This is a genomic window from Deinococcus malanensis (genome assembly GCF_014647655.1).
In the GTDB taxonomy this organism is placed as follows: Bacteria; Deinococcota; Deinococci; order Deinococcales; family Deinococcaceae; genus Deinococcus; species Deinococcus malanensis.
Genome location: NZ_BMPP01000018.1, coordinates 1 through 57,384, shown reverse-complemented (window position 1 = coordinate 57,384; position 57,384 = coordinate 1). Strand labels below are relative to the sequence as shown.

Here is a 57,384-nt window from a genome sequence, read left to right as displayed (position 1 = left end):
CCGGGGTGCCGGCGCTGACCGGCTTGGCTGGAGCAGGCGCGGCCTCGGCTTCGGGGGCCGGGGTGGCCGCGGCGGGAAGGGCCGGCGCACTGTCAGCGGCCGGGGCGGCTGGCGTGGGGGCAGCTGGAGCTGCAGGGGCATGGCCCGCGCCGGACATAAAGACAGGTGCAGGCACGCTGGGTGCCGGGGACGGGTACGACACGGCCTGGGGTCCGCGCTTGAGATCCATGGCAAAGCTGCCGGTCGACAGGCTGAATTCGCGCACATCTGCCACGCTCAGGGCATCGAGAATCTTCTTGAGGTCTTCGGGATTCATGGGTCCTCCTTGTGACGGTGCCGGGTGGGCTGTGCACTGGCTGCTTCATCATGCAGGGCCGCCAGGGCTGCCTGTCACCTAACGCTCGTTTGGCTGAACGCAGTCTAACCAAAAAGCCGGAAGGCGCCGCTCCGGTTTCCCAGTGGCGACGCCCCCCAACTCACATACTCAGGCGCGGCTCAGGTACTGGCCAGTGCGGGTGTCCACCTTGACGTTGGTGTCCTGCTCCACGAACAGGGGCACCTGCACCACGGCGCCGGTTTCCAGCTTGGCCGGCTTGGTGCCGCCCGAAACTGTGTCTCCGCGCACGCCGGGGTCGGTCTCCACGATCTTCAGGATGACCTGGTTGGGCAGCGTGATGGTCAGTGCCTTCTCGCCGTACATCGCCACTTCGACCTCGGTGTTCTCTTTCATGAACTTGGCGGCGTCACCCACCAGCGAAGGTGGCAGGGTGACCTGCTCGAAGGTGTCCATGTCCATGAACATGTAGTCGGCGCCGTCCTTGTACAGGTACTGCATCTTCTTGCCCTCGACGTAGATGTCCTGCAGTTTTTCGCCGCTGTTGAAGGTGCGGTCCACGATGCTGCCGGTTTCCATATTGCGGAATTTGGTCACGACCTTGGCGCCGCCGCGGCCCATCTTGAGGTGCGAGTAGTCCAGGCACTCCCACAGGCCGCCGTCCATTTCCACTTTGGTACCGTTGCGCAGTTCCGTCACACTGATCATGTCTTTCTCCTTGTTTCTGTCCGGGGCTGCCTCTGGTTTTCCAGCAAGGCTTTGACAGGAAAACAGGGAGCCGCGCGGCAACAGTGCGGAGTTTAGCAGAGCGGCGCATGGGCCTTCCACCCAGCAGGCGGGGTTTGCTACACTGTCACGGTTGCACGTCCGCCCCCGCCCCCGGTTTTGCTGGTCCACAGAGATCCCAGATCCGGCGCGCGGCGAGAGTGAGGCGGCGAAGAAACGCCAAGGAGAGAGAGCACATGGAACTGAATGCCAAACCCCGCAAGAGCCAGGAGAAGCTGGCCGAAGGCCTGATCCCCGCCGTCGCCTACAACAAGGAAAAGAACGTTTCTTTTACCCTGGACCGCAAGGCCTTTGACCGCGCCTTCCGTCAGCAGAGCACCACCGGCCTGTTCGATATCGCCGTCGAAGGCGGCGAGACCTTCCCCGCACTGGTCAAGACCGTGCAGATGGACAAGCGCCGCCGCAGGCCCATCCACGTGGATTTCTACATGGTCACCTACGGTGAGCCCATCGAAGTGTCTGTGCCTGTGCATACCACCGGCAAGAGCCAGGGCGAGATCATGGGCGGCCTGGTGGACATCGTGCTGCACAACCTCAGCATCGTGGCTCCCGGCCCGCGCCGCATTCCCCAGGAACTGACCGTGGACGTCAGCCGCCTGAACATCGGTGACCACGTGACCGCCGGTGACGTCAAGCTGCCCGAAGGCTGCAAGCTGGCCGTGGCTGAGGACAGCGTCGTCATCAGCGTGCTGCCGCCGCGCATGACCGCCGAGGAAGCCGAAGCCGAGACCCAGGCTGCCCAGGTGGCCGGTCTGGTTGCCGCCGGCGAACTGTCCGAGGAAGCCGCCGCCGCTGTGCTCGAAGGCGACGCGACCATCGAGGAGATCAAGGCCGAGGCCCACGCCGACGAAGGCACCCAGGCCACCGAGGACAGCACCGAAGAAGGCCAGCAGTAAGTTTTACGCTGCACCTCCAGGGCCGGCTCTTTATGAGCCGGCCCTGTTTTTATGCTGGTTGTGTTCTCTGATTGACAGCCGGATTCAGGAACTTCACGCTAAGAAACCGCAGTCCCCGGAAGGCGCTAAGAGACAGTCAAGAGAAAAGCAGCACACCTTCACGGAGCTCAAGAGGCTTCCCGGGGGTGGTTGCCGCAGCCTGAAGCGCAGAGGCGAGAACCCCTCGCACTTCAAACTCCGGAGGTTTCTGATGTCCAAACGCTTGTCCCTTCTGCTGGCCCTGACTCTGTTTACGCCCACCACGCTCGCTGGAGGCGCCGGCGCCCCACCCATGACGGCTGGTATGTCCACGGCGCAGATGACCAACAACTCCGACGTGCTGTTTATGGAGTCGGCCACCATCAGCAACCTGTCGGAAATCGCCACCTCCAGGCTGGCCCTGCAGCGCAGCACCAACGCAGCGGTGCGGGCCTACGCGCAGCGCATGATCACCGAGCACACCATGGCTCAGGCTGAACTGAACCGGGTTGCCGCCGCCCGGGGCGTTCGGCTGACCAACAAGCCTGGCCCAGAGCAGCGTCTGCTGGCTAATAAGCTGGCCACCCTGACCGGCCCGGCTTTTGACACCATGTACAAGCGCGTGCAGGTTATGGGCCACCAGATGACGCTGGACCTGATCATGGCCTACCGCACCATCGGCCGTGACCAGATGGCCCTGTCCTACGCCGCGAGGATGCAGCCTGCGGTCGAGATGCACCTCAGGGATGCCATGGCCCTGCCCGGGCAGTAAGACCCAGCAGATTCAATAACCAGATGGCCACCCACACGGACGTGGGTGGCCATTACGGTCAGAATGACGCTGCTTAGGCGGCTCCGACCTTCTCGGCGATGATGCCCTCGATGTACTTCACGACGCTCTGGAGCGGCACACGCGCCAGCACGTCTTCCAGGAAGGCCGTGACCAGCATCTTCTCGGCCAGTTCCTTGCGGATGCCACGTGAACGCAGGAAGAACAGCTGTTCTTCGTCGACGGGACCGGTGGTGCTGCCGTGGCTGCAGCGCACGTCGTTGGCGTTAATTTCCAGCTGAGGCACGCTGAAGTTGCGCGCCTCACTGGACAGCATCAGGGTGCGGTGCTTCTGGTAGGCGTCGGTCTTCTGGGCACCCAGATCCACCTTGATCATGCCGGAAAACACGCCGACGCTCTGACCGTCACCCACACCCTTGTACAGCAGGTCGCTGTGGGCGTTGGGGGCGGCGTGATGCTGCAGGGTGTAGTGGTCGAAGTGCTGGTCTTCATTGGCGAAGTACAGGGCCAGCATCTCGCTGTCGGAACCCTGGCCGCGCAGGTAGGACTGCATCTCGGTGCGCGAGAGCGTGCCGCCCATGGTCACCACCAGGCTGTTCAGCGTCGCGTCGCGCGCCACGTCGCCACGCTGGCGCTGGATGTGGGTCACACCCTTACCCCAGTTCTGGATGGACACGTAGCGCAGGCGTGCGCCCTGCTTGACCACCAGCTCAACCGCGCCGATGGCGTAGGTGTTAGGAAGTTCTTCACTGTCCTGCTCGTCAATAAAGGTGACCTGTGCGTTTTCCTCGGCCACCACCAGCGTGCGGGTGGCGGTGTAGGTGCCAGCTTCGCTCATAACGCGGAAGGAGCCCAGGGGCAACTCGACTTCCACGCCGCGCGGCACGTACACGAACGCGCCGTTGGTCCACAGGGCGGCAGCCAGGGCGCTGAACTTGCCCTCGCTGGGATCCGGGCTCTTGCTGGGTGTGGTGCCGGGCGCAGCGATGGTCGTGTCGTCCGGAACTTCAGCCGGAACCACCGAGTACAGGTGAGCCTGCACCAGGTCCGCGTGCTGCTCCACGGCTGTCTTCAGGTCAGTGAAAATGACGCCCTTTTCGCGCAGGTCGGCCGGCAGTTCGGTGCGGTAGACCACGTCAGGGCCGTCGAGCACCAGGAAGGCGCCCACGTCGGTGCCCTGCAGGCGCTTCTGCACGCTCTGGGGCAGGGCGGCGAGATCCAGCGCCACTCCGCGCTTGGGGTGAGGCTGCAGGGCGTCGAAGTCCACCTCGACCTGGGTGTACTTCCAGGCCTCGACCTGCTCGGTGGGCACAGAGAGGGTGTTGAACAGTTCCAGGCTTTCCTGGCGCTTGGTGGTCAGCCACTGGGGGCCGCCGGTCTGGGACAGTTGTTCGGTAAATTTGGTCATTGTTCCTCCAGCAAGGCGCGGACGCCACCAGGTGACATCCGCGTCCCGCCACGCCGCTTAGCCGACGCTGCCTTCCATTTCCAGTTCGATCAGACGGTTGAGCTCCACGGCGTATTCAAGCGGCAGTTCCTTGGCAATCGGCTCGATAAAGCCGCGCACGATCAGGCCGGCCGCCTGGTCCTCGCTCAGGCCGCGCGACTGCAGATACAGGATCTGCTCGTCGTTGATCTTGGAGACGGTGGCCTCGTGACCCACCCGCGCGTCTTTTTCCTCGATCTCGATGTACGGGTAGGTGTCGGTGCGGGCTTCCTCGTCCAGCAGCAGGGCGTCGCACTCCACGTTGGTCTTGGAGCCTTTGGCGCCTTCGTAGATCTTGACCAGACCGCGGTAGCTGCTGCGCCCCGAGTCCTTGGAGATGCTCTTGGAGACGATAGAACCGGAGGTGTGGGGCGCGAAGTGCACGATCTTGGCGCCGGCGTCCTGGTGCTGGCCGCGACCGGCCATGGCAATGCTCAGGACCTCGCCGCGCGCTCCTTCTTCCAGCAGGTAGCAGGCCGGGTACTTCATGGTGACCTTGCTGCCCAGGTTGCCGTCCACCCACTCCATCACGCCGTTGGCGTACACGGCGGCGCGCTGGGTGACCAGGTTGTAGACGTTATGGCTCCAGTTCTGGATGGTGCTGTAGCGGAAGCGCGCACCTTCCTTGACGATGATCTCGATCACGCCGGAGTGGAACGAGTCGGCGTTGTAGGCGGGCGCGGTGCAGCCCTCGATGTAGTGAGCCTGCGCGCCTTCATCGATGATGATCAGGGTGCGCTCGAACTGCCCGCTGCTCTCGGCGTTGATGCGGAAGTAGGTCTGGAGGGGAATGTCCACCTTGACGCCCTTGGGCACGTAAACGAAGCTGCCGCCCGACCACACGGCCGAGTTGACGGCCGCAAACTTGTTGTCCTCGGGCGGTACGACAGTCGCGAAGTACTCGCGGAACATCTCCGGGTACTGGCGCATGCCGTCCTCGATGCTCAGGAACACCACGCCCAGCTTCTCCCACTCCTCCTTGAGGTTGTGGTAGACCATCTCCGACTCGTACTGCGCGCCCACACCGGCCAGCGCGGCACGCTCGGCCTCGGGGATGCCCAGGCGCTCGAAGGTGTTCTTCACGTCTTCGGGCACATCGTCCCAGGAACGGGCGTTGAAGCCTTCGGGCTTGATGTAGTAGTAGATCTCGTCGAGGTTGAGGCCCGACAGGTCGGCGCCCCACTCGGGCATCGGCTTGGAGTTGAAGATGTCCAGGGCCTTGAGACGGAAGTCCAGCATCCACTGGGGCTCTTCCTTGGCCTTGGAGATCATTTCGACGACGTCACGCGAGAGGCCCTTGGGCGCCTTGATGGCGTAGCGCTCGGGGTTGCTCCACCCGTATTCGTACTCGTTGTTGATGGTGCTGGCTTCAGGATTAACGGTCATGTGAAGTCCTCCATTAGAGGTCGTACGTAAAGGTGAAGGGTTGCCCGCGCTCGCTGAGGTGACTGAGGATGGTCTCTGCTTCCCGCAGTTCGCTGCTCACATCGTCCGGCAGGAGGGCAGTGAGCTGCAGCAGGGTGCGGACGGTCTGGAGTCCTGTGGCGGCGGAGTGCCACTGCGTGTCCTGCGGTTCGTAGTCCGGGAGCTCCAGCTCCTCGGCCAGCCCGTTCTCGTCAACCAGGTCAGTGCCCACCAGTTCGGACAGAGGCGTGACCGCGTGTTGCCGGGCCAGGTCGTCGAGAAGATCAAGGTGCCCGAACAGTGCCCGGCCGTCCAGTTCGGCTGGTGCCTCGTCCCGGGTAGCGATAAAGAGCGCGGGCATAAGTTCAGGCGGTCGCCAGCTCCTTGACCCAGTCGTAACCCTGGGTGTCGAGCTTCTTGGCCAGTTCGGGGCCGCCGCTCTGGACGACCCGGCCCTGCACGATGATGTGAACCTTGTCCGGGACGATGTAATCGAGCAGGCGCTGGTAGTGGGTGATGATCAGGCCGCCGAGATTTTCGCCGCGCATGGAGTTCACGCCCCTGGCGACGATCTTCAGTGCGTCGACGTCAAGTCCGCTGTCGGTCTCGTCCATGATGATGTAGTTGGGGTCGAGCATCAGCATCTGCAGGATCTCGTTGCGCTTCTTCTCGCCGCCCGAGAAGCCCTCGTTGAGGTAACGCTCCACGATGCTCTCGTCCCACTCCAGCACCTTCAGGGCGCTTTGCAGCTTGCCGTAGAACTCGGTGAACGACACTTCCTGGCCTTCTTCCTTGCGGGCCTGCATCGCCAGACGCAGGAAGTTGGCGATGGTCACCCCGGGAATTTCGACCGGGTACTGGAAGGCCAGGAACAGACCCAGGCGGGCGCGCTCGTCGGGTTCCATCTCCAGGATATTCACGCCGTCTACCAGCACCTCGCCCTCGGTGACGGTGTACTCGGGGTCGCCCACGATGACCTTGGCCAGGGTGCTCTTGCCGTTGCCGTTGGGTCCCATGACGGCGTGCAGTTCGCCGCGGGGAACAGTCAGATTGATGCCGCGCAGGATGGGCTGATCACCCACGGACGCGTGCAGGTTACGGATTTCGAGCTGGTGAGGCTGATTGGTCATACGGTCTCCTTGGCCGGGAATCTTGTTAGGAATGATTCCTGATTTCCTGGCCATTTTACGCGTCTTCGGGTCTAAAGTCGAGTGTTTTAGTGTGGATTACAGACTGTGCTTTTGTCTGATTTATGAGGCGCCCCATGACCTTTTCACGCTTGCCACAGCGCTGCGTGTTAACCCCTTACAGGTGAGTCCCCTTGATCTGCTGCGCGCCGCCGGCCCTCTCCTGTGGGTGCTGCTGGCCTTATCTCTTTACGTGGTGTATCTCACGGTCATGCGGATCCTGGCCCTGCGGCGGCTGGGCCAGGATGCCGGCGCCCTGATCGAGCGGGCCCGCGCTATCACGGCCGAAAGTGGTCCGGCGGCGGCACTGGCAGAAGTCGACCGCGCCGCCCATCCGGCCCCTGCCGCGCAGGTGCTGCGGGCGGGGCTGCACCGCGCTGACCGGGGCCCGGACGCGGCGGTCTCGGCCATGCAGTCGGCCCTGCTGGCCGAGGACAGCCGACTGTACGCCGGCTTAAGTGCCCTGAGCACCGCCGCTCAGGTCGCACCGCTGCTGGGTCTGCTGGGCACCGTGATCGGGATGGTGCGCTCGTTTCTGGTCTTCAGCCAGACCAGTGCGCCTACCCCGGCCCAGCTGGCCACCGGCATCAGCGAGGCGCTGGTCAACACGGCGGCCGGGCTGGTCGTGGCCATCGTTGCCTATGTGGCCCGCAACGCCCTGCGTGCCCGTGCAGACCGGATTGCCACCCAGGCCGAACGGGTCCGTGAAGACCTGCCCGGCTGGCTGACTCCACGCCTGGGTGCCGCGCAGTTGGCCAGTCCAGTGGTCACCCTGCCTCCCCGTCCTGAAGTGTCCCTGAGCTTCGACGGGGCGCGCCGGTGAGACGCCGCTTCCGTGAGGGCGCAGACGAGGTGACCTTCGACTTTGCCCCGATGGTGGATATCGTGCTGCTGCTACTGATCTTCTTTTTCCTGACCAGCAGCCTGGGCGCGCGCAACAACGCGCTGCCGCTGGACCTGCCGCGCGCCAGCACCACCGTGCAGGAGACACCAGCGCTTCCGATTGTCAGCGTGGACCGTGCCGGCAAGGTTTTTCTGGACGGCAAGCCCACGACCCTGACCCGCCTGGGGGGGCAGCTCAAACCGCTGCTGGCCGCCTCTGACGGCATGGTGGGCCTGCGCGCCGATGAACGGGGCAACTATGGTGCCGTTGTCCGGGTGATGGACGAGATCAAGAAGGCCGGTGGAGAGCGCCTGGCGCTGGGCACCCGCAAGGCAGCAGGCAGCCCATGACCACCCTGCCGCGCCCGCCCGGGCCGTCATCCCCTGAGCAGCAGGACCGCTGGCGCGCCGCCGGGGTCACGACCGCGCTTCACGCGGCCCTGCTTCTGGGGCTGCTGCTGGCCCGCCCCACTGATCCCGAGCCCCGGCGCCTGACGCCGGCAGATGCCCGGCGGGCTCCGATGGAAGTGGTGACCCTGGTCCCTTCGCCTGAGCCCGCAGCCGTCCCGCCACGCCAGGAACAGCCTGCGCAGGCAGCTGCTCCCTTGCGGCCTCCGGCACGGCCGGCTCCGGTGAAACCGCCGCCTGTCAAACCGGCACCCACGAAACCGGCGACTGTCAGGGCTGCACCGGCCAAACCGCCGTCCGTCAAGCCTGTGACGGCCTCGCCTGCCCTTCCCCAGCCCACAGCCCTCAGGCCCGAGCCGGCTGCCCGTCTGGCGTCACCAGCGAGGTCCGTTCCCGCGCCTGCTGCAGAGGCTGGAGGCACGCCCCGGGCAGCGTCCGGCCCAGCTGAGGCGTCTGTGGCTCCTTCAGCTGGGGCTACTGGGTCCCCGTCCCAGTCATCCGCATCGGCACCTGCGGCTGCCGCAGGTACGGCTTCCCGCCCTGCGCCCGCTGCTGCCCCCACGCCGGATCCCACCGCCCCTGCCAACGAGCCCGCCGAGCTGGCCCCGGACACCACTGTGGCTCCGGGCACTGGAGACCTGGACCCTGTGGCGGAGGAAGCTGTGACCGAGGAAGCAGCCAGTCAGGCCGCACCGGCTGACAGTGAAGTGGCTCCGGCCGAGCCGGAGCCGGTTGCTGCCCTGCCGCGCCGGGAGCAGGTGGAAGCCGCTGTGCAAGCGCCTGCCGAGGCCGCGCCCGAGCCGGCGCGGGAAGCTGCTGCGGCCATTCCGGCGGCGCCTGCACGGTCACCCACTCCGGACGCTCCAGACAGTCCGGTTGCGGCCATTCCTGCGCGGCCAGTTACACCTGCACCAGCCAATGCTCCCGATGTGCCGACCACGCCGCGCGGCACCGTGGCCCCAGCACCAGATCCTGTCCCGGCCCAGCCTTCCCCTCCCGTTCCGGCCCGGCCACCGGTCACTGCGCCTGCCCCTCAACCCCGCCCAGAAACCCCCGTGGCGTCCACTCCTGCTCCGGCACCCCGTCCGGTGGTGCCGACCCGCCCAGCTGCCGGCGATGGAGCCTCCTCCGCTTCGGGCACCTCCGCGCCGGCCGCCCCCAGACCAGGATCATCTACGCAGGCAGCAGCCACGCCGGCACCAGTCACACCAGTGCCGGTCACACCAGCTCCAGTCGCCGCTTCGCCAGCCCCAGCCTCGCCCGCCGCCTCCAGACCTGTAGAGACAGCGCGCCGGACCCCAGACAGCGGTTCCGGGACTTCAGGCCCTCCAGAGACGGGCCGGGCAGCGGGGTCCGGCGCGGGCGGCGGCACCCCAGCAGCGGAGGCCCCGGCAGCCCGGGCGGGTGGCAGTGTTGGGTCTGCCGGAGCGGCGCCTTTCGGGTCTGGACCATCAGGATCCGCGCCATCCGGGTCTGGGCCTGCTGGAACAGGTCCTTCCGGAGCTGCGCCATCGGCGGGACCCGCGCCGTCCGGGTCTTCAGGGCCTGGGACCGGCTCCGGCGGGTCTGCACCTGCTGGTGGCGGCCCTGGCGCAGCCGGGGCTGGTCCGGGCAGCGGCAACGGCGCTGGCGGTCCCGGCGGCGGAGGAACCGGCAATGGGGGAGGAGGCAACGGTGAGGGTGCGCGCCCCGGAGCAGGGGGAGCAGGTGCCGCCGCCGGCCGTGAGGACCGGCCTCTGAGCTGCACGGTGGTGATCGACGTGCGCGGCTTAGGGAACTTCCAGCGGGCCCAGAGCAGCTTTGTGATGTCTGCCGGCGCACAGGTGTGGCCCGACCCGGAGCTGATCAAGGGTGTGAGTTCTGACCTGGTCATGGAAGGCAACCTGCACACCTACGTCACCTCCGAAGCCGGGCTGGCTCCGTTCAAGAACGTGACCCGGGTGAAAGCCAGCCGCGTGATTCCCTCCAAATTTGCGCCCAACTCGGACTATCTGGCTGATGTCGAACTTTCGGCTGCCGCTGCCCAGCAGTTCCGTGCGGCGGGTGAAGCCTGCCGCGTCGTCTACTTCAAGGATTGATTCCACTGCTTTTCTGGAGGTTCTTAGTGTACAAATCCATTCTGCTATCCCTGCCCCTGCTGCTCTCCGCGCCTGCCCTGGCGTGGGTGCCTCAGCTCGAACAGACCACGGCCCGCAACGTCATCAATGGGGCCTACGCCCGCCGTGATCCGGTCAACACCTTCCTGACCGTTGACCTGGGGGTCAAGGAAGGCCAGTTCGCTTCGGGCAAGGATGCGGTCAGGGTGTTTGATGGCGAAGCAGCGTGCGTGGCCGACTGGCTGGCCGCACCGCTAGACTTCAGCAAGGGCAGCCGTCCGGTGGCCGTGACGGTGAGCGGACAGGCCGATCAGCTGGCCTATCAGGCCACCGAGGCCCGCGACCGTTTCCGCAACCTCAGCGTGGCGGACGCACTGGGCGCCGAACTGTCGCGTGCACGTCTGCCGGATGGGCAGCTGCGTGTCGATGTCAGCGTGCGCGGCCTGCCCACGGAAAAAGCCCGCGCCGCCTATCTGGCACGCCTGAAGGGACCGGAGGGCAAGCTGATCGCGCCGGTCCGCAGCAGCTACGTCAACGATTTCAAGGAGGATGCCGGCAGGTGGAGCGGCACGCTGGTGTACTACTTCGAGCCGCTCAAGGCCGGAATGGGCGCCAGTGACAAGGTCGACCTGCTGCTGCGCACTGAGGCGGATACCAACTGCGCCTACAGCGTGATCCTGGACCTGGGCAGCTTCCAGTAATACGGACTCCGATTGAATCGTTCTTGCAAACGATTCAATCGGAGCGGAGCGAGTGGGAGAAAAACAGGTTCCGGGCGTGGAATTGACAAACCGGCGCTCTCCCGGTTTTTCAATGAAACAGCCGGAATCCGTATAAGGGCTCTGTGGCGGGCGGGCAGCGCACGGCACGTACAATGCCGGGCGTGCCCGCCTTTCCTCTTCTGGCCGTGGACATCGGCAACACCAGCACTGTGCTGGGGCTCGCGGACGAGTCCCTGACCCTGACCCACACCTGGCGCGTGCGCACCAACCGCGACATGCTGCCGGACGACCTGGCCCTGCAACTGCATGGACTGTTCGCCCTGTCCGGCGCACAGGCACCACACGCGGCGGTCCTGAGCAGCGTGGCGCCGCCGGTCGGAGAGAACTACGCTCTGGCCCTGCGGCGGCACTTCATGGTCGAAGCCTTTGAGGTCAGCGCGGACAACCTTCCGGACGTGCAGGTGGAACTCGACCAGCCGGGTGTGGTGGGCGCCGACCGTCTGTGCAACCTGTTCGGTGCCGAGAAGTACATGGACCACCACGAGTATGCCGTGGTGGTGGACTTCGGCACCAGCACCAACTTCGATGTGATCGGCAAGGGCCGCCGCTTTCTGGGCGGGGTGCTGGCCACCGGTGCGCAGGTCAGCGCCGACGCTCTGTTCTCCCGCGCGGCCAAGCTGCCGCGGATTACCCTGGCAGCGCCGCAGACCGCCATCGGCCGCAACACCGTTCATGCCCTGCAGTCGGGGCTGGTGTTCGGGTACGCCGACATGGTGGACGGTCTGCTGCGCCGCATCCGCGCCGAACTGCCCGGGGAGGCCGTAGCCATTGCCACCGGAGGCTTCGCCCGGACCATCGAGGGCATCTGCCAGGAAATCGACCAGTACGACGAGACCCTGACCCTGCGCGGTCTGGTTGAACTCTGGGCCAGTCGGTAGAAGCCAACGAAAACGCCCCGGCCAACTGCTGGCCGGGGCATTTTCGTTGGTCGCTGGGCTGCGGTATTTACGCGAAGAGCAGGATCAGTCTATGCAGGGCCCAGCCCAGGGCAATACACACCGGGATCGTGAAGATCCACGCCTGAACGATGCGGCCGGCAACCTGCCATTTGACTTTGCGGAACCCCTTGGTGGTGCCCACGCCCATGATGCTGCTGCTGATGGTGTGGGTGGTGCTGACCGGAATGCCCAGCTGCGTTGCAGCGGTAATGACGGCAGCGGCGCTGGCCTCGGCCACGAAGCCGTCGACCGGCTTGAGGTCCACGACCTTGAAGCCCATGGTCTTGATGATGCGCCAGCCCCCCATGGCAGTGCCCAGGCCCATGGCAATCGCAGCAGACAGAATCACCCACAGCGGCACCACTTCAACCTGGGTGCCTAGATAGGCACTGAGGGCGAAGGTCATGATTCCCATGGCCTTCTGGGCGTCGTTGCCGCCGTGCGAGAAGGCCATGAAGGCCGCCGAGCCGATCTGCAGCCAGCGGAAGCTGCGGGTCACGGTGCGCGGCTTCATCCAGCGCAGCACCAGCCAGGACAGCAGGGCCATCAGTACAATCGGCACGATAAAGCCCAGGGCTGGGCTGGTCACCAGACCAATCAGGGTCTTGCGCACGCCCTTGGGCACAATGATGCCCCAGCCGCCAGCCGCCACACCTGCACCCACCAGACTGAAGATCAGCGCGTGGCTGCTGCTGCTGGGCAGCCCCTTCCACCAGGTGAACAGGTTCCAGATGATCGCGCTGAGCAGTGCCGCGCCGGTGAGCTCCAGCGTGGCGAAGTCCTGCGGCACGATGTCGGTGGCGATGGTCTTGGCGACGGCGGTGCCCGACAAGGCCCCCACCACGTTCAGGATGGAGGCCATCGCGATGGCCTGGGCAGGGGTCAGTACCCTGGTGGCAACCGAGGTGGCGATGGCGTTGGCGGTGTCGTGAAAGCCGTTGATGAAGTCAAAAGCCAGGGCCAGGGCCAGAATGATGATCAGGCCGATCAGGGCAGGTTCCATGTGAGTCAGCCTGCCTTCACGCGTTCTTGAGCAGGATGCTCTCGACGGTCTTTGCCACGCGCTGGGCCTGGTCCGACGCGTCTTCGATCAGATCCACGATCTCGCCGCCGCGCATGGCGCGGATCATGCCATGGACGTCGTTGACACCCTGGTACAGGGTACGCTGCACTTCGTCGCTGATGGTGTCGCCCTCGTCTTCGAGCTTGCGGATCTCGACGGCAATTCTGGCCAGATCCGGCCCCCTGCGGGTGTCCTCGATCATGGGCATGCCCTCGGCCAGCAGCGCGCACTGGCGCTCGACCACACGGGCAAGCTGCGCCATCTGTGGCAGGGGGGCCTGCACGCCGTACAGGCTGAGCTTACGGGCGGCGTCCTCCATGTCGTCGACCAGATCGTCCAGTTCGTCGTTCAGGGCAATGATGTCCTCGCGGTCGAACGGCACGATGAACGACTCGGCCAGCAGGTTAGTGATCTCGCGGCTCAGGCGGTCCCCTTCGTGTTCCAGGTCACGGACGCGCTGCACCTTGCGCTCCACATCGGTGTAGTTCTCCAGCAGGTCCACGAGCGCCTGGGCAGTCAGGTGAGCGTTGCGGGCAGACTCCGCAAACTTGGCGCTGAACTTCGGGTTGTGGGGCATGAATTTTGACAGAACCATGATAATCCTCCTGATTGTCTGCCCTAATGTCATGAAAATGTCAGGACACTGAGACAAAGGAAAGGGGAGGCCCCAGATGAACCTCCCGCAACTCTGTGTCAGTGTAAGGTTTCCCGGCCCTGTCGTGCCCTCAGCTGGCTCTGGCGTCCGGCGCTGCAGGCGCACTGATCTGCACACGGTTGAACGCTCCAGATGTGACGTCGTTCAGCGCCTGTTCGGCGTGCCCCAGCGTGGTTTCGGGGGTGTCCTGCACGTCGGTGAGTCCCACGCTGATGCTGGGATTCACGCCCTCGATGGGCCGTGAGGCCACCCGTAGCCGCAGCCGCTCACAGGCAGCCCGCCCCGCCCGCGCATCCGGCACGCGCAGCAGCAGGATAAACTGCCGGCCCGAGAGACGGCCGACCAGATCATCGTCGCGCAGGCATTCCACCAGGGTCCGCGCCACGTGGGCCGTGAGCCGCTCCATAAAAGCCTCGCCCCGCTCGGCCTCCAGGCGCTGGGCATGGTCGATGCGCACCACGGCCACCGACACGCCGCCTGGGCGTGCTGCGAGCTGACGCAGGCAGCGTTCCACGGTGCTGCGGTCCGGCAGTCCGGTCAGGGGATCACGCGGCCCGCTCTCCAGGTCTGTCCAGGCTCCGCGTCTCGTCTGACGCCGGATGACTTCTTGCACCGAGCGCTGGGCGGTCAGCAGCAGCCCACAGGCCAGAAGGACCTGAAGCAGCAGGGCGGCTCCGGCGTCTGCTCCACGCGCCAGGGCACCCCCGGACAGTCCCAGGAGCACCAGCAGCGCCATGTTTGTCAGCCACCGGGCTTCCGTGGGTGACAGCCGCCAGGTGTGCGAGACCAGGAGCGCCGGAACCCACAGCAGGACCGGAGCCAGTGCCTCGACCTGAGACCCGGCCGGCAGGCCGGCCACCACAAAAGCCGCCTTGAACAGCACGTAGCTCCAGGCTCCCAGCATGGCCATGCGGCCCGCGAGAATCACGGGGAGTGGAAGGTAGCCCGCAGCTGCCAGGTTCATGGTGGCCAGCAGGCCCAGCAGCGCCGGTAACGCCACCCGGTCAAAGGCCGCCAGCTGCGGATGGGCCGGCCACAGCAGCAGAGCCAGACCGGCCAGCACAACCAGGGGCAGCTCCAGACGGCTGGTGGCCGGGATCGGGGGGCGCAGCCGGCCCTGCCTGGGGTGCAGGCTTTCCAGAGACAGGGCAGTGGCGTTGTGCATACCGCTTCAGCGAACTACACCTGGCGTCACGCGATCCTGACAGCTTCCCCGGCTAAATGGACACTCAATGGTTCAGTCCGGAGCCGCGACCCCTACCCCGGCGGCCTCCAGCGCTGCTCGCAGGGCCTGGGCCAGCGTGGCGGCTTCTGCACCATCTCCGTGCAGACACAGCGTCTGCGCGGGCACACTGATCACTTCGCCGCTGACCGCCACCGTCTGGCCCTGTAGCGCCAGAGCGACCCCCTGCGCTACCGCAGCCTCCTGCTCGAGCAGTGCTCCTGCCTGTCCGCGAGGCCACAGGCTGCCGTCCGGCGCATACCCCCGGTCGGCAAAGCCTTCTCCGATGGGCCTGAGTCCGGCCAGACGGGCTTCGAGAAGCATCACGCTGTGCTGTCCGGCCAGACCGTAATACAGGGGCACACCGCTGTCAGCGGCCGCACGGGCGATGGCAGCGGCCAGGACCGCGTCCTTGACGGCCATGTTGTAGAGCATGCCGTGCGGTTTGACATGGGCAAGCCGCACGCCCTGCCGCGCAGCTACGGCTTTGAGGGCCTCGATCTGCTCGCGCACGAAGGCCGTGACTTCGGCCGGCGGGAAATGCAGTTCTCGGCGCCCGAAGCCCTCGCGGTCAGGAAAGCCCGGATGCGCACCGGCGGCCACCCCGTGGTGTGCCGCAAGACGCAGGCTTTCACGCATGTTCTCCCGGTCTCCGGCGTGCCCGCCGCACGCAATATTCGCGCTGGTCACAAAGGGCATGATGGCCGCCTCGTGCTCGCTTCCCTCTCCCAGATCGGCATTCAGATCTATGCGACGTTCCGTCATGGCCTGTTGTACCACCAGCGCAGGGCGTCCTCGGCCAGACGCAGCGCCTGCTCCTGGTCACGGAGCGCGGTCCTGGCCTGCACGGTGTCCACCAGTCTGAAGTGCAGCCGGTCGCCGGGCCGCAGCTGGCCCAGGCGTGGCAGATCTGCCCTGGCCACGACCAGCGGCGTCGGGTAGCCGCCGTGGGTGCCGGCGTCGGGCAACAGCACGATCGGCCGTCCATCCGGCGGCAGCTGCACCGCACCTGGCACATTCGGCAGGCTCACCCGGCCGGGATCATGTGGGGCGCTGAACGTCTGGGTCAGGCGCGCACCCATCCGGTCCACCTGCGAACTGACCGTCAGCTCTGTCTCCACCAGGGATCTCAGCAGCTCAGGGCTGGCTTCTGCCGTCGCCAGAACCCGCAGGGTCTGCTGCGGCCCCACCGGCGTGTACAGGTCCGGCGACACCCAGGCCCGCGGCGGAACTGCTGGTGGCACGGCCCCAGCCAGGGTCAGCCGGTCACCGCGCTGCAGGGCCCGTCCTCCGAGCCCGCCGAAACCACTGCGCAGGTCGGTGGACCGGCTGCCAAAGGCTTCGTCGCCCGCCAGCCCGCCCCGCACCGCCAGAACGGCCCGCAGTCCACGTGAAGTGCCTCCCACGCTCAGCGTCTGTCCGGCGCCCACCCAGACTGCTTGCCATAATGGCAGCGGGGCACCGTCCAGGCTGGCTTCAAAAGGCGCTCCACACAGGGCTACCAGGGCGTCGGTGTGAAAGCGGAGGGTGGGACCCTGCAGGGTCACTTCCAGCGCCGCCACGTCCGGCGGGTTGCCCACCAGAGCCTGGGCCAGCCGCAGGGCCACCGGGTCAGCGGCCCCACCGGCAGGGACTCCCAGGGCACGCGCCTGCCGACCCGTGTCCTGAAGGGTGCTCTGCAGCCCTGGCTGAAGCACCTCGATCACGGAACCACCGGCTGAAAGCGCACGCGGTCTCCGGGCTGCCACAGCAGAGGCTCAGGACGGCTGAGATCAAACAGGGGTGCGTCTGTGTGGCCAATCAGCCGCCAGCCGCCCGGCGTCTCCCGTGGGTACACTCCCGCCCAGGGCCCGCCCAGTGCCACGCTTCCAGCCGGAACCCGCTCACGCGGTGTAGTCAGGCGCGGCATCTGAAACGTGGGCGGCAGACCCGTCAGGAAGGCAAACCCCGGAGTAAATCCCAGAAACGCGACCTCCAGAGGAAGGTTACACAGGGCTTCGATGAAGGCCGGCGTGCTCAGCTCCACATGTGCCGCGCACCACCCCAGATCCTGCCCATTGAAAACCACCGGGATGATGACTTCGCGGCCGGTTGTGCCATCTTCCTCATCCAGGAGGCTCAGCTGGGTGCGCAGGCCCGCCTCGAGCTCAACGGGATCCACCTGCAGGGAATCGAACAGCACGGTCAGCACGTTCAGGGCTGGCACGGTCTCACGTACGCCCGACAGGGGAGAGGCGAGCAGGCTGGCCCTCAGCGCCTGGGCGCGGCGGGAATGCACCACCAGGGCCGCGTCGCCCAGTACCTCGAAGCGCGGCGTGTCCGCATTCAGGCCGTGTGTCACGCGTGCATCATTTCATGTTGTGGCGCAGGGCAGGTACGCTGGGCTCATGGCGTCCGGTGAGAGACATTTCCGTGTGGTGGCTGTCCAGCCCAAGTGGCATGCCCAGGACTTCACCAGCGCCGCGGCATTTCGCCGCTGGATGCGAACTCAGCTGGAGCAGGCCCGCCCCCACCTGAGCGCAGACCGGCCGACCCTGGTGGTCCTGACCGAACTCAATGGTCTTCCCCTGGTGTTGCGTGGGGCTCCCTGGGCGCCGCGACTCAGTACCTTCGAGCGGGCCGCCGCCGCGCTGTTTCTGGCCCGTCTGGCGTCGGCCCTGCCGCTGATGCTGCGCGAACGGATCAGTCCGGTGCGTGCCCTGCAGCTTGCAGGCAGCGAGCCCAATACCCGCCTGTACCTGCACACCTGCCGGGACCTGGCCCGTGAATACGGAGTCTATCTCTGCTGCGGCAGCACGCCCATGCCCCGATATGTGCGCCATGGCCGGCATCTGAAGCGTGAGCCCGGCGTGCTGACCAACCAGACGGTGTTGCTCGGGCCTCAGGGCAACCTGATTGGGGCGACTGACAAGGTGCATCTCACGCCCGCCGAGGAACGGGCGGGAGGGGACCTGACCCCTGGCCGCCTGGATGAACTGCGGGTGTTTCCGACGCCGGTCGGGGACCTGGGTGTGGCGATCAGCCTGGATGCTTTCCGTGGGGACGTGATCGGGCGCCTGGAAGCCCAGGGCTGCACGGTACTGCTGCAGCCCGATGCCAACGGTGCTCCATGGACGTCTCTGGAGGGGTTGCCGCCTGATCCCCAGCAGGTCCGTGACCAGCCCGTAGCCTGGCTGGAAAGCAGCTGGACAGCCACCACTGGCGGCCGGAGCATCCGCTACGCCGTCAATCCGATGGTCGTCGGCAACCTGCTGGACCTGACCTTTGATGGCCAGAGTGCCATCACTGGCCGCCCCGAGGATGCTCCCGAACCCCTCAGCTACGTGATGACTCCGCCCCGTCAGGGCTTTCTCGCGCTGGCCCCCTGGGTGGAGGAGGGCCCTGCTGAGCAGTTGCGGCAGAGCGGTCTTGACCTTGCGGCTCACAGTGGCCATCCGCGCGAGAACACTTACCGCACAGACGTGCTCTTCGCGGACCTGAGCCTGCCGGCCAGCACGTGTCCTGCGCCAGCCCGTACCCCTCACGAAGAGGCATTAGAGGCAGTGCTGCACGGACATATCAAAGCGTCCCGGCGGTATGAAAGCTGGGCGGCACTGGGCGCCGGGGTGCTGGCCCTGCTTGCGTTGATCCGCCGGATGCGTTGACAACTTCCAACCTCCCCCCTATACTTCCCCTCGCGCTCAGGACAGCACCTGAGACGCACCCACCGCAAGGGGGGTTGGCCGAGTGGTTGAAGGCAGCAGTCTTGAAAACTGCAGTAGGGCAACCTACCGGGGGTTCGAATCCCTCACCCCTCGCCATAAATACCCAGGTTGGAGAGGTGGGTGAGTGGTTGAAACCGCACCCCTGCTAAGGGTGTATACCGCAAGGTATCGAGGGTTCGAATCCCTCCCTCTTCGCCAAAACTTATCAGGATGTGCCCGTAGCTCAGCTGGATAGAGCGTCTGACTACGGATCAGAAGGCCAGGGGTTCGAATCCCTTCGGGCACACCACAGAAAACTCCCTCCTAGAGGGAGTTTTTTCTTTACGACTCCGGGGCCAGGGGAAAGGCGTGACTTGTTTGTGCCTTACGAAGCCAGAGCCTAGGTTTGCCAGCTCTAATCCCTTCTCTGAGTGCATCACTTCGTTTTCCAAGGGGCCTGACCTCTCTGAGGCATTGACTGGTGTTTGTATCTGCTGAAGCCTACTAGGTGCAACTGCTGACTTGAACCCGCGTCTGCTGGGGTCAGTTCTGGACAGTTCCAAGGCAAAACCTCTGCTGAAGTGTCGGGATGTTCACGCCGTCAAAGTACCCGTCCATCTTCGCAAAACCAGCAATGGCCTGCTCTATCCACTCCCGTCTCACTGCTCCATCGCTCAGCAGGTACTCTTCCGTGATCAACGCTGGAGCGACCCCTAAGGCGAAAAGGATGGCCGCGATGGCCACACCCGTCCGGTCCTTGCCTGAGGTGCAGTGGAGCAAGAGCGGGAGCTCGGTCTCCGGAGCAGCGGCCGTATGAACCACTTTGCCCAGCCACCGGCGCACCTTTGGATGCTGCGTGTCGTAGTTCTCAACGCCGTCATCAGCCGGAAGATGAATCTGCTGAGCTCCAAACAGCCACGTGGGACGATCTGGTCCCCGCCTGAGATTCATCACAGTCGCCGGCTCCCTGATGGATGTCGCATCCGTGACGTGATCGAGCTTGCCGCCACGGAGAAGACGCCCGTGATGGAGGAGCGGCTGTCCTGTGATCAGATTCAGCCACTCGCCAACATCTCGGAAGTTCACGCACCCAGCGGTGTAGTCCAGACTCATGCACCCGCACGGTACCGGGTTGGCGATCTGGACGCATGGGCCATTTCGCTTGCGCGCGCCTCGACCCTCAGATTTCTAAGAGCCAGGGTCAGGTAGGACGGTGGTGTTGGGCGGGCCTACCCTGGTCATCTTTCCAGACAGCCCATCCGTTCTGGGCTTTGCCTGAAATATCGACTGCGGCCGTGCTAGGGCTGGCATATTCCTTGTCTTCGAGGTATTCCAGGTATTCTTCGCTCTTCTCGGTAAGGTGCCCTGCGGCAATCATCGCCAGCCGCCGCTTCCCGGCTCCTAGCCCACTACTATCACCTGAGACTCGGTTCAGGGCAGTACTACCTGCTTTCACCGTCCACGTCCTAGCGGTGGGGTTATAGATTGCATGGGCTACTGCACCAAGGATCTTGTAGGTAAACAGGATGCCTTCGGAAGGCTGGATAATTGATCTCTTTCCCAACAGTACATCTCGTTCAGTCTCGGTGATTCGGTTCATCTCGGCTGCGGCGGTCGCGGCCAGCTCGAAGGTTTGAATACCGAACTGTTCCATGACTGCTTGCACAATTGCAGTCTTTTCCCTACGAATGCGCGCCTCATCCAGTCTTTGTTGCTGACGACGCTTGATGTCTTGCACAGCATTTGCAAATGCATCAGCCTTCCAAGTATCAACATTCAGCAATGCGGCAAGATCGTCCGTAAAGGTCTGACCCTCCTGACCCAGTTCAAGCTTGAGGGTCGCGCGCTCCTCCCACTTCCCAGGTAAGTGTTCGTCAATGACGATCCATACGCGACCATTGGTGACTATTGCCCAGCGAGTTCCCTCGTTTACTGCGTAGGTGGCTGCTTGCTGGAATTGCGTGGCTCCTAGCGTGACATTCATTCCCTTGAGTTCGAGGGCGAACTTGCCTTTCTCAGTACGAACCAAAAAGTCCGAACGGTTGCCCGTAGCGTTGGTTTCCTCAGGGACGACCTCGGCGGGGTTCCATATGTCAAACCCGGCAGCGTGCAGGAGCCGCAGGACAATAGCCTGTCTGACCACCGCCTCGCCAGGATTTGGTGTATGGGCTAACCATGTCTGGATGGCACTTACAGCTTCCCTAATACGTTCCTGCGCGTTGGGCATGTGCTGTCGAGTGTACCAATTGGACTTCTACCAGGACTTCGACACGGGCGAAGTAAGACTTTGATTGTTTCTATTGTTTAGGTGGGGATGTCACCTAGAGGCTGCCAAGAACGGGTGTAAAGTTCTGGGACGTCACTCTGGGTGGAGTGAGGATGGCCCGATTCTAATCGTTCCTACGGGCTCTACTCTCACGCCTTGTGTCAACCTAGAGGTATGGGATTAGCTACCTCAGGCGCACACCTCGTAAACAAACGCCTGGCATTGCCCCTTGGAACAAGTTATTTGGTACTAAGTGAAAACGATACGCGTGGGGTCCTCTTCCTTCTCTCAAACGACGGGTGGGCAAAAGCATGGGAGCTTGGTCGGGAGTGCAATTTATGGGTTCACTTCACTCTAGGACTAGGACAAGGCATCGAGTACGTAATTACCCTTGAGGAGAAGGGTGCGAACTTCCAAGGAGGACAGAGTGGCAGCGGTGCCGTCATCTCTTCCGGGAACTTCCTTGCTCAAGTACTTCTTGAGCTGGACCGCTACTAACCTTGGGGAATGAGGCCATCTTTGAGTTCATCGAGGTTTTCCACCACCGTCAGCGTTGCGCACTTGGTTACTTGACTCCCTTGACGTTCGAACGCCAACTACAGCTGCTTAACTTCAGCTACGCAATACCGGGTCAAGGCCAAGGTGGCAGCTGGCCCTCAGGGAGAGAAGCCTGGAGGGCGCGTTTGACCGCCTGCATGCTGTAGCCCAGCGACAAGCCCGCGAAAGGAAACATCAGGGTCGTGCCGAGCCCTTGAAAGGCGCCTTCGATAGCGCGGCGGTACTCCACACCCCCCAAGCCCACCACTGTGTTGACCTGGTGGAGGTGCAGGAGGCGGACTTGGCTCTGCAACTCCGCGACCGAGATAGGCCGCGTGGCGGCTTTCTTGAACGTTACTTCGTACTGTTCGGGGAGCAGCTGCTTAGGCTGGAGAAACCCGTATTTGGCGCTCAAAATCACCCACTGATCTCCGAAGCGCTCCGCATACTGCCGGTGCAGCACAAACGGCGGTCCCGTATAGGCGTCCTGGGCTTGAACCGCGCCAGCGTCCGGCTGCTTGGCCCAGATCTTGCTCGCTCCACACGGCACAATCACCAGGATTCCCGACATGCCCCATCATGCCAAACCGCCAGTCAGCCCACCTCCAACCTCGTCTGAGAGAATGGGTCCATGAGCGAAGCTGGGGATGCCCTCCGCAAACGGGTGCTCTTCGAAGCCTGGATGGCGGAGCATCAGCCCTTCAGCGTCCAGTTCGCGCAGAAAGGCGAGGCCATTGACCGCCGCACCGTGCTGGCCCGCCTGACCACCCTGGCCGGCCGGCAGAGGGCTCCTGAATACGTCTATGTCTTAAGTGAACGTCGGCCCGAAGAAATCACTCCCGCCTACGTGGGGAAGGCGCGTTCCCCGGTCACCCGGTGGACCCAGCACCTAGCTGGCCTCACTAAGGGCGAAGGCAGCTACGCCCGCTGGCGCCAGCGGTTCTTGCGCGAAGGCCATGAGACGGTTCGGTTTGACCTCGACCTTCTGTTGGTGGGGGAGACTCAAGTGCAGTTCCCTCCGCTCCCAGGATTCCCGACGACGATCGGGGCCGTAGAGTATCAACTCGTCGGTCTGGCGGCGGGCGCGTATCCGCTGCGGCTGCTGAACCATGAGGGCCAAGCCCGATGACGGTCCTGCAAGCTTGGTTGGACGCTTTTCCTGGTGCCCGATTCGCTCCACTGTTCGAAACGAATGACGATCTCCAGGTGCAAACGCATCAACGCGGAAAAGCAGGGGACCGCCGGATCCTGACCCGCTCCGTCCTGTTCGAGACCGCCATGATCGAACTCATCGAGGAAGGTCTCGCCCAGGAGCAGTGGACGGGCCTGGTTTACTTGATGGGCTTCGGGCCACAGCATGACTTCAGCCCGCTCTACGTGGGGAAGGCAGAGCGGCGAGGAAAAATACATGCCGTGAGCAAGAACATCGCGAACATCCGTCGCAACCCGGACAAGTTCGCCCGCTGGGGCTACGGGCTGGACTACCACTTGGGTGACCTCAGTCACGCGATGTTTGGCTTCTCTGCCTATCGCGGCCCAACGGGCAAGTACCGCCGCTGGGCACAGACGCTCTTCGCCGTCACGGATCCGCCGACCCTGCACCGTCCGGTCAGCATGCTGCTGTTGCCCTGGTTTGAGGGCAGCCGTGGGCCGAGCGGTTTCCAAGGGTCGGTGGCGTCCGCAGAGAAAGAGGTGATCGCCCTGGCCTCCGCTCTTCACAGCGAATGGCTGCTGAATGTCGATGGACGGTGATCAGCTGCTTCGGTCCTCTGAGGGGCGGCGCTGTTAGGCCTCGTTGGTTCAAGGTGGGCTGACAAGAGCCGACACACCTAACTGTTAGTCCCATAGACGGGTTTCTTGCCCCTGTTCCATAGGTGCATGACAACGGGGACAAGGGCCCCCGACAGTCCAAATTTCCCAGCGGTGCTTTTTGGAGCGAGGGCAATTGGGTTCTCGGTCGACACGACCGAACTGACCGATGACCACGTCCCGCAGCTTTTTGCAGTCCATACACGAGATCGTGGTGGTCGTGGCCGCCATCCCGTAGTCCTGGCCCCCAGAAACTTCAGCCTTGTACTGACAGGAGGGACACGTAAAGAGGTAGAGGGAGCCCACGTTAAGCCTGTAACTCGCTGGGCCACTCCCAGTGATGGGGAATGATCTGGATGTTACTCAGTTCTGCCAGACTGCTGATCGTCACGGGCTTGATGGCTACGAATGGGTTGTAGCCGTTCCACATACCCGAGTAAGGGAAGACGAACTCATGAGGGGCGACGTACTGGCCATCTCGGGAGATCAGGAAGCATAACGGCCAGTCCGGTCGATACTCGAGTTGCCATTGATGCTCCGGGTTCAGCTCCGGCGTCAGGCCGAGGGCTTCGGCGGGCGTGCATTCCACCCAGAAGGCGTCCGGCCGAGTCTGGGGATTGATCTGCTCACATGAAGGCCAAGACGCACGAATGAACATGATGCCTAGCATCGTGGCGTACCCTCCAAATGTTCTCAACGTTCCCCCGCTGGGGGCATTCCAATTCGGGACCATTCCCCTTCCTCAATACCGCGGCACGTTTCTGGCCTCGGCCATATGGTTGGCCAGGCCAATCACTTGTTCGGCCAAGGCTGCGGGAGCGAGCGGGAACCCGAAGCGAGCCAGAACATCCCGGCGTAACACTGGACCCGTCAACGGTTGCTGGTCATACACCCCATAGGTTTGCTCGAGGGCCGTGAGCGCCCCGTGTAAGCGAGTTGAGTCCGGTAGACGCGCCCGCTTGATGTGTTGGTTGTGGACCGGATCGCTAGGGACCAGGTTCCACAGGTCGTTGATGGGATGGGCGGCCAGGGGAATGAGGTGGTCGAGGTCAAAGTTGCTGGGGGTCAGCAGCTTGTGGGTCCAGGGGCAGTGGAAGACGGCACCTTCCAGCATCAACAGCTGTACTTGATGGCGCTCCCAGGTCAGCGGAATCCGGGCAGCGGGCGTGGCGGTCAGCAGCGTAAACACCTGCCCCCGGGACACGGGCACATGCTGGGTGACCCGTTCCACGTACAAGCTCCACTCGTGCAGACACAGGGCTTCTACCCACAGCGACAAATCATTAAAGGTCTGCCACAGGGCCGCAGAGACCACAAAGGCGGGCTCGGCAGGGCGCGTGCCTGCAAGAAGATGGCCGCTCAGAGCTTGGGCTGGGGCAGGCATCCCGAACAACTTGTGGCTGCCGCCCCCGCCGGCATATTTGACGGGTTGCCGGACCGCCTGAGCGATAGCCGCGACAGTAGCCTCGGTGAGCCGTTGCAAAGGCTCGGGAAGGGTGCCACGACCCACTTGAAACGCGGCGAGCAGCAGCGCTCCGTCCGCGGGCTCACTGCGGGTGCCAGTCCACGCTTCCCAGGCCCCCCGCAGAGACGTGAGCGCGTCTCGGAAACTGAGATCCTGCCCAATCCCGGTCGCGCGTTGGGCCCGTGGGCCCTGGTAGACCGGCGTGTCGCCCACAAAGGCCCAGTACGAGACCAGCCACCGCTCGGCGATGAGGCGAAGGGGAACAATGACGTCCTGCTCAGTCGGCACAGGATGCAGGAGTGCCAGATCATTGATGGCCCTCACCAGCGCGAATTTGTACGAGTTGGATTTGGCTTCATGGCGCAGCAGCGTGGCGAGGAGAGTGCGACCGTCAGCCATGGGTCCACCGCCAAGAGGAAGCGGCGGCGTCCACGATCAAGCTGCTGGCGACCGCTTTGCCGCCGCAGGAGCTCCATGCGTTGAACAAGACAGGCTTCCTCAGGCCCGGCCTGAAGGTTGATTCCGGTGATACAGAGTGCTGGAATCACACGCTGAGCACTCCGCAAAGAACTCGGATCCCGCTTTGCGAAGTTTGGCTTTCGCCTGACACGTGGGGCAGGTCAGTTGGATTCGCGTGTTGCCGTCGCAGTCGAGGCACTTGATGTAGTACCCGTATTTTCCGTAGGCCACCTCCACGTTAGAACTCTGACAATGCCGGCACGTGACAGCCGATGGACCTGATGCCGTGGCCATTGGCGCAGGAGGTACAGACACCGGCGCAGAAGGAGGCGGAGGTTCAACGCTCACCGACAGAGCTGGAGAGGCTCCCGGTGGAGGAGTCGCATATCTCCCATAGGTGGCTGTTGGAGCAGAAAGGGTGCTCCCCGCGGGCGCTGAAGCGGTTGGATCCCCCTCCTGGACACGGGGCGTATGCCTGGCCCGAAGAAACGCACTGACCCGAGCAAGCTCCTCTGGCGTGATCGTGACTCCCCAAGTATTCGAACGAGGATCTTTGCTCAACGGGTGGGCTAGCTGGATGTGATCTGCGATGAGCTGCCGCACCCGGTCAGGCACCTGATCAGCCTTGCGCACATCCGGTAGCTTCCCTTTGTGCTGCACGACGCCCTGATCACTAATAGCCACGACCACATCAATGACAAACGCCCGGAACGTCTTTTGCTTCAGTCCGAAGAGGGCTTTGCCCAGCAGATCCTCCTTGTGAGCATCTAGAAAGGAGCGCAGGAAATCTGCTTGCCGCTTGGCCTGCAGAACAGGGGAGGGCATGCCAGCCCAGCGCCCATTCCACTGACGGGCCCACTCTTCTCGCTCATTAATGCGTACGGCGCTGGTCACGCTCTTGCTCTCAACGATGATCGCGCCGCTGCGGTGCAGAACGAGATGGTCGATCTGTGCTGCTTCCTGTCCTCTCTCAAAGCGCAGATTGTGGAAGACGTGGACGTCGGGATCACTGCCATAAGCCCGCCGCAGGTAAAAGGCCATCTGCTTCTCCGCTTCATCTCCGGCGCGTTGAAACCGGTCACTGGTCGGGGGTGCCTGATGGTCTTTGACAATCATGGATAGGCTCAGCATAGCGTTCTGGATGTAACTTCAAAGGCTAACTCGGCCCGCCTGTGAAACCGGAGCTGCTTGAAGAGTAGGGGCCTGCACAAGGGCCATTTACGCGGCCCAGGCCACCATAAGGATGTGGTGCCCCAGCCTCCAGAAGCACAAGCAAATGTGGCGCTCACTCGATATATGGCGAAGGTGTTTTCTAGACGCTCTAGCTCAGTGTTGCTTCTGCCTGTTTCAGGGTCTGGACAAGCGCACTGATCGAAGCCTCTTTCGTTTTCCCTCTCGGCCTGGGGCTGGCACAGGTCATCAAGTGTCGCTCTCCTATAAGAGGCCTGATTTGCTCCGCCACAGAGGACGCGGATGTCCCTGTGGCGATGACGACTTGAACGTTCGGGAGCAGCTTCATCAGCTCCCCCAGTTCCTTCAGGCCAGCAGCCACCTCATTTCCCGTTGGCTTTTCAGAGGGTGTGCGCCAGGGAACGAGGTTCCAGAGAACGAAGGACATGCGGCCAATCAACAATGAATGCACGGCCTTGTTCACCGCTTGAGCGGTGGAGTCGTGGTTCTCCATGGAAACGAAGCCACTTCCCGAGTGTGGCAGGGCATGGGGGCTGGGGCTGGTTAAGAGCAAGAGGATTTTTGCCGAGACTCCCCCGTCCTCGGGATCAAAGTCGGGCACGTTGTCATGTCCATGCTCCTGCCTGAGCCGCTGTACGTAGTGGGTCAACGGCAGGGCATATGCTTTCTCCAGCCGTCCCCGCTTTCGCGGCCACTGCCCTTCCGTTTCGTAGGACACGCTCCGATCTTATCGGAATATCGTTGTTGAGCTGATGTTCTCGATGACTTGACGGGTCCTCCAACCCTGCGAAGCTCGTGCGGATGGTCTCGCTGCCCTGGAATCGGAGCTGGCTGGTGGTGATTCCACAGGCCACTCTGGAGCAGGAACGTCTGGGCCCGCAGTTGCAGCTGGTCCTATTTGGCGTGGCCAGGGCCACGTCAGGAGGCTCACCTGCCGTTTCTGACGGCTCGGGAGACCTAGGCACCCGTCATGTGGTTCAACAGTGCAACCTCTGTTGAAGGCCAGTCAGGCCCGCAGTGTCGGGGGGCCTCCAATGAACCAAGGCGTTTCCTCTGCGCCTAACCTCTACCATCATGGCAATGGAGTTCACGCCTGAACAGCAGAGGATCGTCGACCACGGAGACGGCCATGCCCTGGTCTTTGCGGTAGCAGGCAGTGGCAAAACCACCACCTTGGTGGGCCGCATCCGGCAGCTCGTACGGAAGCAGGAAGTGCGGCCGGTACGGATTCTCGCCACCACCTTTACCCGTGAGGCGCGGCGCAGTTTGGAAGAAAAGCTCGCCCAGTATCCAGAATGCACGGGCGTGGCGGTTCTGACCCTTCACGCCTTAGCCACCCGCATTGTCGACCGCGCGCGGGACATGGGATTCACCGAACTGGTCATTGGCGAGGAGCACTTCAGTCACCGCCTGTTCAACGAGGCCCGCAAGCTGCTGCTCGCGGAGCTCGACGAGGCCGACCGTGATTTTGCGGCCCAACTCCGGCAACTGGCCTTCAAGGACTTTGAGACGTATCTCGGCATTCAGAAGGGCAATCTCCGCTTGCCTTACATGCCGGCAGCCCTTCCGGAGGCCGCTGCGGCCCTGATCACGCCGCCAGACGCCGGCCCAGACGTCTATGCCCGTCTCTACGCCAAGCATGATGAACTGCGTCGCCGGGAAGGCAAACTGGACTACGACGACCTGATCGTGGCCGCCTGGATGCTGATGTCGCGCTTCCCGGCCCTGCACGACGACATCACGTCCCGCTGGGATTACGTGAACATCGACGAGTTCCAGGACGTCAACCTCGCCCAGAGCGAAATGATGCACCTGGTGGCCCTCCGCGCCCGGTCCTTCATGGCCATCGGGGACGATGATCAGACGATCTATCAGTGGCGCGGCGCGCACCCGCGGTTCATTCTTGGCTTTGCAGGGCGCTACGGCGCCCAGGAATACACCTTACCCAGTAACTTCCGCTGCCCCTTGGGCGTCATCGCCCTGGCAGACAAGGTCATCGCAGAGAACAAGGTACGTGCGCCCAAGCGCCTGCGGGCCACGCGGGGCGGCAGTGGCGTCCACCTCCACTCCCCTCGGGCCGGAGAAGCGGCGCGGGTCGCCATCAAAGCCATCTCCGAGGGCCACAGCCCGGAAGAAGTCGTCGTACTGCTCCGCACCTATGCCCAGTCGGCCGAGATCGAGCAGGTCTTTTTGCAGGAGAAGGTGCCCTACCGTCTGGTCGGCGCCGTCCCGTTTTACCGGCGGGCAGAGGTCACCACTCTCACGGCCTACCTGGAGCTCGCCCTGGCGGATCTAGACCTGATGAACGGTGAGGAGCTCAGCACCTCTCGGCGAGAAAAGGTACAAAAACTCTGGCGGACGGTGGCGAACCGGCCTTCCCGGTATCTGAAAACCGCAGATGTTGAGGCTATTGCCCGTCAAGCGTGGCGGGGGGAGCGAACCCTGGCCTCAGTGCTCGAGAGTTACAGCGCCGACCAGCCCGAGCATGTCCGCAAGCCCTTGACGCTGCTGGCCACCTGGCTGGACTTTTTGTCCGAGGATATGGGCACCACCCCAGGCAAAGACGTGTTGCTGGATTTTGTCAGCGCCATCGGGTACCGCGAGTACCTGATTGCCTCGGCCCCGACGCAGGAGTTCGGAGAGGAGCGTGCCGGGAGCATTGATGCCTTGGCCGAGATGGCCCAGACGCGCTCACTCGGGGCCCTCATCACCCATCTGGCCGAGCTGCATGAGCAGGTGCGCTACGAGGAACAGCTGCAGCGCCGCGGGAACCAGGACGTCCCCCGCGTGACCCTCATGACAGCGTTCCGCGCCAAGGGGCTGGAATGGCCGGTGGTCATCATTCCAGACTGTATCGCTGGCATCTTCGGCAACAAGCCGAGTGCGGACGCAGCAGCCAGCGAGGAAGAACGGCGCGTCTTTTATGTGGCCATGACCCGCGCCCAGAAAGAATTGCACCTGATCACCGGCGATGACGATGACACCACCGACTTCCTCAAACAGGTCGCTTACGAATCGGTCGTCGGCCAGCATCACCGGCTCGCGGGCCTGCTCCAGCGTGACCCTGGAACCTGGACGGCAGTGGATACCCTCGAAGCAGCGCAACTCCTGGGGAGATACGAACACGAGGCTTTTGTGCAGCGCTGGGTGGACCGGACCTACCGGGCGCGACTGTTAGGCCGGTTCACCGCCCTTCAGGGACAGCTGGCCAGGCAGGGCCGTGACGACGTCCGTCAGGCAGCTGGGCGGGCGCTAGACCTCACTCGCTATGCGCAACATGGTCCCGTAGACCATCTCGCACCCGAGATGGAGAAGGCGTTCCCAGACCTGGCGGCGGTGTGTGAAATCCTGACCCAACCCACCGCTCCGGCGTCCGCCCGTTCCTCGGCGGTCAAAAAAGAACCTGGCGTCGACGCTTTGGGCCGAACGGCCGCGAAAAGCGTCGATCTGAAGGTAGGCGACCGGGTTAGGCATCGCAAACTGGGGGAGGGGGAGGTGCTGCAAGTGAGCCAAGTCGCCGGACAACCAGAAGCTCTGATCCGCTTCACCGCGGAGACCAAGCGGGTGTCTCTCAACTTCACTCGTCTCGACCTCATCTAAAGGGCACGAGACCCATCTTGAGAAATGAGCAACACATTTTCACCGGCGCCAACCTCACTTAAAGGGTGGGGATTGCACCCAGTATGAGAGGGATGAGCAGCACATTTGACCTAAGATAGTTCCACTTTGAACGATAGGTCAGTGAGGATGTCACGGGGGCACCATGTCCTCTGTTGAAGAGCGGATTATTGCGGCCCTCAAAGCACGGGGGCCCAGCACTTTGGAAGAACTTGTGCAGTTGGGCGTCATGCGAACGCCCGGAGCCTTAAAGAAAGCAGCGGAAGCCAGTGGCGGTCGAATCCTCAATGAGGACGGCCGCCTGCTGCTACCTGGTCAGGCCGAAGAACCAACGACCTCCGACGATGCCTCGCTCAACCTGACCGAGTACGTGATTTTTGACCTGGAAGCCACTTCGGCTGACCCGGATGAGGCGCAGATCCTCGAACTGGCCGCCATTCGGGTGGTAGACGGGCAGGAAACCGAGCACTTCCAATGCCTCATCCGCGATGTTCCTCTCCCCAAGGCGGTGGCACAACTCACCGGGCTGACAGCCGAAGAGTTGCAGGCCCACGGGGTACCGCTGGGGCAGGCGCTGACCGACTTTAAGCGCTGGCTGGGCGACGCCGCCTTGCTGGCCCACAACGGCCAGCACTACGACCTGCCCGTCCTGCGCCGAGCGCTGGAGTCAGTCAAGCTCGACCTGGGCGCACGGCCTGTGCTGGACTCCCTGTTGCTCGCCCCCTTAGCGTTTGCACGCGATCCGGAGCCGCCTGAGGTGTACAAGCTCGAAGCCCTACACGCGCGGGTCGCCGGTCACGTGCACCAGTCCGCCCACCGGGCCTTGGAGGACTGCCGGGCCACCCTGCAGGTCGTGAACGCCTGCCTCTCCCGCCTGCAGGCCTTCCCAGAGGCCCACCAGGCCCTGCTGCAGGTGCTGCCCGTACCAGAATTCCGATTGGTCTGGTTGCGGCCGAGCGTGGACGTCAGTGAGGTAAAGGCCAGGGCGACCCGGGTCCTCCGAGAGGATGCCTCGCGGGCGCAGGTGCTGCACCAGAACGGAACCACGCCAAAAACCTGGCGCGACCTGTTGAGCACCCCGCGCCCAGGACAGGAGCGCATGGTCGACGAGGTCCGCCGCACCTTAACTTCCGGAGGGGTCAGCATCATCGAAGCGCCCACCGGAACGGGAAAGACGCGGGGCTACCTGCTGCCGGCTCTCCTGGAGGGGCAAGCCAAGCACCCCATCATCGTCAGCACCCACACCCGTCAATTGCAAAACCAGGTCCTGGAAGAAGCTGAAGCCGTGCGCGCCGCCGGCTTCAACGTCAATGTACTGGCCCTCAAAGGTCAGGCGAACTACCTGTGCCCAGACCGCCTGGCCCGCTGGCTCGCCACCAAACACGATGGAGAAACCGGACAGTTGTTCATGCCGCCCGGAGAAGCGCGGGCAGCCGCCTTGTTTGTGCTGCATGCCGAAAAAGGCGAGTTCGATCATTTCCCGGCGACCCCCTTGCGGTTCTCGGCCGACTACCGGCGGCTGCGGCAGACCGTCGCGACCGTCCGCGCGCGCTGCTCGGAAGCCTGCGACTTCCACCGGACCTGTGCGTACCACCCACTGTTCCAAGCGCGGCAAGACGCGCAGGTCATCGTCATCAACCACGCCCTGCTGTTCCAGACCCTGATTCAGGGCAAAGAGGAACTCGAAGGCATTCCGCTCTCGCGGCTGGTTATCGATGAAGCGCATGACTTGAGCGAAGCGGCCCAGAGCGCCTTGCGCAGGGAATTTAGTGTGCAGGGACTGCGGGCCCTGCTCAATGAATTGCTTGAGCAGCGGCCGCGCCGGTTAGGAGCAGACGCGGCCAAGCTCGGCCGGGACCTGCTCGTCCTGCTTGGCGACTACCCGGCCCGGCACAACAGTGGCCGGGCTTTGCTCGCCGAATTGCGCAGCCTCATCAGTGACGCTCCTCAAGCGCCAGATAAGCTGCTCGATCCCACCCAAGATTGGCTCGCGCGGCAAAGCGACCTCCCCGACGAGGTGATGCGGGCTTTTACCCTCTGGAAACGCCGGGTGGTCAACGAGCAGGGCTTTCTCAGCGGGGCAGAGCGCCAAGCCATTGAGCACAAGGCGTACGAGGTGGTGGAGCTCATCCGCCGATTGGTGCCGCGGCTTGCTGACCTGCGTGAGGACCTGGGCGGCTGGCACCGCGCGCTGCGGACGTTCGCGATGCAGCACGGCCAGGGCAGCAGCAGCTTTGGCTACACAGCCGCCATCACGCCCGCCCAAGCAGACTCACCAGAGTTCCGGGCGGTGCGGGAGAGCGGCCAGCGCATCCTCAAGCGTCTGCCGCTCCTCTCGCAGTACCTGCGTGACCTCGCCCGCTTGCCTGCCCTCAAAGAAGAGGTCGAGATTCTGTCTGGCCGGGTGGACGCGGCCCATGAGACGCTCAAAGGGCTGTTGGGCCGAGACCCAGGCCAGGACGTGTACGCCGTCAGTGCCGGCGATGAGGAAGGCAGCCTCTGGAGCGTGCCGCTCTGGTTGCATGAGCGACTCGCACCACTGTGGGGGGCCTTAAAGTCTGCCGTGTTCACGAGTGCCACGCTGCGCATTCCTGGTAGTGAATCGGCCCACGGAGAGGGAGAAGTCGAGGACTTCGGCCTCTTCCAAACCGAACTGGGGCTGCCCGAGGCCCGCTTCCTGACGCTGCCGCCCACCCTGCCGTACGACCTCGGGCAAGTGCTGCTTGCTGGGCATCTGCCGCTGACCCGGCAGCCTACGTTCGCCGCGATGGCTGGCCAGGAACTCTCGTACCTGGCGCCGCAACTGCCGCACCGGTCGCTGCACATCCTGACCGCCAACGAACGCCAGCGCGGCGTGTCCAAAGTGTTGCAGGACGCGGAAGTGCCTCATCTCTCGAGCGTGAACGACGGGCCAGACCGGGTCGTACGGGACCTGAACGCCCGGCCAGTCGGCACCGCCTTGGGCTCGGCCGGGTTTATGCAAGGGGTGGATATCCGCAACCTCAGCATGGTGAGCCTCGACCGGGTCCCGTTTCCTATCCCAGACGTGGTGCTCAGTCAGCAGCGGGTGGCCCTGGGTGACTTTGAAAAGTTCTGGAACACCATCTACCTGCCGCGCGCAGTGCTGAAGTTTGTTCAGGCTTTCGGCCGCCTGGTCCGCGATGACCGGCAGGACTGCGGCCCCGGGGCGTTCGTGCTCTGGGACAAGCGCCTGCCGGTCAGCCACTACCAGGGCCGCTTTTTGGGGGCGCTGCCTATTCCTCCACAGAACATTCACCGGCTGAGCAGCCGTGAGGCGCTGTACGACGCGCTAGGCGGCCTCTATGGTCAGGTCTTCACCATGCCGCCGTTGGTCTCTGCCAAAGGCTGGCTGCTCGCCGAGTTGCGCGACCTGCTGGCGTCCGAGCCACGAGAGGCCTGGCCCGCTGTGCTGGAACGCGGTCTGCGTGAGGTTTTCGAGATTTCGGGGGCGCAGTTGCGAACCGGCCAGCTGAGCGGCATGCTCGCGGCCCTGGACGGGCAAGACTTACTGACGGTGTTGGCGACCGGCTCGGGGAAAAGCGTCATTTTTCAGCTACCAGCGCTGCTGTCCGATGGATATACGCTCGTCATTTCACCGCTGGTAGCCCTGATGCAAGACCAGGTACTGCGCCTTCAGCAGCTCGGCCTGCCGGCCGCAGGGTTGTGGGGCGGACTGTCGCGGGGAGAGCAGCTGGCGCAAATTCGGGATGCGGAGCGGGGCGACGTCAAACTCCTGTATGTCGCGCCAGAACGCGTGACGCGCAGCAAGGACTTGCAAGAGCTGCTGAGGCAGCATCCACCAACGCGGGTGGTGTACGACGAAGCCCACTGCTTGACCGAGTGGGGCCATGACTTCCGCCCGGACTACCTGAAAGTGCACGACACCCTGAGCCACTGGGGCCTGCGGCCACCGGTCTCGGCTTTCACGGCGACCGCCACGCCCGCCGTGCAAAAACAATTGGTTCAGTTGCTGGACATGCAGACGCCAGTGCATGAAACCCAGCCAGTGGAACGCCCGAACCTGCACTACCGCGTGATTGGCACCACCAAAGGGCAACGCGATCAGGTGCTGGTGGACCTGATTCAGGGGCTGCGCCGCACAGAAGCGGGCCGCGAAGGGCGAATCATTGTGTATGCCGGCAGCCGCGACGGCACCGAGCGGGTGGCCGCCTTGCTGGGGGAGATGGGCATCCGCGCCGAGGCCTATCACGCAGGTCTCTCGCCAGCCATCCGGGCCGAACTGGTGGAACTCTTCCAAGACCGGGACATTCAGGTGATGGTGGCCACCAACGCCTTTGGGATGGGCGTGGACGCTCCGGACATCCGCTTGGTGGTGCACTACGACGCGCCATTGTCTTTGGAAGCGTACGTGCAGGAAGCGGGCCGAGCCGGTCGGGATGGCCAGCCCGCGTACGCGGTGCTGTTGAAATCCGGCAACCTTCGCCGGCGGGCCACCAATCTGATTGGGAAGACGTACCCGAGCGGTCAGGACGTCGAGGCGCTGCTCTCCCGCATCAGTGCGGCCACCTACCCGACCGAACGCGAATTGGCCGATGAGGATGTGGACATCTCGCGCCTGTCTACGGTGCTCCACCTTCTGCAAGAAGCCGGGGTGGTGGAGGCGGACTTCGTGCCGGGCCCTTACCGGGTTTTCCCGCTCTATGGGGTAGACCCGCCGAAAGACCCGCAAGTGCAGGCCCTGCTGGAGGCGAACGGGGCTGTTCACCTCACCCGTGAGTTCGGCCGTGAGGCGGCGGATGCCCTGCAGGAGAAGCTCCACGCTTACGCCCGCGAAGGGCGCTTGGGTGTCAACCCGCTGGCGCCAGCGCTGGACGTGCGGATCCGCCGCTGGGACCTCAAAGCCTACGAAGCGAAGTGCAAGAAGCTGCGCGAGCAGAAACTCGGGCGCTTCGGAGAGTTCGAGCGGTTCCTGACCGCCCAAGGCTGCCGGGAGTATCAGCTGCACGCGTACTTCGATCAGCACCGGCAGCCCTACCACCGTTGCGGGCGGTGTGATGTTTGTGCGCCGGACCTCAGTGTGCCGTGGAGCGGGCAGCCCAGCCAGAACCTGAGTGACATCTGGAACCCGGAACGCGAGCTGCTGCGCATGATGCATTACTTCCAGCATGAAGCGAGTGGGCCGGGAAAAGCCCGCGGGCGCGGCACGTTGATTCAGCTCCTGCGGGGGGAAGAGGGCCAAAAGCGCGGGGACACTTTCAAAATGTTTTCGGTCTTTGAGCGCTCTGCTCCTGGCTACCGGCTGCTGCGTTTCGTGGATGACAAGAAGATCGAGGACGCTATCGACCGTCTGGTCCGGCAAGGGGCGGTGGCTCCCCGGACGGAAGGCGGCTTCGCGGTCCTCGCGCTTACTGACACAGGACTTAAGGAGGCACAGAAATGGACGCGAGCCTAGTCGCCCGGGAATTAGAGATGGCCCTGCTGGCCAAACTGCTGGAAAGCAAGTTTGTGAATGCAAGCAGCAACTTGACCTTGCCGGCATCTGTGTTGCTGCACTTGCTGCGGGCCTATCTGGGGCCTCAAGTGACCTTGGCAGACCTGCGCCGCGCCGTCACTGAGAGTTCGCTGCTGACCTGGAGCCCGTACAGCCGAGAGATCATCGTGGACGGCATCTGCAGTGCCGATGGTGTGCAGCTTAGGGTGCACCGCTGGAATCCTTCCGCCGCCAGTCGCGGGCCCTTCGAAGCGAAGCTCCGAGAGCATGCGGCCCGCCCTCGGCCCCCCATCGCGGCCACCGCTTACTGTGGGGGTGCGCTGGGTCTCCGGGGCGTAACCTTTGACGTCCGCAACGAGGGATACGGGACACAGGCCGATGTGCAGGTTCAAGGGGTCGAGGCCCCCGACTGGGTTGAGGTAACGCAGGAAGGCCAAAAGGTGACTCTTCAGGCCCGGCCTCAGCAGGCGGGCGTGTACCGGGGTCAGGTCACTGTCCTGACCAACGTCAACGACCTGACGTTTCCAGTGTCCGCACAAAGTGCCGAGTATGTGCTGCCTGCCCGCGATGAACTGATTCTGGATGAGCTTCTTCCGGACCATCCGGATCTTGACCGACCGGCAAGTGAAGCCATGCTGGAAGCGCACTTGACCCGGTTGCACTTTGAACGGTTGCCGGGGGGCCTCTTTATTCGAAGGGGCCTGCACAGCGTCCAGAGCCGCACCACGGAATGGTGGTTGGGGGAGGCCGCGCTGAGTAGTGGCAGCGTGCCCGCCAGCGGGTATCCCGCGCAGTTTCTGCTGTACCTGGACGTTGACGGCCGCACTGACAAATTCCCCCCACTGCAGGTGGAGGCGCAGCACGGGCAGTTGGGAGGGGAGTTCGCGGAACTGTTCGACCTGCTGGACGTTCAAGAAGGGCAGAAGTTGACGCTGAACCCTTTCCAGGGCGGCTTCAAAGCCACCCTCAGCCCGGCTGAACCGTGGCGGACGGCGGTGGGGCACACCTACTGGCTGCAGGGACCGCGGGAGGCGGTGCTCGCGCAGAAGGACGTGTTGGAGTTTCTGTTGCGCCGCAGTGACGACAAGAACATCACGGTGAACCTCCTGCTGTGCGGTGAAGGGGACTTGCCGGTCGATCTTGTTCGGCAGCACCGAGCCGGTCGGCTCACGATCCGCTGGGCCGAAGCGGCCTTGCCGTACAAACTGTTGGTGTGCGGCGAACAGGACGCCGGCTACGCGCCTCCGTATGGGGCGCTGCAGCGCCCGGTCACCATTCCCCAAGTGCTCTGGGAAGCCTCTGCGCCCCTGCAAGGCCAGGATTACCGTGAACAGGCTTGGCAACGGGGACGCAGTGGGGAAGGAACCGGAGAGGGCGGCTTACTGGACCTCGACCTCAGCGTGGCCATGGCCAAACTGGCGCGCGCCATCGCTCCCGCTGAGCCTCCGACCTCAACACCGACCCTCACCCCCAAACAGAGGGAACGGCTCATAGTCGATCTACCACGCCGGGCCCGACAACTGAGCGTCGATCAACGGCCGGTGGTCGCCGCCCCGCACCTGGCGGCTCTCCACCTCAGCGCTGACCAGGTGAACGCGGGCGCCAACGGGTACCGCGTGACGGCCGGTGGGTACCTCGTCCGCCGTCATCAAGATGTGGGCCGGCAGAAGGAGTGCGCACGCTATCTGGGTCATCTCTATGGCGGCGTCATTCATCATTCGCAGCTGCGCAAACTGGTGGAGGCCTTCACCGGCCAGCACCTGGAGCCCACCTCTTTTGTCACAGCGTCGCTCGACGTCATGGGGTGGGCCGGTAACGGCTACCGACGGCCCCGGCAGAGCTGGGAACCCACCAGACGTGAACTGGCACCGTTTGTAGCGGAGGTTTTGGCTCATTTTGACCGGCGTGAAGAGGCCCTCGACTGGCTTCGTCGCAATGTGGCGGCCAGCGAGGAGCAACTCGCGCGGGCAGTGGGGAAGGCCGAACCGATGGTGTCGGCCCTCAAAGCGCAGGCGGCCCCCCGGACCCTCCCTCCCCGGACACCTCCGCCGCGGCAACCAGCGATATCGTCTGTGGTCAAGGCCCCTGCACCTGTGGCATTGCATGCTCCGGCAGGGCCCCATCCGGCTCCGGCGGTCCTCCGCTTCGCACCACTGCAGACCTTGACGGAGACGTTGCCCGATCCACGTCGAGCTGCCGCCACGCTGATTCGGCTGGCGGTGATTCAACTGGTCCGTGAAGAAGGGCCGATCACCGAGAGTTGGCTGGTGCGGCGCTATGCGGCTCAGTCTCGTCTCAATCCCATTCAAGTGAAGGCTGGCGTGATAGCGGCCGCTCTTAACGCTGCGGCGCAGAAGGAAATACTGCGGGTGGTCCATCCCTGCGGCCAAACGGACTACCTGATTCCTGGCCAGCCAACCGTGTTGCGAGAGCGGGGCAAGCGGTCTCCTGAAGACATTCCCTTTGGCGAGTGGTGCGCCCTCCTGCATGCTTTGCCGCTCAAGCCTGGCCACGACAACCAAGACAAAGCGTTTGGAGCTGCCGCCAACGCTTACCGTTTCGGCATGGCAGCCGCCCCTTCCCGTCCTATTGTGGGACGGGCCTGGCAAGCCATTGAGCACAATGCTGCTCGGGCTTGAGCCTTGGTACTCGCGGCCGATGATGAGACAGCCGTTGACTGACAGCGGCTTCGCGCTCTGGCGAACACTTATTGATAACGACGCAGATTGGCATCATCCCTGGGCTTTACACGTTCCTACGAGGTCGTCACAGACAAGGTCGGCTGGTTCAGACCCAATGCAAACCAGGCTCGTTCTCCATAGTCGCCCGCTTATGCCGCGCTGGGGGGCTGGTCTAGCAAGGGTCAGGGAGGAGGTCATCGATATCGACTGCACCGTGGCGTCCGGATTTTTACCTAGAGTGGCGGAGTAATGGTTCTCTCTTCGGATGTGTACGCGCAGGGGGTAGACGCTTTCCTCTCTCACTCTTTGGCCGAATGGGGGTTGGGGTTACGCGCCCATCACCAGCGGATCGCGGGGGAACAACCAGATGGAGGGCAGGTGCGTGCGTGGGCAAACAGCCATCGTGTCCTGCGCGAGGCCTTGGACACGCTTGCGATGGAGCAGCCAGAACTCCGCCAGTGGACCATTGCGTTTGAGTACGAATTGCCACGGGAACGGGGACGGCGTCCAGATGTGGTGCTGCTCACGCATGACCGAGTGCTGGTGCTGGAATTCAAAGACCACCCTCGCCCGAGCCGGGTCGAACAAACCGCCCATATTGATCAAGTGGCCGCCTATGCGCGTGACCTGCAGCATTACCATGCCGCGTCCCACCACCTGGCCGTCCTCCCCGTGCTGGTGTATGCCCACCGCCCGGGCTTACAGGAGGAACGCGGTGAAGTCATCGTGTTGGGACCAGACCGCCTGAAGAGCCACTTGACTTCCTTTGTGGCCGCCAGCTCACCACAGTTTGACCATATGGCTTGGTTAAACGCGGACTATGCGCCGCTCCCTACTCTTGTGAGTGCAGCGCGGCGTCTTTTTGAGCATGAACCGCTTCCTGCCATTCGCCGTGCTCAAAGTGCAGGAATTGAGCAAACGGTGGCTGCGCTGATCGATGCGGCTCGCACGGCGCATGAGCAGGGAGAGCACCATCTCGCGCTGGTGACCGGGGTGCCCGGGGCCGGCAAGACTCTGGTCGGTTTGCAATTCGTGTATGCCCGCACGGTGAAAGAGGGGGAAGGGGAGCGCGACGCCGTATTTCTCTCGGGAAATGGGCCGCTCGTGAGCGTCCTCCAGCACGCCCTAGAGAACAAGGTCTTTGTGCAGGGGGTGCATGACTTTCTGAAGCAGTACGGCGCCCACCGCGATCGCTTGCCCGAGGAACATATCTGGGTGTACGACGAGGCCCAGCGCGCTTGGGACGCCCAACAAGTTCTGGAGAAACGTGGGCACGCAACCAGTGAGCCAGAAGATTTTCTGCGCCTCGGCGCCCAGATGACGGGATGGGCCATGCTCGTTGGCCTCATTGGCGAAGGGCAAGAAATTTACATCGGTGAGGAAGGAGGCCTTGCTGGATGGAATACAGCGCTTCAAAACAGCGAGAAACCTTGGACACTACATGCCCCGGAGAAAATCACTCACCTGTTCTCTCACGCTACATCCGTCATACCTAATAACGCCTTGGATCTGACGGTGTCTTTGCGTTCCCACTTGGCTGAGGACCTTTACCTCTGGGTTCATGCCCTCCTCGCTGGGGAGGATGAGCGCGCGCGGCACTTGATCACACGCATTCAGGCCCAAGGCTTTGAGGTGTATCTCACGCGTGATTTGGAAATCGCCAAAGAGTACGTCCGGACTCGATATAAGGGTGCGGAGGACAAGCGCTATGGGCTACTGGCGTCAAGTAAGGCGAGTAACTTGAAGCAGGTTGGTCTTGATGCATGGAATCTGGGTGTGAAGGCATATAACGCAGGCCCTTGGTTCAACAATCCTCCTTTGGACCCTAAGTCCTGCTGCCAACTCACGCGTTTGGCCTCAGAATTTGTTTGCCAAGGATTGGAGTTGGATTTTCCTATCGTCTGTTGGGGGACTGACCTGAAGTGGACGGGGCAGGACTGGCAGTCCCCGACTCCCCGTACTCCTGCAGCGGGGAAGCGCGTCCCGGAAAACCCTCATCGCTTGCGTGTGAATTCATACCGTGTCCTTTTGACTCGTGGCCGAGACGGCATGATTCTTTATGTACCAGCGCAAACTGCGCTAGACCAGACTTACTCCTACCTTCAGGCCTTAGATCTTCCAGAACTGCCTTCAAGATCAGAGATCTGGCAAGACCGAGTACTTGAGACCACGTAAGTTGTTCCTCTATCTAGGCTCCGGACTGGGGACTGCTGCACACCACTTGATTCATCCCTGAGCTGAAGTGTAAAGCGAGGATTTACAAGGTCTGTACTGATTGTTTTAAGCGGCTGGCTCTTCATCCTGTATCTGTTCAGGGCGCTTCGCTGCACTTCTGAGTTTGAGGGGGACCGGGGCCAGTAAGGCGGTCAGTGAGAAGGTATGCCGCTGGTGCTCCTCAACGAAAATGTGCCGGTAAATATCGGCGGTCGTGCTCGGGCGGCTGTGTCCGAGCTTTTCACTCACCACCTCCATAGGGACGCCTTTCGAGAGCATCAGGCTCGCATAGGTATGCCGCAGATCATGGAAGCGTAGCGAACCTAACCCGGCCTGCCCAGCAATCTTGCCTGCGAGCTTGGTTAATGAGTCGGGGTACAGGCGCTGTCCCTTCGCGTTCGTGAAGACGTGGCTCGAGCCAGCCCACCCTTCGGCCTGCTGGTCCCGCTGGTGTCGTCGCAACAGCGTCACCGTGTCTGCGGCGAGGTGGAGATCACGCATCCCAGACTCGGTCTTCGGCGCCCCCAGTGTGGCCTTCCCATTCACGACCGTGATGTTCTCCCTCACCCGCAATAGACCCTGGTCCAAATCAAGATGGCTCCATTTCAAGGCGCAGACTTCGCCACGCCTCAACCCGCTCGCAATCACAAACTCGAAGAGCAGCCCCAGACGGTGGGCTCGGGCCGCCTGCAGGAAAGCCCCGACCTCTTCCGTGTCCAGCGCCCGGGCTGTCTTTCCTCTCCGGAAACTGGGGAGTCGGGCCAGTTCAGCCACATTCCTGGCCACGATCTCGTCGAAGACTGCCTCCTGCAGCGCCTGACGCAAGATCACACGCACCTGATGCAGGAGAGACTTCGAGAACCCCTGATCGGAGAGCTTGACGTACGCGGCCCGGATATCACTGGGTTTGAGGTCCTGCAGCTTGCGCTGGCCCAGAAGAGGCCCCAGGTGCCTCTGGACGATGTACTCGTAATTCGCGTACGTCTTCGGCGCCAGACCTGGCCGTTTCAACTCCAGCCAGCGCGGCAGCCAGTCCGCCAGCCGGATCTGACTTGGGATGGGCAGCAGGCCCCGCTGATGATCCGCCAGCGCCTGCACCCGCGCCCGGTCCGCGTCCTTCTTCGTCTTTTCCGTCCCGCTCTTGAGCAACTGCTTGCCCCGTTCATCGAAGCCCAGCGTGACCTGCCAGCGGTAACTCCCACTCGGCAGTTTCTTGACACAGCCTTCGCCATTCTCGCGTCGTCTCATCCTGTTTTTCTCCCTCCCAGTGAGCGTTCTGCTCTTCAGGGAGTCGGATGTTCGCTCTAACCGCGGGATACATCCAGGGCTGGCAGCGACGCTAGACGGGGTCTATGACGGTTGGGCGAGAGCTGTTGGTTGAGCCGCCTCATGTGGAGATGGCCTACGCCACCTGGCGGGCGGCCAAGGCACGATCTCGCCCTATCCTGAACGGCATGGACGGCTTGCATCGACATCCCGGGACCCCGCAGGGCCGCGCGCTGAGCCTCAGCGCCGACTTCCCATCCCCCCGCCTGCGCCGGTTCCTCCGGGCAGGATGCCTGAGGTCAGGTTCACATGATCAAGCCCAGAGCCCTGAGTGGCTTCCCGGAGTATCTCCCCGCACAACAACTCGCCTTTAACCGCGTTCTCTCCATCATTCGCGCCACCTATGAGGCGCACGGCTTCACTCCCATCGAGACGTCAGGGGTCGAGCACCGGGACGTGCTGACCGCCAAAGGCGGTGACGACGCGGAGATCTACGCCCTGACCCGCCTGAACGCCGGGCCAGACGAGCGCGAGACCGACCTGGCCCTGCACTTCGACCTGTCCGTCCCCCTGGCGCGGTACGTCGCGCAGAACGAGAGCCAACTGGTCTTTCCCTTCCAGCGGTCCCAGATTCAGAAGGTCTGGCGAGGAGAACGGCCCCAGGCGGGCCGATACCGGGAGTTCTACCAGGCGGACATCGATGTCATCGGCCGCGGTTCTCTGAGCCTGATGTACGACGCCGTGCTGCCCGCCGTGGTCAGCGAGGCCCTGACCCAATTGGACATCGGCCCCTTCTGTATCCGCATCAACAACCGTCAGGTGCTGCAGGGCTACTTCGAAGGGCTGGGTCTGGCGCCGGCAGCGGTGCCACAAGCCCTACGGATCCTCGACCGTCTGGAGAAGGTCGGAATTGACCGGGTCAGGGCGGACCTCACCACAACCTTCTGCTTGAACGAAGAAACCCTGAGCCCTCTTCTTGACCTCGCGACGGCCGGCCTGGCGTCCGAGGCTGTCCTCGCCGAACTGGAAGGGCAGACCGTGAACGCGGTCTTCGACGCGGGCGTGGCCGATCTCCAGCGGGTGCTTTCCGGCCTGCGGGATCTGGGCGTCCCAGATTCGAACTTCCAGCTGGACCTGAGCGTCGCCCGCGGTCTGGGGTACTACACCGGCACGGTGTACGAGACCAGGCTCCTGGCTTTTCCTGGCCTGGGCAGCATCTGCTCGGGTGGCCGGTACGAGAACCTGGTGGGCAACTTCCACACCGGCGCATTCCCTGGGGTAGGAATGTCCATCGGGGTGAGCCGGCTGGTGCCGGCCCTGCTGGAGGCTGGCCTCCTCGGGGTCAGCGCGGCGACCACCGCCCAGGTGCTGGTGACCCTGCTCCAACCTGAATTCCAGGGGGAAGCTCTCCGGCTGGGTGCGGAACTGCGCGCTCAGGGCGTCAACACAGAGGTGTACCTGGAGCCACACAGGCTCGGGCAGCAACTGCGGTACGCAGACAGGAAGGGCTTTCGTCTCGCCGTGATGGTGGGCCAGACGGAGCTGCAGGCCGGGCAGGTCCGAGTCAAAGATCTTCAAACGGGCGAGGAGACCGTGGTGGGCAGAGCCCAATGGGCGCATGATCTTCGGCGACGCCTCTGAAGTTCGGTTGATGACGGGTCAGGGTGGTTTTTACAGAGCGCCGGACATCCTCGTGCAAGGATCAGGCATGGAGAATCCTTCAGCGCCTCGTCCGTTGCTGGTTCTCGATCTGGATGAAACCCTCTGGCACGGCATCGCGGACTCATCAGTGCCTGAAGGGCACCGCTTTCTCCTTCGCCCGTACCTCCAGGCGTTTCTGGAACGCGTGGCGGAGCACTATGACCTCGCGGTGTGGACTGCTGCCAGCGAAGACTGGATGATGGCCGGCCTCAAGGTTCTTGCCCGGGAAACCCAGTTCGACCTTGCCGGTCGGGCCTTTTTCCTTTGGCACCGGGAGCGGTGCACCTGGCGGCGAACCGAAGAGGGCGAGTACGAACTGAGGAAACCCGCCAGGAAGTTCAGGGCGCGGTGGATCCGTGCGCGATATCCCTCCCACCGGGTGCTTGTGGTGGATGATCAGGGCTCAAACTACCTGTGTGGGTATGGCCATCTCGTGCGAGTGAGCGTCTGGACGGGCAACCCCGAGGATCACGAACTTCAGGCCCTGGCCGGCTACCTGACTTCGATCGCTCATGAGCCAGACTTGCGCGTCCTGGAAAAAAGGCATTGGCGGGCAACAGGTCTTCGTGAATCAGTGGACTGCTCCTGATCAACGCCCGCCTGAAACATTTGGTGACGGCGCGCTTGCCAGCCAGCGCACCTTCATTCATCTGACTCCTGAGCGACAAATGTCGGCCAGGACAGCACTGGTTAAAGAATGTGACGAATCGGCAGACAAAGAATTGCCGCCTAATTAAGCTGTTGTCAGATCGCCGGTTGTGGCGCTTCCTTTCCTCTGATGACTCTTCCCGCTCATGTCCGTTACGGTGCCGCGCGCTCAGGCGCGAAGCGGCGTCATGCCGAACAACGCAGGCGGGACGCCGCGCAGGCACAGGTGCTCGAAGCGACCGAGAGGGCCTACAAGGCGTTTGCCCGCAGAATGACCACAACTCTGGCCCTGTTTGCTCAGGCCCGATTGCTCGGCCGCCTGCAAGCGCTGCGCATTGTCGCGAGTGAGCTGGATTGGGTCGATCTGACTGTTGAGATCAGCGCCCTGCTCACTCGGCTTCTGCGAACCCTGCAGGGTCAGCGAAGCGAGGACGACGAGGCAAAGGTCGCTCGACGGACACGCCCAAGAATCACCCGGCCCCAGGTTCACGCTGGGGTAGAGCCGCACACCCCCGCATCGTTTTGAGCGGTCAAGCGGCTTGTGGTGCTTCTCAAAACGATGTGATGGCCTGATCCCGCCCCGTCAGCCCCGCTGACCTGCTCCGCCTTGCGCGTCGAGCCGCGGCCTCACCACGCCGAAGACCTCACTCCTCCAAGAGGCTTCGAACTTGAAACCGTACCTTTCCATCCAGGAATTAGCCGAGTACCTCGGCGTCAGTAAAAAAGTCGTCTACGGCATGGTCCGCTCCGGCGCCATCTTCGCCGTGCGTGTCGGGCAGAAAGAGTTCCGCATTTCCGCCGAGGCCGTGCTGGCCTGGGAAGCCGAGCAGCGCCGCCTGCATGAAGAACGCAGGGTCCGCCGTGGCTGAGGCAGCCCGCAGCAAGCGGACGAAAGCCCCCAACGGCGCGGGGAGTCTGCGCCCTTACCAGGGCCAGTACCGCGTGAAGGTCACGGTGGCCATCACGGGTGGCCAGCAGCAGGTCAGCCGGGTTGTTCGCACGGAGGCCGAGGGTCGTCTGGTGCTTGCCCAGCTGCTGGCTGACCACAGCCGAGGCCTTCTCCGGAGCCCTGACACGCTGACGGTGGAGGCGTTGCTCCGCGAGCTCGTTGCCACCCGGCGGGACGAATGGAAGCCAAAAACCGTGGCTAACAACGAGGATCTGATCCGGCTTCACCTGATCCCCCATATCGGTCATCTCAGGGTCCAGAAGCTCAAAGCCCAGCACGTTCAGCAGCTGTACATGCTGCTGGCCCGGACCTACAGCCTGTCCCTGGTCCGCCAGGTCCGCTCCGTGCTCCGGCAGGCCCTCCAGCTGGCCGTAGTGAACGATGTGGTCTCAAGGAACATCGTGAAGGACGTAGAGCTGCCCAGAGTCCGGCCTGTCCGCCGGGCCAGGCAGAACCGGGCCCTGAGTCCCGAGCAGCTGGAAGCCTTCCTGAATGCGGCTGCCCCGTTCGAGGAACTCGCGGGACCGGTCTTTCACATCACGGGCCTGCTCGGCCTGCGGCGCGGAGAAGCGGCCGCCCTCCGCTGGGCGCACGTCGATCTGCAACGGGGCACCGTGCACGTGCGCGACAACCTCGCGGTCGTCCGGGGCCGCCCGACGCCGGGGACCCCCAAGACCGAAGCTGGCGACCGGACGGTGCCCCTGGCGCCCGAGACCGTAGCCCTCCTGGTGGCCTGGAAATTCAGACAGCAGGAGCTCGGGAGGATGGTGGGGGAGAAGTGGGTGGACAGCGGGCACGTGTTCACGACGGTAAAAGGCACCCCGTTCCACCCGGACCGGCTGTCCAAGCTGGCGCGTGCGCTCGGGGTACAGGCGGGCCTGGAACACGTAACCTTCCACGGCCTGCGACACACCAGCGCCAGCCTGCACCTGGCGAGGGGAGTCCCGGCAGAAGTAGTGAAAACCTGGCTGGGGCACGAGAACGTGAGCCTGACGCTGAACACCTACCGCACGGTCTACGGGCATGAGCACCGCCTGCACGTAACCGGAATGAGCGGTCTGCTCCAGCAGGGCCCAGACAACCTGACGCTCGACGGCGCCCTGCGCGTCGGCGCCTGAACTCTCATCCAGGCAAGGCCGGGACGTCGTCCCTGGTCCACCCAAAGGCAGACAGCATGAACGAGAAGACCAGCGCAGCGAAGAAACCCATGATTTCCCCCGAGAGTGACCTGGTGCCGTACCCGGAGGCTGCCCGAATCACCTGCGTTTCCGAGCGGACGCTCAAACGCATGGTGGAGGCTGGTGAACTGCGCGAGTACGAGTTTCGCGGGAGCAGACGGCTCAGCCGGGCCGAGCTTTTGACCCCTGGTCCCCGGCACCTTTCTGACAGAAGGCAGGCTTAAATAATGCCGTGCTGGAGCGGTCTCAGCATCGTTTTTGGGAGTTTCAGCAACAAGGCACGCCGCGTGAGTCCACCCGTGTCCGTGCTGGTCAGAAAGCTTCCGAAAGTCCTCGATGTCAAGGCCGTTCCTGGCACCCCTGGTCCATATCAGTCAAGTTTTTTTCACAACGAACCAGGTCTACGTCGATGCCACAGAGGTTGACTTCGTTGTGAACACGAGCGATAGATGAACTCAAGCAAGGAGTGTAAATAAAATGATTCAAATCAAAGAGAATTTGCCAGAAAATATCCAAGAGGGTTTTGACTACTGGAAGTTGCTTCCCAGGCATGACGGCAAAGGTGGAATCAATGGAGAGCGCTCTGACTCTGACTTGGCCAACTACAGACGCGCGCTGCGTGATCTTTGCCTGGGTCTCGCAGGACACGACAATCTTCACGAGGCGCCGTTTTCGTTCCTCGCTCTGGAGGAAGAGCACGTGATTGATGCTGTTCTCAAGGGAGCAGGCGGAAGGGTCAAAGGCGGCCTCAAACCTCATCTGGCCAGCAGCCTTCAGTCCTGGGTGCGTGCCCTCCGGCGAGATCTCCAGCCCTTACTGAAGCTGGAAGAACATCGGCCGAAGACCTGGCGCGAGCTTCACGAACCCGGGGCCAGCCCGCTGCCCGCATTCCTACATTCGGAGTGGCCGGAAGCCGTCGCCGAACAGTTCGCTCACCTGGAACTGGCGTATGGCGACAAGGCCTACTTCGGACAGGGCTGGCGCCTGTTCAAGCGGCGAAAGCTGCGCCCTAGAACGTTGCAGGGGTACCGGCACGGCCTGAACCGGCTTCTGGAGTTCTGCGTGAAAGAGCAAGGTCGCCAGGATGTCACCCTGATCGACCTTGTCGACCTGGACCTTCTCGAGCAGTTCGCCCATTGGTACCTGCAGCGTAAGAAGAAAGGAGGGTACTCCATGGTGAGGCAGGTGTGTTTCTCGGTGGCTGGCGTCGCACGCTACCTGGAAATCATGGGAGAGCTGAAGAGTGGCTTCGAGCCGTTCTCGAAACATCCGGAGGCCCCCTGGATCAGGATGTACCAGCTTGGCGTCGAGGTCGAGCGAGTGAATCACAAGAAAGCCGTCAAGCTCCAGGACGTCCCTGCACTGACACCACAGCAGATGCATGAGGTTGCCCGGCACGCGAAGATACATGTGCCCCGCAACCGGCGCGGCAACGCCTACGTCAACCAGACCTACACCCGCCGCCGGACCGCGATGTTCTTCGCGTTGGCTCCTTTCATGCCCATTCGGCTGGAGAACTGGACCATGATGTGCTGGGGAAAGCACCTGTACAAGAATGACCGGGGACGCTGGTGTGTGCGGTTCGAGCCTGAGGAAACCAAGAACGGTGAACGACGCAAAGTTCCCCGCGCGTACGAGCTGGAGCTCCCGAACGCCGCCACGGAATGGATCGAGTGGTGGCGGTCCCAGCTGACGGACTACATCGGGGCTGATTTCGAGGAGCAGTGCCCCTGGGTGCTGCCTTCGCGGGGACGCACCACGGGATTGAAGGGCCCAGTGAAATGGAAGCGGTGCCTGAATGCCGTGTTTTACAGGGGCATCTTCAGCACGTGCCTGGAGGTCAGGGGGCATCGCTACCGAACCCATGTCGTGCGGCACGATGTCGCTACACACATCATCACGAGGGAGAACGCCACGATGCGCGACATTCAGCAGGCAGCTACGCTGCTCGGGGACCTGCCCGAAACAGTGTCGAGGTCGTACTACAAGCCTAAAGAGCAGGAGCTGCTGGATAAGGGGTATTTCAGCGAGTTCGGCGATCCAGCCGCTGCAGATTGATCGGAGAGTGAGGAGAGGCAGCACGCTTAGCGTGCTGCCTCTCCTGTGTTGAATTGCCTCAACGAACTACTTCTGGGCCCGGATCTCGATGGCCTCGTCAATCAGGCTCCGGATGTCGGACGCGGTGAGATACAAGGCAAGCAGGTCGATGTGCAGGTAAGCCAGCGTGCGTTCTGCGGCCGGCAAACTGCGGCGCAACTGGTCGTTTGCCGTCAGGGTGGTGCGGTAGCTGAGCTGGACCACCTCGTTGCGCAGGGCCGGCGCACCGCGGGCGGGCAGCCGGCATCGGGTCAGGAGCGCGGCGACGTTCCTGGCCTCTTCGGAAACCGAGGCCACTGGGGTTCGCGCGTAGCGGATGTCCTGCACCTGTCTGACACGTTGTCTGAACTCCGGGAGGCTGAGGTAGGCCAGCGCGAGCGTGGCCTGCAGGACACTACGGGAAGCGCCACGGGGCGTGTTCTCCTTCCAGGCTTCATGTAGGGCACGCTCAAAGGCTCGCGTGACCCGGTAACTCACCTGGGTTTTGGCCCGGGTGATGGGTTGACGGGTAAACCAGGGCAAATCAAGCCGGTGAGCCAGCTGCTGCATTTTCTCCAGGCTGGGGTTTGAGGGGAGACGGCCAACTTCCTCCGCAACGGGAATCAGCAGTGGTGTGGAGCGTCGGTCCGCCTGGCGCAGATGTTGGGCTTCCAGGCGGTCAAGCTCACTGCCGTGGCCTCGCATGAGCCGCGCGTGGGCCTGCAGGTGGTCCGTGAGCGTTGGCTCGCCAAGTTGGGTCTGGCGGTACAGGGACCACAGGCCTGCCTTGAGCGTGAGCCCCTGCAGTTCCTGGTAGGTAAAGGGGGCAAGGTGAGGCAACAGACGGGTGAGATAGAGGCGGGCGGCATGTAAGTTGAGCTGGTCTTCGGACTGCGTCATGGAGTCTCCTGTCCTGCCTGCGGTCTAGCGGGGCAGCACACACTGGATCAGGCCCGCTCACACAGTCAAGTCCGTCCAGTACAGGGTTTTTACATGTCGGCAATACCCGCACGTTACCGGCAAAGGGCGTGCGTACTTAAATCTCCGCAGGCATCCACAAATTTCGTCTCGTCTGGTGAGTAATAAGGATTTGCTGAATATGGGTCTTGTCCTCACTTAAGGTTCTTTCTCTCTATCGCGATGCAGCAGACGAAGGCATCTCACTTACCTGTACCAACACTCGCAGGCGATCCTGTCGCCTTCCCAGGCCGATTTATCTGAGTACCCTGCATCTCCCCAACGCATAGGAGCTGCACCTACGGCCCCCAGCAGCGTAGTTCAAGTATGTCACTCCAGTCGGTGTGGGTGGAATTCCGCGAGGCATGAGTGGGCTGAAGACTAGCGGAATTCCCCTCTGTCGCAGGCACGTTTCGTCAAGGTGTCATTGGGGGCCCCGACGTGGCTCCTCAGGACAGCACGGAAAGTGTTTAAGTACACATTAAGTAGCGAGACTGTGGTATTGTATCTGCACTAGAGGACGCTGACTCGCCTCTTGTTCCGCCGGTTCTCCGGTTCCAGCCAAGTGCAGGAATATCCAAGAGATTTCAGCTTCGCGATACTGCGACTATATTGTGGCCTGCTTTCTGCAGGCCACAATGTTTTTGAGCCCTTCAATTTCACGTCAGAAATAAGTTAGAATGCATCTTAGAACGTAATTATGGATAACTCTTCTCCTGCCTCAAAGTCCCATCAGTCACATGCTGACTTCAATTATAAGGGGACTTTATTCAGTTTTCGACACTTGAACGGTTTTGATCACGTTTACGAATGGACTACGGTATCGGGTACGACCCTATTTGATGTACGTATAGAGTTTGAGGATCACTGCTTTACAGAGGGCTTGTCGAAGGAGGACATCGAAAAAAAGCAATTAAAGTACGACCGTGACGCTGTCGTATCAGAAACGAGACATCATATACGTTTATTTGATCTCGAGCGGTACGAGCTTTCCAAAGCCCTCCCTGGCCTAGTCAGAGACATGATAGAGGCAGTCTGTTACTTTGGTGACCCTGCGCGCGGTAATTATTTTAGTATCAATGTTATTAAGAAGCAGCGGTACGTTATCTTCTTCCGTGTGTATAGGGCAGGTGGGCCAAAGGGCCGTCTCACACTCACAATACAGTCTGCGCATACACGGCCTGGTTTTGCTGGACGAGAATCTGTGAAGCTTGGGCTAGTCTTGCGAAATACTTTGCATGGTAGAGATACAAGGCCTCCTCACAATTCTAAAAAGGCTAAACGAAAGCGTAGATAGAGTCAGCTCTACAGTGCAAAGGCCACCTCCAAGTGGCTGAGAGGCGCTTCTGGATCAGTGGATCCACTAAGACATAACACCAAGCTTCTTCTGAAGTTGAAATGGTTTAGAAGTCTTCTAATGACGATTAGTGTCGAACCCTTCAGTGTACGAGCGTTCTTTCACCCAACGCTTTGAGAAGACAAGAAAGCAGTGCAGGTCAAAACCCTGCGCAGCGAGGCCCCCAGGATCAGCTACTGATTGTGCGTAAGTGAGTAACATAAGGTGTGTCCCTCGCACCCTGGCGACCCACCCGACTGACCCGCGCTTAACAGGAAGAACGACGCCTGGCGGCCCAACCCTTCCTGGATGATCCCACCCGGACGAACCGCGATCTCGCTGAGCAATTCGGCGTTGCAGAAGTGACCATCCGTGCCTGGCGTGCGCGGATTCGCCAGCGAGGCGAGGAAGCGCTGCGCGCTTCGCGCTCTACTGGTCGTCCGCATCATCTGAGTGTGGATCAACAAGCGGTGATTCAGGCGATCATCGAAGATGATCCCCGGCAGCATGGCTTTGAGACCAGTGCCTGGACGACCCTGCGCATCCGACAAGTCATCGGTCAGAAATTCGATGTCTGGCTGGATCGGGGACATCTCTCGCGCAAACTTCGGGGGTGGGGGTTCTCGTATCAGCGGCCCGTGGTGCGGGCCGTAGAACGTAACGAAGAGCATGTGGCGACCTGGGTTCGAGTGCAAGGTGAAGCCCTGGGGAAAAAAAATCGCTGATGGCGCCACTGTCGTCTTCCTGGACGAGAGTGGGTTCAGCTTAAAAACGACCAGGGTGCGGACCTGGGGCCGGTGTGGGCAGACCCCGGTGTTCCCCACTCGACTCCGCTGGGAACACCTCTCGGTGATCGGGGCCATCACGACTGGGGGCCAGTTTTTTCAGCACACCCACCACGGTGCCATTCGATCGCCTCAGGTCGTGGCCTTCCTGGAGCATGTGTTGCGTCACATCGCGGGTGAGGTTGTCGTGGTCCCGGACCGGGCCATGATTCATCGCGCCAAAGTCGTCCAGGCGTGTGTGGCGACGTAAACGACACATCCTGGTCGACGCCTTGGGCCTGCTTCTCCAAGTGGTCGTGCATCCTGCGGACGTCCAGGATCGTGAAGGCGGCAAACTCGTCCCAGATGGCGTGAGGCAGACGTATCCGAAGCTGGAGAAGATCTGGGCGGACCATGGGCGGACCAGGGCTACGCCGGCGGCTTGCTGCGGTGGGCCAAAGACAGCGCGGGACTCGTGGTGGAAGTGGTTTACTCCTAATGGCGACAGGCCAAGCGGTACTCACCGGACCTCGTGGAGGACGTGGATCCCCGCAAGACGTTTCACGTCTTGCCGCGCCGCTGGGTCGTGGAGCGCATCTTCGCCTGGCTCGGAAAATGCCGTCGCCTGTCCAGAGACTACGAAGCGCTTCCAGAAACCACCGAGATGTTGGTGCATCTGGCCATGATTCGCCTCATGGTGCGCCGGCTGGCTCGGGAACCCCCTGGAGCTGAGCTGGCGGTAAACCCAACAAGTGCCCGCCGCTGAGGATCATCTTCTCGAGCCTTCTGATCTGGCGTAACGCCTCTGGATCCGCTGCACCTGGATCATCGTAAAAGTTCTCCTCATCCACTTCTGGCGGGAAGGCGGTCAGACGGACAGTTACGGACAGGCCCTGTTACGAGTAAGAGACCTGGAGGTCTCGAGCCATGCGGCCGGTGACTTTGAACCATTAAGCGTCCCAATATACCGGGTAGGGGTAGGGCTCGTCTTGGTCGTCATCAATCCTTCGTGCTGCCGCACCGCGTCTAGGGCGACATTCCTCTCAAAGTATCAGCCGCTGAGCATTGGCGAGAAAGACAATATAGAGTGCAGGCAACCAAGAAAGTGCCATAATTTTGGCACATCATGACATTATTAGATCGAAACCACGACAGGGTCTGGAGTGCAATCCTGAATTCCCCCTTGCCTGTTCGCGTGATTGTAGAAGCCGGAGATCAGGGAATGGTGTTCGGTGAGTTAGAGGACCTTGAGGCTTACTACAATACTAACAACCCGAAAGAGCCCGTTCTTAAAATTGGTAAATTGATTTTAGACAAAAAACTTAAAGAGACACACAAACTGACACATGGAGAATATATATTAGTCCAAATTTCCCCAGAAAACCTGCCTAAAGTCTCCAATCATAAGGCTTGGGGGATATTTATATGCAAGATAACTCCTGAGCAGTATCACCAATTCACTATAAACCATCCACTGATGGGCAAAGATAATATATATACTCTTTGGAATGAATTTACTAATATACAACGTAATATTCAAGCAGAGGTTGATAAAGCATTTGAGGAAAGAAGTCAAATAATTAGAAATAGAGAAATAGAATTAGAAAGAGTAAAAGATACGTACGATACGGATTATCAAAATAAGATCGATGGTCTGACCGAAGAACAGGCAGAATTAAAAGAAAAATATAAAGAACTGGCTATTGCACAAGAAAATCTCAAAATCAGAGAAACAGAATTTGAACAGGCTGTTAAGTGGTATGATCGTGTTGGCGGACAAGAAGCCTTTGAGCGCGCCGCCGCTGCGCGTTTGAAGTTTACTCACTTTACTCCACACGAAAGGCGGAGTAAGCGCCCGTTGGCAGTAATAAAAAGTCTCCAAAACGCAATAAGAGAATCTGGATTTCAGGTATTAGATGAAAGTCTCGACCAAAATTCAGATCAGACTTTGGAAAGCTGGTTGACCTGTTTCCTAGCTTCAACCCTCACAGGCCAGCTTCTCTTGCTTAGTGGGCCGGCTGGAGCGGGTAAATCCGCGTTGTGTATGCGGCTCTCACAACTGTTAGGTGTGGCGTACAGTGTTATTCCAGTTCGACCAAGCTGGACGGAAGCAAGTGACCTACTTGGGTTCTACAGTCAAACAAGATCGAGCTTCAATGCTACGCCCTTTACTGAGGCGCTGATGAGCGCAGTAGAGCATGACAAAGGAGATGGCTTGAGCCTAATTTCCCTAGATGAAATTAACTTGAGTCGTCTGGAAGATTATGCAGCAGACCTCCTCTCGCAGTGGGAAAAAACATTTCAAGCACATGAAGTCGGATGCATCCGTCTGTATGCTGAAAGCATATATGATGATCTAGAGTTGGCTGAAGAGGCTAAATCAAAATCACATATGCTAAATAAAGTTATTTTTCCACCTGTTGTTGACCTCCCGCGAAGTTTAGTGATTGCCGGAACGCTTAATGCGGATCAGGCAGGTGAACCGCTCAGTCCAAAAGTGTTAGACCGGTCCTATGTGATTCAGGTCCCAGCATCTTCATCAGCAAAGCTATTGCCTATACGTCAACAAAAAACGCCCCTGAATCCCGTTTGGTCCTTAAGTAAATCGGATATTGATTCACTGCGACAATCCGCTCAAGAAGTGAATCAAGATATGGTGGATACTTGGAAAAAAATCTGTGGTTGGCAACCGTTTCTAGACGGCCTTGGCATTCCGGTTAGCTACAGATCCCAACAAGCCTTTTCAGCACTTGCACACGCTGCGATGTTACTAACAGACAGCTCTATTCAGAAAAATATAACCAAGCGGGCAGTCTTGAATGCAGCTGACATCTATATTCAAACTAAGCTTCTGCCTTGGATAAACTTTCCTGCTGAGGATTATGAAAAGGGCAGACATCTTGTCGAATGGCATGAAAAAATTTTACGCGAGGTTCACTTTGAGGGTACGAAGCGTGCGTTAACTATATTAAAAGACGCTTATAACGAAAATAAACACGTCAACTATCTGAGATAACTATGCAGCTAATATTTGAGGGAAGGGATGAAGGCACACAGAATTGGATTGCCTTGCCAATCAGTACGTTGCCTGAGGGTATATATGCTAATTATCTCCAGTATTCAGGTGAGTGGCGTGTACGTTTGGCACACGGATATCAAACACGTCGTATTTATGCCCGTGCGAACAATGGTGAAATGCTGGAGCTGGAATATGACAGTTCCTCTAATTCTTTCTCACCTAAGAAAAAAACTAGGTTGTCTGAGTCAGGTACTGGTCAACTATATCTTTACAATACTAACCAAGAACAGCTTTCCCCCAGCCTAGATATTCACCCAAATGGTCTAAGCGAAAATGATTTCAAAGCTATCATTGAGAGATTAAAATATTTAGCAATCAACGAGAGCAGCTATGTAGGTGCAGCTCTTCATAACGAGCTGTCAAATAGTTCAGGCCAAATTAGCCAAGCATCTCCTTATCTACCAGTTGAATATGCCCTCTCTTCGGCTCAAGGCCTAATCCATCTAGGAAAAGTTCTTCGACAGCACTGGCCTTACATTGAGCGACAACACTCCATGCGTTTGGCATCGCTGCGGCAAACCGTGCCCAGCAGCCGGGCTGAGCGATCGGCCCGTGGCCAAGAGGCTCTTTCTAGGAATCCTACACGCCCTACTGTCACTGTATATGCTAAGCGTAGAACGACAAATACACCTGAGAATCAGTTCTTGTCCTTCCTTTTGATTGATGTTCTGGTAAAAAAAGCGCGGCGAATTGAGAATCAGTTGCAAGAGCTAGCTGGATATACTCAAGATCACCTAAGCAAGCAAACTGATCACCAAGAAAGGACTAAAAAAGACATTGCTAGCCTAGAAATTGCTAAAGCAGAGCTTGAAGGTTCTATTGCAATTAAGAAAAAAGATGTAGAAAAGAACCCGTCTCTTAAAGCGTCAAATTCTCCAAATCTTATTCAGCTGAAGAGAGAAAAAGAAAAATTGACGAGAGAAATCTTCGCTAAAGAGAACGAACACAAGCGTACAAAAGCACGCATAGAAATTCTTACTGGTAGCTTAGAAAAGCTTATTACCGCCCAAAAAGCGCTTACAGATAACTCAGTGTGGAGCTCTAGGGCTCTCACGGTCCCCTGGTTGAAAGGAGTAGTGCCTCTGCGAGCCTCTCCAACACGACCATCACCCTACTTGGTACGGTCCGAACATTATGCACAGGTTTACCGCACATTTATTCAGGTCCAGCGCCTCCCTCAAATCGCACAGCTTACAAAACAGGAGGGTTCAATAACCTCTACGTTGGCTGGCCTTGCGCCAACCACTCTCCTTTTCGAACAATGGGCTTTTCTAGAATGTTATGATTCGCTTTTGGAAATGGGATTCACAGCCTTAGGCGCTTCTCCTATGACTGATCAACTTGGCCCTGTTGGGAGAAATTCACCGTTTAAAGGTAAGAGTTATCGTTTGACAATGATGATTCAGACTCATGGTAAGTCAGTAGTAAATACGGAAAGTAAATCAAATCCAGAAGAACAACCTCGCAGGAAAATTGAAATAACACTCAAATATGAAAATGAGGATAAAGATACAGGGCGCTGCCCTGATATAACTGCTGTAATAACAGTCACCAATGAAATGAACGGGGAAGTCACGGAATATCCTCCGGTCTTCTTGGATGCTAAGTACAGGAACTACAAAAGCATGAAACTTGGACATCCAATTAAAAAATATGATAGTTTTATTCGTACCTATGGCTCGATGATTGGAGGAGATTTTCTTGCAACAGCCAAGGAGCATTATTTGGATTCGCTTAATGGATTAGCCTCATTCATCCTTCACTCTGATCCAGAGGTAAAAGATTTCTGGGGAGAGGTTTCCTACCATGAGGCGTTTAATCCCGGGGCTCAATATACTAGCGAGACTGAATCTGCCCTCCACCGTTATGGTGGTCTCTGCATCCGCCCAACTCAAAATACACAACAAACCTTTAGAACTTTTTGGTGGATGATCTTTACATACCATCTTAAGTTGGTAGATATATGTTTCCCTTGTCGGCAACATGTACCGGGCAAAAAAGCAAAAAGAGGTAAAGGACACTTCTATTCTTGCCCCGACTGTATGGATTGGTGGGTAGTGAATGTCTGTGGACCAAAAGAGCATATTTTAATAAAACATGTTGAGCGCTCGTTTCACCGTCAATTATTAGGTCAGCATGGACTCTATTATCTTTGCCCAGATTGTGGCGCTGGGAAGCGGTAGAACCATTATAGAGGTCACAATGTAAACCCGCGAAAGCGTTTGGATGCGCACCGATTCCTAGCCGAGTAGGGCTGTGATTTTTGCGGCGACCTTCTCCTGTGCGTGAACAGTGTGCCTTGCGCGTGCCTTGTCGGCTAAGGGTTTACAAGCTGTGTGTAGGGATCAAGCGGCATTACGCGAATTGGATAAGGCCGTGAAACTCGCCTTTTGGGCACTTCAAGGCTGCAATGGTCATTCAAGGAGATGGCAGAGCTTCCACCTACGATTGTCGAGCATCAGCATAGGTTTGGGCACCACTCCCGGTGGGTTAGAGAGCAGTCTGGTGGCAGCGACCTTGGCGGCCGCTCACGCTTTGCCCGCTGGCACGCATGGCGTATTTATTGATCACGGCGTAGATTTGCATCCATAAGGTGTTGCGGGAGGTCAACATACCGAACACGTTGCCACGCACCAGTCAGCTTCTCCTTCAATGCCACCAAGGTGCGGGCGCAAAAATTCCCCAGCACATGGCGCTTGATATACGCCCAGACCAGCTCAATGGGGTTCAGCTCCGGAGCATACGGCGGCAGAAACACTACAGAAAGGCGTTCGTGGGTCTCCACGAACGCCTGCACGGCTTTAGCCCGATGGATGCCTGCGTTGTCCAGCACGACCACCAGGTCTCCCTGAACGTGTCGCAACAGGTGCTGGAAAAATCCGATCACATCCCCGCTGCGGATCGCGCCTGTTTTGGTGTTCTGGAGGAACTGTCCACCCGACGTGATCGCCCCAATCGTCGAGAGCTTTTCCCAATTCGCTGGCAAGGTGACCAGGGGCGTCACGCCCCTGGTGGACCAGGTCCGCCTCAGCACACCTTTCAGGGCAAAGCCCACCTCATCCAGGTAGACCAGTGTGGCGCCCTCAG

At 61.3% G+C, this 57,384-nt stretch carries 51 protein-coding genes, 3 tRNA genes and 1 pseudogene (1 of these 55 only partly in view); 32 read left to right on the top strand and 23 right to left on the bottom strand.

The window, feature by feature from the left end:
- Together accB and efp are read right to left on the bottom strand one after the other, a co-directional pair.
- On the bottom strand, nt 1–316 hold the 5' portion of the coding sequence (gene accB / locus IEY49_RS17565; RefSeq protein WP_189011141.1) for an acetyl-CoA carboxylase biotin carboxyl carrier protein. It extends 224 nt beyond the left edge of the window; only the first 316 of its 540 coding nucleotides appear in the window; its start codon is at nt 314–316; its stop codon lies off the left edge, out of view.
- Between the two features lie 168 nt (nt 317–484).
- Nucleotides 485–1,042 (bottom strand): elongation factor P, encoded by a 558-nt coding sequence (gene efp, locus IEY49_RS17560; protein WP_189011139.1) that lies wholly within the window; start codon nt 1,040–1,042, stop codon nt 485–487.
- A 254-nt stretch (nt 1,043–1,296) separates the two neighbouring features.
- Between efp and IEY49_RS17555 the strand changes: the two genes are divergently transcribed.
- Together IEY49_RS17555 and IEY49_RS17550 are read left to right on the top strand one after the other, a co-directional pair.
- Nucleotides 1,297–2,016, top strand: coding sequence for a 50S ribosomal protein L25/general stress protein Ctc (locus IEY49_RS17555; RefSeq protein ID WP_189011137.1), 720 nt, complete (start codon nt 1,297–1,299; stop codon nt 2,014–2,016).
- Nucleotides 2,017–2,266: 250 nt separating this feature from the next.
- Complete coding sequence (locus tag IEY49_RS17550; RefSeq protein ID WP_189011135.1) at nt 2,267–2,806, top strand: DUF4142 domain-containing protein; 540 nt, start codon at nt 2,267–2,269, stop codon at nt 2,804–2,806.
- A 73-nt stretch (nt 2,807–2,879) separates the two neighbouring features.
- Here the strand turns inward: IEY49_RS17550 and sufD are convergent, their stop codons facing one another.
- From sufD to sufC, 4 genes are read right to left on the bottom strand one after another with little or no spacing between them, the layout of a single operon-like run.
- Entirely contained in the window at nt 2,880–4,232 is a 1,353-nt protein-coding gene (gene sufD / locus IEY49_RS17545; protein ID WP_189011133.1) for a Fe-S cluster assembly protein SufD, read from the bottom strand.
- Nucleotides 4,233–4,289: 57 nt separating this feature from the next.
- Nucleotides 4,290–5,696: a Fe-S cluster assembly protein SufB gene (sufB, locus tag IEY49_RS17540; protein WP_189011131.1), complete on the bottom strand. Its 1,407-nt coding sequence runs from the start codon at nt 5,694–5,696 to the stop codon at nt 4,290–4,292.
- 13 nt (nt 5,697–5,709) lie between these two features.
- Complete coding sequence (locus tag IEY49_RS17535) at nt 5,710–6,075, bottom strand: hypothetical protein (protein ID WP_189011129.1); 366 nt, start codon at nt 6,073–6,075, stop codon at nt 5,710–5,712.
- 4 nt (nt 6,076–6,079) lie between these two features.
- Nucleotides 6,080–6,844, bottom strand: a complete 765-nt coding sequence (gene sufC, locus IEY49_RS17530; protein ID WP_189011127.1) for a Fe-S cluster assembly ATPase SufC — start codon at nt 6,842–6,844, stop codon at nt 6,080–6,082.
- 181 nt (nt 6,845–7,025) lie between these two features.
- On the opposite strand from sufC, the gene IEY49_RS17525 reads away from it, so the two are divergent.
- Together IEY49_RS17525 and IEY49_RS17520 are read left to right on the top strand one after the other, a co-directional pair.
- Nucleotides 7,026–7,724 carry a MotA/TolQ/ExbB proton channel family protein gene (locus tag IEY49_RS17525; RefSeq protein WP_189011125.1) on the top strand — a complete coding sequence of 233 codons (699 nt, stop codon included), beginning with the start codon at nt 7,026–7,028 and terminating at the stop codon, nt 7,722–7,724.
- A complete protein-coding gene (locus IEY49_RS17520; protein ID WP_189011123.1) occupies nt 7,721–8,134 on the top strand; it encodes an ExbD/TolR family protein in 414 nt (137 codons plus the stop codon). The genes IEY49_RS17525 and IEY49_RS17520 overlap by 4 nt, the downstream gene beginning before the upstream one ends.
- 1,090 nt (nt 8,135–9,224) lie before the next feature.
- Here the strand turns inward: IEY49_RS17520 and IEY49_RS17515 are convergent.
- Nucleotides 9,225–9,563, bottom strand: a complete 339-nt coding sequence (locus IEY49_RS17515) for a hypothetical protein (protein ID WP_189011121.1) — start codon at nt 9,561–9,563, stop codon at nt 9,225–9,227.
- A gap of 38 nt (nt 9,564–9,601) precedes the next feature.
- Between IEY49_RS17515 and IEY49_RS17510 the strand changes: the two genes are divergently transcribed.
- The 4 genes from IEY49_RS17510 to IEY49_RS17495 all read left to right on the top strand — a co-directional run bounded on the left by IEY49_RS17510 (nt 9,602) and on the right by IEY49_RS17495 (nt 11,947).
- Entirely contained in the window at nt 9,602–9,931 is a 330-nt protein-coding gene (locus IEY49_RS17510) for a hypothetical protein (RefSeq protein ID WP_189011119.1), read from the top strand.
- Nucleotides 9,932–9,942: 11 nt separating this feature from the next.
- Nucleotides 9,943–10,269, top strand: coding sequence for a hypothetical protein (locus IEY49_RS17505; RefSeq protein ID WP_189011117.1), 327 nt, complete (start codon nt 9,943–9,945; stop codon nt 10,267–10,269).
- 26 nt (nt 10,270–10,295) lie between these two features.
- Nucleotides 10,296–10,988 carry a hypothetical protein gene (locus IEY49_RS17500; protein WP_189011115.1) on the top strand — a complete coding sequence of 231 codons (693 nt, stop codon included), beginning with the start codon at nt 10,296–10,298 and terminating at the stop codon, nt 10,986–10,988.
- A gap of 182 nt (nt 10,989–11,170) precedes the next feature.
- Nucleotides 11,171–11,947, top strand: a complete 777-nt coding sequence (locus IEY49_RS17495; RefSeq protein WP_373291943.1) for a type III pantothenate kinase — start codon at nt 11,171–11,173, stop codon at nt 11,945–11,947.
- 67 nt (nt 11,948–12,014) lie between these two features.
- On the opposite strand, the gene IEY49_RS17490 is transcribed toward IEY49_RS17495, so the two are convergent.
- The 6 genes from IEY49_RS17490 to IEY49_RS17465 all read right to left on the bottom strand — a co-directional run bounded on the left by IEY49_RS17490 (nt 12,015) and on the right by IEY49_RS17465 (nt 17,288).
- Nucleotides 12,015–13,010, bottom strand: coding sequence for an inorganic phosphate transporter (locus IEY49_RS17490; protein WP_189011112.1), 996 nt, complete (start codon nt 13,008–13,010; stop codon nt 12,015–12,017).
- 16 nt (nt 13,011–13,026) lie between these two features.
- Nucleotides 13,027–13,665 (bottom strand): DUF47 domain-containing protein, encoded by a 639-nt coding sequence (locus IEY49_RS17485; RefSeq protein WP_189011110.1) that lies wholly within the window; start codon nt 13,663–13,665, stop codon nt 13,027–13,029.
- Between the two features lie 130 nt (nt 13,666–13,795).
- Nucleotides 13,796–14,890 carry a GGDEF domain-containing protein gene (locus IEY49_RS17480; protein ID WP_189011108.1) on the bottom strand — a complete coding sequence of 365 codons (1,095 nt, stop codon included), beginning with the start codon at nt 14,888–14,890 and terminating at the stop codon, nt 13,796–13,798.
- A 72-nt stretch (nt 14,891–14,962) separates the two neighbouring features.
- Nucleotides 14,963–15,712, bottom strand: coding sequence for a 5-oxoprolinase subunit PxpA (gene pxpA / locus IEY49_RS17475; RefSeq protein WP_189011106.1), 750 nt, complete (start codon nt 15,710–15,712; stop codon nt 14,963–14,965).
- The gene (locus IEY49_RS17470) at nt 15,709–16,653 is read right to left on the bottom strand and encodes a 5-oxoprolinase subunit C family protein (RefSeq protein ID WP_189011104.1); all 945 of its coding nucleotides are present in this window, start codon (nt 16,651–16,653) and stop codon (nt 15,709–15,711) included. The genes pxpA and IEY49_RS17470 overlap by 4 nt, the downstream gene beginning before the upstream one ends.
- Nucleotides 16,650–17,288 carry a 5-oxoprolinase subunit B family protein gene (locus tag IEY49_RS17465; protein WP_189011102.1) on the bottom strand — a complete coding sequence of 213 codons (639 nt, stop codon included), beginning with the start codon at nt 17,286–17,288 and terminating at the stop codon, nt 16,650–16,652. The genes IEY49_RS17470 and IEY49_RS17465 overlap by 4 nt, the downstream gene beginning before the upstream one ends.
- 46 nt (nt 17,289–17,334) lie before the next feature.
- Between IEY49_RS17465 and IEY49_RS17460 the strand changes: the two genes are divergently transcribed.
- The 4 genes from IEY49_RS17460 (at nt 17,335) to IEY49_RS17445 (ending at nt 18,940) form a co-directional block, all read left to right on the top strand.
- A complete protein-coding gene (locus IEY49_RS17460; protein ID WP_189011100.1) occupies nt 17,335–18,591 on the top strand; it encodes a nitrilase-related carbon-nitrogen hydrolase in 1,257 nt (418 codons plus the stop codon).
- A 68-nt stretch (nt 18,592–18,659) separates the two neighbouring features.
- Nucleotides 18,660–18,747 (top strand) — tRNA-Ser (locus tag IEY49_RS17455).
- A 14-nt stretch (nt 18,748–18,761) separates the two neighbouring features.
- A tRNA-Ser gene (locus IEY49_RS17450) sits at nt 18,762–18,849 on the top strand.
- Nucleotides 18,850–18,863: 14 nt separating this feature from the next.
- Nucleotides 18,864–18,940, top strand: a tRNA-Arg gene (locus IEY49_RS17445).
- Nucleotides 18,941–19,173: 233 nt separating this feature from the next.
- On the opposite strand, the gene IEY49_RS17440 is transcribed toward IEY49_RS17445, so the two are convergent.
- The 3 genes from IEY49_RS17440 to IEY49_RS17430 form a co-directional block, all read right to left on the bottom strand.
- A complete protein-coding gene (locus tag IEY49_RS17440) occupies nt 19,174–19,743 on the bottom strand; it encodes a tyrosine-protein phosphatase (RefSeq protein ID WP_189011098.1) in 570 nt (189 codons plus the stop codon).
- An 88-nt stretch (nt 19,744–19,831) separates the two neighbouring features.
- A complete protein-coding gene (locus tag IEY49_RS17435) occupies nt 19,832–20,857 on the bottom strand; it encodes a DUF4357 domain-containing protein (RefSeq protein WP_189011096.1) in 1,026 nt (341 codons plus the stop codon).
- Nucleotides 20,858–21,527: 670 nt separating this feature from the next.
- Nucleotides 21,528–22,004 (bottom strand): DUF6884 domain-containing protein, encoded by a 477-nt coding sequence (locus tag IEY49_RS17430; RefSeq protein ID WP_229780889.1) that lies wholly within the window; start codon nt 22,002–22,004, stop codon nt 21,528–21,530.
- 60 nt (nt 22,005–22,064) lie between these two features.
- Here IEY49_RS17430 and IEY49_RS17425 point away from each other — a divergent pair, with 60 nt between their 5' ends.
- On the top strand, nt 22,065–22,562 hold the full coding sequence (locus tag IEY49_RS17425; protein WP_189011094.1) for a GIY-YIG nuclease family protein: 498 nt from the start codon (nt 22,065–22,067) through the stop codon (nt 22,560–22,562).
- 149 nt (nt 22,563–22,711) lie between these two features.
- On the top strand, nt 22,712–23,185 hold the full coding sequence (locus tag IEY49_RS17420; RefSeq protein ID WP_189011201.1) for a hypothetical protein: 474 nt from the start codon (nt 22,712–22,714) through the stop codon (nt 23,183–23,185).
- A gap of 364 nt (nt 23,186–23,549) precedes the next feature.
- Here IEY49_RS17420 and IEY49_RS17415 read toward each other — a convergent pair whose 3' ends face one another.
- The 4 genes from IEY49_RS17415 to IEY49_RS17400 all read right to left on the bottom strand — a co-directional run bounded on the left by IEY49_RS17415 (nt 23,550) and on the right by IEY49_RS17400 (nt 27,075).
- Nucleotides 23,550–23,900, bottom strand: coding sequence for a hypothetical protein (locus tag IEY49_RS17415; protein ID WP_189011092.1), 351 nt, complete (start codon nt 23,898–23,900; stop codon nt 23,550–23,552).
- Between the two features lie 84 nt (nt 23,901–23,984).
- Nucleotides 23,985–25,106 carry an HNH endonuclease signature motif containing protein gene (locus IEY49_RS17410; RefSeq protein WP_189011090.1) on the bottom strand — a complete coding sequence of 374 codons (1,122 nt, stop codon included), beginning with the start codon at nt 25,104–25,106 and terminating at the stop codon, nt 23,985–23,987.
- 99 nt (nt 25,107–25,205) lie between these two features.
- Nucleotides 25,206–26,282 carry a nuclease-related domain-containing protein gene (locus tag IEY49_RS17405; protein WP_189011088.1) on the bottom strand — a complete coding sequence of 359 codons (1,077 nt, stop codon included), beginning with the start codon at nt 26,280–26,282 and terminating at the stop codon, nt 25,206–25,208.
- A 205-nt stretch (nt 26,283–26,487) separates the two neighbouring features.
- The gene (locus tag IEY49_RS17400) at nt 26,488–27,075 is read right to left on the bottom strand and encodes a uracil-DNA glycosylase family protein (protein WP_189011086.1); all 588 of its coding nucleotides are present in this window, start codon (nt 27,073–27,075) and stop codon (nt 26,488–26,490) included.
- A 362-nt stretch (nt 27,076–27,437) separates the two neighbouring features.
- On the opposite strand from IEY49_RS17400, the gene IEY49_RS17395 reads away from it, so the two are divergent.
- The 4 genes from IEY49_RS17395 (at nt 27,438) to IEY49_RS17380 (ending at nt 40,304) form a co-directional block, all read left to right on the top strand.
- Nucleotides 27,438–29,957, top strand: coding sequence for an ATP-dependent helicase (locus IEY49_RS17395; protein ID WP_189011084.1), 2,520 nt, complete (start codon nt 27,438–27,440; stop codon nt 29,955–29,957).
- A 163-nt stretch (nt 29,958–30,120) separates the two neighbouring features.
- The gene (locus IEY49_RS17390) at nt 30,121–35,409 is read left to right on the top strand and encodes a RecQ family ATP-dependent DNA helicase (RefSeq protein ID WP_189011083.1); all 5,289 of its coding nucleotides are present in this window, start codon (nt 30,121–30,123) and stop codon (nt 35,407–35,409) included.
- Nucleotides 35,394–38,087, top strand: coding sequence for a hypothetical protein (locus IEY49_RS17385; RefSeq protein WP_189011082.1), 2,694 nt, complete (start codon nt 35,394–35,396; stop codon nt 38,085–38,087). Before IEY49_RS17390 ends, IEY49_RS17385 begins: the two co-directional genes overlap by 16 nt.
- 462 nt (nt 38,088–38,549) lie before the next feature.
- Nucleotides 38,550–40,304, top strand: a complete 1,755-nt coding sequence (locus IEY49_RS17380; RefSeq protein ID WP_189011081.1) for a DNA/RNA helicase domain-containing protein — start codon at nt 38,550–38,552, stop codon at nt 40,302–40,304.
- A gap of 105 nt (nt 40,305–40,409) precedes the next feature.
- Here IEY49_RS17380 and IEY49_RS17375 read toward each other — a convergent pair whose 3' ends face one another.
- Complete coding sequence (locus IEY49_RS17375) at nt 40,410–41,591, bottom strand: tyrosine-type recombinase/integrase (RefSeq protein WP_189011080.1); 1,182 nt, start codon at nt 41,589–41,591, stop codon at nt 40,410–40,412.
- A 327-nt stretch (nt 41,592–41,918) separates the two neighbouring features.
- Here IEY49_RS17375 and hisS point away from each other — a divergent pair, with 327 nt between their 5' ends.
- The 7 genes from hisS (at nt 41,919) to IEY49_RS17340 (ending at nt 48,143) form a co-directional block, all read left to right on the top strand.
- A complete protein-coding gene (gene hisS, locus IEY49_RS17370) occupies nt 41,919–43,250 on the top strand; it encodes a histidine--tRNA ligase (protein ID WP_189011079.1) in 1,332 nt (443 codons plus the stop codon).
- A complete protein-coding gene (locus IEY49_RS17365; protein ID WP_189011078.1) occupies nt 43,228–43,899 on the top strand; it encodes an HAD family hydrolase in 672 nt (223 codons plus the stop codon). The genes hisS and IEY49_RS17365 overlap by 23 nt, the downstream gene beginning before the upstream one ends.
- A gap of 189 nt (nt 43,900–44,088) precedes the next feature.
- Nucleotides 44,089–44,484 carry a hypothetical protein gene (locus IEY49_RS17360; protein WP_189011077.1) on the top strand — a complete coding sequence of 132 codons (396 nt, stop codon included), beginning with the start codon at nt 44,089–44,091 and terminating at the stop codon, nt 44,482–44,484.
- Nucleotides 44,485–44,626: 142 nt separating this feature from the next.
- Nucleotides 44,627–44,827 (top strand): helix-turn-helix domain-containing protein, encoded by a 201-nt coding sequence (locus IEY49_RS17355; protein ID WP_189011076.1) that lies wholly within the window; start codon nt 44,627–44,629, stop codon nt 44,825–44,827.
- On the top strand, nt 44,799–46,025 hold the full coding sequence (locus IEY49_RS17350; RefSeq protein WP_189011074.1) for a tyrosine-type recombinase/integrase: 1,227 nt from the start codon (nt 44,799–44,801) through the stop codon (nt 46,023–46,025). The genes IEY49_RS17355 and IEY49_RS17350 overlap by 29 nt, the downstream gene beginning before the upstream one ends.
- Before the next feature lie 56 nt (nt 46,026–46,081).
- A complete protein-coding gene (locus IEY49_RS17345) occupies nt 46,082–46,309 on the top strand; it encodes an excisionase family DNA-binding protein (RefSeq protein ID WP_189011072.1) in 228 nt (75 codons plus the stop codon).
- A gap of 475 nt (nt 46,310–46,784) precedes the next feature.
- On the top strand, nt 46,785–48,143 hold the full coding sequence (locus tag IEY49_RS17340; RefSeq protein ID WP_189011070.1) for a site-specific integrase: 1,359 nt from the start codon (nt 46,785–46,787) through the stop codon (nt 48,141–48,143).
- Between the two features lie 66 nt (nt 48,144–48,209).
- Here the strand turns inward: IEY49_RS17340 and IEY49_RS17335 are convergent, their stop codons facing one another.
- Entirely contained in the window at nt 48,210–49,061 is an 852-nt protein-coding gene (locus IEY49_RS17335) for a hypothetical protein (protein WP_189011068.1), read from the bottom strand.
- A 757-nt stretch (nt 49,062–49,818) separates the two neighbouring features.
- Here IEY49_RS17335 and IEY49_RS22135 point away from each other — a divergent pair.
- The 7 genes and pseudogenes from IEY49_RS22135 (at nt 49,819) to IEY49_RS17310 (ending at nt 56,480) form a co-directional block, all read left to right on the top strand.
- Complete coding sequence (locus IEY49_RS22135; protein ID WP_505699839.1) at nt 49,819–50,415, top strand: YjaZ family protein; 597 nt, start codon at nt 49,819–49,821, stop codon at nt 50,413–50,415.
- 401 nt (nt 50,416–50,816) lie between these two features.
- A complete protein-coding gene (locus IEY49_RS17330; protein WP_189011066.1) occupies nt 50,817–51,179 on the top strand; it encodes a winged helix-turn-helix domain-containing protein in 363 nt (120 codons plus the stop codon).
- On the top strand, nt 51,124–51,489 hold the full coding sequence (locus tag IEY49_RS17325) for a transposase (protein WP_229780888.1): 366 nt from the start codon (nt 51,124–51,126) through the stop codon (nt 51,487–51,489). Before IEY49_RS17330 ends, IEY49_RS17325 begins: the two co-directional genes overlap by 56 nt.
- A pseudogene (locus IEY49_RS21950) lies at nt 51,476–51,577 on the top strand (IS5/IS1182 family transposase); the annotation flags it as partial. The gene IEY49_RS17325 and the pseudogene IEY49_RS21950, both read left to right, overlap by 14 nt.
- A 173-nt stretch (nt 51,578–51,750) precedes the next feature.
- The gene (locus IEY49_RS21735; protein ID WP_373291942.1) at nt 51,751–51,984 is read left to right on the top strand and encodes a transposase; all 234 of its coding nucleotides are present in this window, start codon (nt 51,751–51,753) and stop codon (nt 51,982–51,984) included.
- Nucleotides 51,985–52,413: 429 nt separating this feature from the next.
- Complete coding sequence (locus tag IEY49_RS17315) at nt 52,414–54,234, top strand: AAA family ATPase (protein ID WP_189011060.1); 1,821 nt, start codon at nt 52,414–52,416, stop codon at nt 54,232–54,234.
- Between the two features lie 2 nt (nt 54,235–54,236).
- A complete protein-coding gene (locus IEY49_RS17310) occupies nt 54,237–56,480 on the top strand; it encodes a coiled-coil domain-containing protein (protein ID WP_189011058.1) in 2,244 nt (747 codons plus the stop codon).
- A gap of 377 nt (nt 56,481–56,857) precedes the next feature.
- Here the strand turns inward: IEY49_RS17310 and IEY49_RS17305 are convergent.
- The coding region (locus IEY49_RS17305) for an IS630 family transposase (RefSeq protein ID WP_189011056.1) at nt 56,858–57,384 on the bottom strand (527 nt) is incomplete at its 5' end.

What these genes read in the sequence shown, in the direction of transcription:
- sufC (WP_189011127.1), bottom strand. Translation starts at nt 6,844, where the DNA reads ATGACCAATCAGCCTCACCAGCTCGAAATCCGTAACCTGCACGCGTCC.
- IEY49_RS17440 (WP_189011098.1), bottom strand. Translation starts at nt 19,743, where the DNA reads ATGAGTCTGGACTACACCGCTGGGTGCGTGAACTTCCGAGATGTTGGC.
- IEY49_RS17535 (WP_189011129.1), bottom strand. Translation starts at nt 6,075, where the DNA reads ATGCCCGCGCTCTTTATCGCTACCCGGGACGAGGCACCAGCCGAACTG.
- IEY49_RS17490 (WP_189011112.1), bottom strand. Translation starts at nt 13,010, where the DNA reads ATGGAACCTGCCCTGATCGGCCTGATCATCATTCTGGCCCTGGCCCTG.
- IEY49_RS17390 (WP_189011083.1), top strand. Translation starts at nt 30,121, where the DNA reads ATGTCCTCTGTTGAAGAGCGGATTATTGCGGCCCTCAAAGCACGGGGG.
- sufD (WP_189011133.1), bottom strand. Translation starts at nt 4,232, where the DNA reads ATGACCAAATTTACCGAACAACTGTCCCAGACCGGCGGCCCCCAGTGG.
- IEY49_RS17410 (WP_189011090.1), bottom strand. Translation starts at nt 25,106, where the DNA reads ATGGCTGACGGTCGCACTCTCCTCGCCACGCTGCTGCGCCATGAAGCC.
- IEY49_RS17375 (WP_189011080.1), bottom strand. Translation starts at nt 41,591, where the DNA reads ATGAGACGACGCGAGAATGGCGAAGGCTGTGTCAAGAAACTGCCGAGT.
- IEY49_RS17405 (WP_189011088.1), bottom strand. Translation starts at nt 26,282, where the DNA reads ATGATTGTCAAAGACCATCAGGCACCCCCGACCAGTGACCGGTTTCAA.
- IEY49_RS17395 (WP_189011084.1), top strand. Translation starts at nt 27,438, where the DNA reads ATGGAGTTCACGCCTGAACAGCAGAGGATCGTCGACCACGGAGACGGC.
- IEY49_RS17485 (WP_189011110.1), bottom strand. Translation starts at nt 13,665, where the DNA reads ATGGTTCTGTCAAAATTCATGCCCCACAACCCGAAGTTCAGCGCCAAG.
- hisS (WP_189011079.1), top strand. Translation starts at nt 41,919, where the DNA reads ATGATCAAGCCCAGAGCCCTGAGTGGCTTCCCGGAGTATCTCCCCGCA.
- IEY49_RS17345 (WP_189011072.1), top strand. Translation starts at nt 46,082, where the DNA reads ATGAACGAGAAGACCAGCGCAGCGAAGAAACCCATGATTTCCCCCGAG.
- IEY49_RS17325 (WP_229780888.1), top strand. Translation starts at nt 51,124, where the DNA reads ATGTGGCGACCTGGGTTCGAGTGCAAGGTGAAGCCCTGGGGAAAAAAA.
- IEY49_RS17555 (WP_189011137.1), top strand. Translation starts at nt 1,297, where the DNA reads ATGGAACTGAATGCCAAACCCCGCAAGAGCCAGGAGAAGCTGGCCGAA.
- IEY49_RS17460 (WP_189011100.1), top strand. Translation starts at nt 17,335, where the DNA reads ATGGCGTCCGGTGAGAGACATTTCCGTGTGGTGGCTGTCCAGCCCAAG.
- pxpA (WP_189011106.1), bottom strand. Translation starts at nt 15,712, where the DNA reads ATGACGGAACGTCGCATAGATCTGAATGCCGATCTGGGAGAGGGAAGC.
- sufB (WP_189011131.1), bottom strand. Translation starts at nt 5,696, where the DNA reads ATGACCGTTAATCCTGAAGCCAGCACCATCAACAACGAGTACGAATAC.
- IEY49_RS17435 (WP_189011096.1), bottom strand. Translation starts at nt 20,857, where the DNA reads ATGCCCAACGCGCAGGAACGTATTAGGGAAGCTGTAAGTGCCATCCAG.
- IEY49_RS17365 (WP_189011078.1), top strand. Translation starts at nt 43,228, where the DNA reads ATGATCTTCGGCGACGCCTCTGAAGTTCGGTTGATGACGGGTCAGGGT.
- IEY49_RS17360 (WP_189011077.1), top strand. Translation starts at nt 44,089, where the DNA reads ATGACTCTTCCCGCTCATGTCCGTTACGGTGCCGCGCGCTCAGGCGCG.
- IEY49_RS17550 (WP_189011135.1), top strand. Translation starts at nt 2,267, where the DNA reads ATGTCCAAACGCTTGTCCCTTCTGCTGGCCCTGACTCTGTTTACGCCC.
- IEY49_RS17335 (WP_189011068.1), bottom strand. Translation starts at nt 49,061, where the DNA reads ATGACGCAGTCCGAAGACCAGCTCAACTTACATGCCGCCCGCCTCTAT.
- IEY49_RS17415 (WP_189011092.1), bottom strand. Translation starts at nt 23,900, where the DNA reads ATGTTCATTCGTGCGTCTTGGCCTTCATGTGAGCAGATCAATCCCCAG.
- IEY49_RS17425 (WP_189011094.1), top strand. Translation starts at nt 22,065, where the DNA reads ATGAGCGAAGCTGGGGATGCCCTCCGCAAACGGGTGCTCTTCGAAGCC.
- IEY49_RS17420 (WP_189011201.1), top strand. Translation starts at nt 22,712, where the DNA reads ATGATCGAACTCATCGAGGAAGGTCTCGCCCAGGAGCAGTGGACGGGC.
- IEY49_RS17385 (WP_189011082.1), top strand. Translation starts at nt 35,394, where the DNA reads ATGGACGCGAGCCTAGTCGCCCGGGAATTAGAGATGGCCCTGCTGGCC.
- IEY49_RS17310 (WP_189011058.1), top strand. Translation starts at nt 54,237, where the DNA reads ATGCAGCTAATATTTGAGGGAAGGGATGAAGGCACACAGAATTGGATT.
- IEY49_RS22135 (WP_505699839.1), top strand. Translation starts at nt 49,819, where the DNA reads ATGGATAACTCTTCTCCTGCCTCAAAGTCCCATCAGTCACATGCTGAC.
- IEY49_RS17430 (WP_229780889.1), bottom strand. Translation starts at nt 22,004, where the DNA reads ATGTCGGGAATCCTGGTGATTGTGCCGTGTGGAGCGAGCAAGATCTGG.
- IEY49_RS17350 (WP_189011074.1), top strand. Translation starts at nt 44,799, where the DNA reads ATGAAGAACGCAGGGTCCGCCGTGGCTGAGGCAGCCCGCAGCAAGCGG.
- IEY49_RS17480 (WP_189011108.1), bottom strand. Translation starts at nt 14,890, where the DNA reads ATGCACAACGCCACTGCCCTGTCTCTGGAAAGCCTGCACCCCAGGCAG.
- efp (WP_189011139.1), bottom strand. Translation starts at nt 1,042, where the DNA reads ATGATCAGTGTGACGGAACTGCGCAACGGTACCAAAGTGGAAATGGAC.